The sequence below is a fragment of the Phragmitibacter flavus genome (assembly GCF_005780165.1).
GTDB lineage: Bacteria > Verrucomicrobiota > Verrucomicrobiia > Verrucomicrobiales > Verrucomicrobiaceae > Phragmitibacter > Phragmitibacter flavus.
In genome coordinates, this window is record NZ_VAUV01000001.1 from 403699 (window position 1) to 461369 (window position 57671).

General features: G+C 58.8%; 39 protein-coding genes (2 of these 39 only partly in view). 10 read left to right on the top strand and 29 right to left on the bottom strand.

Features of this window, described 5'->3' with window-relative positions; translation table 11 throughout:
* The 5 genes from FEM03_RS01690 to FEM03_RS01710 all read right to left on the bottom strand — a co-directional run.
* Positions 1-266 carry the beginning of a solute symporter family protein gene (locus tag FEM03_RS01690; protein ID WP_343162102.1) on the bottom strand. 1315 nt of this gene lie to the left of the window's left edge, so 266 of the gene's 1581 nt are visible here — the first part of the coding sequence; it begins with the start codon at positions 264-266; its stop codon lies beyond the left edge, outside the window.
* 126 nt (positions 267-392) lie between these two features.
* On the bottom strand, positions 393-716 hold the full coding sequence (locus FEM03_RS01695) for a DUF485 domain-containing protein (RefSeq protein ID WP_138084434.1): 324 nt from the start codon (positions 714-716) through the stop codon (positions 393-395).
* Positions 717-949: 233 nt separating this feature from the next.
* Positions 950-2197: an argininosuccinate synthase gene (locus tag FEM03_RS01700; RefSeq protein ID WP_138084435.1), complete on the bottom strand. Its 1248-nt coding sequence runs from the start codon at positions 2195-2197 to the stop codon at positions 950-952.
* A 37-nt stretch (positions 2198-2234) separates the two neighbouring features.
* On the bottom strand, positions 2235-2753 hold the full coding sequence (locus FEM03_RS01705) for a hypothetical protein (protein ID WP_138084436.1): 519 nt from the start codon (positions 2751-2753) through the stop codon (positions 2235-2237).
* A 234-nt stretch (positions 2754-2987) separates the two neighbouring features.
* Positions 2988-5315: an FdhF/YdeP family oxidoreductase gene (locus FEM03_RS01710; protein ID WP_138084437.1), complete on the bottom strand. Its 2328-nt coding sequence runs from the start codon at positions 5313-5315 to the stop codon at positions 2988-2990.
* Between the two features lie 174 nt (positions 5316-5489).
* On the opposite strand from FEM03_RS01710, the gene FEM03_RS01715 reads away from it, so the two are divergent.
* Complete coding sequence (locus tag FEM03_RS01715; RefSeq protein ID WP_240772639.1) at positions 5490-6515, top strand: YncE family protein; 1026 nt, start codon at positions 5490-5492, stop codon at positions 6513-6515.
* 46 nt (positions 6516-6561) lie between these two features.
* Here FEM03_RS01715 and FEM03_RS01720 read toward each other — a convergent pair whose 3' ends face one another.
* The 10 genes from FEM03_RS01720 to FEM03_RS01765 form a co-directional block, all read right to left on the bottom strand.
* A complete protein-coding gene (locus tag FEM03_RS01720; RefSeq protein ID WP_138084439.1) occupies positions 6562-10464 on the bottom strand; it encodes a tetratricopeptide repeat protein in 3903 nt (1300 codons plus the stop codon).
* 5 nt (positions 10465-10469) lie between these two features.
* A complete protein-coding gene (locus FEM03_RS01725) occupies positions 10470-14870 on the bottom strand; it encodes a hypothetical protein (protein WP_138084440.1) in 4401 nt (1466 codons plus the stop codon).
* 29 nt (positions 14871-14899) lie between these two features.
* Positions 14900-18322 carry a hypothetical protein gene (locus tag FEM03_RS01730; protein WP_138084441.1) on the bottom strand — a complete coding sequence of 1141 codons (3423 nt, stop codon included), beginning with the start codon at positions 18320-18322 and terminating at the stop codon, positions 14900-14902.
* Between the two features lie 420 nt (positions 18323-18742).
* Positions 18743-19252 carry a hypothetical protein gene (locus tag FEM03_RS01735; RefSeq protein ID WP_206170793.1) on the bottom strand — a complete coding sequence of 170 codons (510 nt, stop codon included), beginning with the start codon at positions 19250-19252 and terminating at the stop codon, positions 18743-18745.
* Between the two features lie 99 nt (positions 19253-19351).
* Positions 19352-20359 (bottom strand): ChuX/HutX family heme-like substrate-binding protein, encoded by a 1008-nt coding sequence (locus tag FEM03_RS01740; RefSeq protein WP_138084443.1) that lies wholly within the window; start codon positions 20357-20359, stop codon positions 19352-19354.
* Positions 20360-20394: 35 nt separating this feature from the next.
* Positions 20395-20859: a flavodoxin domain-containing protein gene (locus FEM03_RS24235; RefSeq protein ID WP_166442541.1), complete on the bottom strand. Its 465-nt coding sequence runs from the start codon at positions 20857-20859 to the stop codon at positions 20395-20397.
* 187 nt (positions 20860-21046) lie between these two features.
* Positions 21047-22270, bottom strand: a complete 1224-nt coding sequence (locus FEM03_RS01750; RefSeq protein WP_138084445.1) for an FAD-dependent oxidoreductase — start codon at positions 22268-22270, stop codon at positions 21047-21049.
* Complete coding sequence (locus FEM03_RS01755; protein WP_138084446.1) at positions 22267-23421, bottom strand: type III polyketide synthase; 1155 nt, start codon at positions 23419-23421, stop codon at positions 22267-22269. The genes FEM03_RS01750 and FEM03_RS01755 overlap by 4 nt, the downstream gene beginning before the upstream one ends.
* Before the next feature lie 14 nt (positions 23422-23435).
* Positions 23436-24017: a YceI family protein gene (locus FEM03_RS01760; RefSeq protein ID WP_138084447.1), complete on the bottom strand. Its 582-nt coding sequence runs from the start codon at positions 24015-24017 to the stop codon at positions 23436-23438.
* 106 nt (positions 24018-24123) lie between these two features.
* A complete protein-coding gene (locus FEM03_RS01765; protein ID WP_166442542.1) occupies positions 24124-25797 on the bottom strand; it encodes a winged helix-turn-helix domain-containing protein in 1674 nt (557 codons plus the stop codon).
* A 111-nt stretch (positions 25798-25908) separates the two neighbouring features.
* Between FEM03_RS01765 and FEM03_RS01770 the strand changes: the two genes are divergently transcribed.
* Positions 25909-26994 carry a class I SAM-dependent methyltransferase gene (locus tag FEM03_RS01770; protein WP_138084449.1) on the top strand — a complete coding sequence of 362 codons (1086 nt, stop codon included), beginning with the start codon at positions 25909-25911 and terminating at the stop codon, positions 26992-26994.
* Between the two features lie 86 nt (positions 26995-27080).
* Here the strand turns inward: FEM03_RS01770 and solA are convergent, their stop codons facing one another.
* Positions 27081-28232: an N-methyl-L-tryptophan oxidase gene (solA, locus tag FEM03_RS01775; RefSeq protein WP_138084450.1), complete on the bottom strand. Its 1152-nt coding sequence runs from the start codon at positions 28230-28232 to the stop codon at positions 27081-27083.
* Between the two features lie 278 nt (positions 28233-28510).
* Positions 28511-29875, bottom strand: coding sequence for a type III glutamate--ammonia ligase (gene glnT, locus FEM03_RS01780; RefSeq protein WP_138084451.1), 1365 nt, complete (start codon positions 29873-29875; stop codon positions 28511-28513).
* A gap of 77 nt (positions 29876-29952) precedes the next feature.
* Between glnT and FEM03_RS25480 the strand changes: the two genes are divergently transcribed.
* From FEM03_RS25480 to FEM03_RS01800, 4 genes are all read left to right on the top strand, one after another.
* Positions 29953-30834, top strand: coding sequence for a class II glutamine amidotransferase (locus FEM03_RS25480; RefSeq protein WP_138084452.1), 882 nt, complete (start codon positions 29953-29955; stop codon positions 30832-30834).
* A gap of 23 nt (positions 30835-30857) precedes the next feature.
* A complete protein-coding gene (locus FEM03_RS01790) occupies positions 30858-31559 on the top strand; it encodes a hypothetical protein (RefSeq protein WP_240772640.1) in 702 nt (233 codons plus the stop codon).
* 103 nt (positions 31560-31662) lie between these two features.
* Positions 31663-32979, top strand: coding sequence for an FMN-binding glutamate synthase family protein (locus tag FEM03_RS01795; protein ID WP_138084453.1), 1317 nt, complete (start codon positions 31663-31665; stop codon positions 32977-32979).
* Positions 32980-33104: 125 nt separating this feature from the next.
* The gene (locus tag FEM03_RS01800; RefSeq protein ID WP_138084454.1) at positions 33105-33971 is read left to right on the top strand and encodes a bile acid:sodium symporter family protein; all 867 of its coding nucleotides are present in this window, start codon (positions 33105-33107) and stop codon (positions 33969-33971) included.
* Between the two features lie 4 nt (positions 33972-33975).
* On the opposite strand, the gene FEM03_RS01805 is transcribed toward FEM03_RS01800, so the two are convergent.
* The 7 genes from FEM03_RS01805 to FEM03_RS01835 form a co-directional block, all read right to left on the bottom strand.
* Entirely contained in the window at positions 33976-36165 is a 2190-nt protein-coding gene (locus tag FEM03_RS01805; RefSeq protein WP_166442543.1) for a glycosyltransferase family 2 protein, read from the bottom strand.
* Positions 36166-36308: 143 nt separating this feature from the next.
* On the bottom strand, positions 36309-38279 hold the full coding sequence (locus tag FEM03_RS01810; RefSeq protein ID WP_138084456.1) for a primary-amine oxidase: 1971 nt from the start codon (positions 38277-38279) through the stop codon (positions 36309-36311).
* Between the two features lie 43 nt (positions 38280-38322).
* Complete coding sequence (locus tag FEM03_RS01815) at positions 38323-39108, bottom strand: SDR family oxidoreductase (protein ID WP_138084457.1); 786 nt, start codon at positions 39106-39108, stop codon at positions 38323-38325.
* Positions 39109-39162: 54 nt separating this feature from the next.
* The gene (locus FEM03_RS01820; RefSeq protein WP_138084458.1) at positions 39163-40239 is read right to left on the bottom strand and encodes a heme-dependent oxidative N-demethylase family protein; all 1077 of its coding nucleotides are present in this window, start codon (positions 40237-40239) and stop codon (positions 39163-39165) included.
* A gap of 15 nt (positions 40240-40254) precedes the next feature.
* On the bottom strand, positions 40255-41214 hold the full coding sequence (locus tag FEM03_RS01825; protein ID WP_138084459.1) for a PDR/VanB family oxidoreductase: 960 nt from the start codon (positions 41212-41214) through the stop codon (positions 40255-40257).
* A complete protein-coding gene (locus FEM03_RS01830; RefSeq protein ID WP_138084460.1) occupies positions 41211-41765 on the bottom strand; it encodes a dimethylamine monooxygenase subunit DmmA family protein in 555 nt (184 codons plus the stop codon). The genes FEM03_RS01825 and FEM03_RS01830 overlap by 4 nt, the downstream gene beginning before the upstream one ends.
* Positions 41766-41809: 44 nt before the next feature.
* The gene (locus tag FEM03_RS01835; RefSeq protein ID WP_138084461.1) at positions 41810-42262 is read right to left on the bottom strand and encodes a cupin domain-containing protein; all 453 of its coding nucleotides are present in this window, start codon (positions 42260-42262) and stop codon (positions 41810-41812) included.
* 200 nt (positions 42263-42462) lie between these two features.
* Here FEM03_RS01835 and holA point away from each other — a divergent pair, with 200 nt between their 5' ends.
* A complete protein-coding gene (holA, locus tag FEM03_RS01840) occupies positions 42463-43620 on the top strand; it encodes a DNA polymerase III subunit delta (protein WP_138084462.1) in 1158 nt (385 codons plus the stop codon).
* A gap of 137 nt (positions 43621-43757) precedes the next feature.
* Here holA and FEM03_RS01845 read toward each other — a convergent pair whose 3' ends face one another.
* Entirely contained in the window at positions 43758-44945 is a 1188-nt protein-coding gene (locus FEM03_RS01845; protein WP_138084463.1) for an FIST signal transduction protein, read from the bottom strand.
* Between the two features lie 349 nt (positions 44946-45294).
* Here FEM03_RS01845 and FEM03_RS01850 point away from each other — a divergent pair, with 349 nt between their 5' ends.
* The 3 genes from FEM03_RS01850 (at position 45295) to FEM03_RS01860 (ending at position 48803) form a co-directional block, all read left to right on the top strand.
* Entirely contained in the window at positions 45295-45912 is a 618-nt protein-coding gene (locus FEM03_RS01850) for a hypothetical protein (RefSeq protein ID WP_138084464.1), read from the top strand.
* 79 nt (positions 45913-45991) lie between these two features.
* Positions 45992-46987: a hypothetical protein gene (locus tag FEM03_RS01855; protein ID WP_138084465.1), complete on the top strand. Its 996-nt coding sequence runs from the start codon at positions 45992-45994 to the stop codon at positions 46985-46987.
* A 22-nt stretch (positions 46988-47009) separates the two neighbouring features.
* Positions 47010-48803, top strand: a complete 1794-nt coding sequence (locus FEM03_RS01860; RefSeq protein WP_138084466.1) for a FecR domain-containing protein — start codon at positions 47010-47012, stop codon at positions 48801-48803.
* Between the two features lies 1 nt (position 48804).
* On the opposite strand, the gene FEM03_RS01865 is transcribed toward FEM03_RS01860, so the two are convergent.
* From FEM03_RS01865 to FEM03_RS01880, 4 genes are all read right to left on the bottom strand, one after another.
* The gene (locus FEM03_RS01865) at positions 48805-53292 is read right to left on the bottom strand and encodes a serine/threonine protein kinase (RefSeq protein WP_138084467.1); all 4488 of its coding nucleotides are present in this window, start codon (positions 53290-53292) and stop codon (positions 48805-48807) included.
* A gap of 90 nt (positions 53293-53382) precedes the next feature.
* The gene (locus FEM03_RS01870) at positions 53383-55017 is read right to left on the bottom strand and encodes a peptide ABC transporter substrate-binding protein (RefSeq protein ID WP_138084468.1); all 1635 of its coding nucleotides are present in this window, start codon (positions 55015-55017) and stop codon (positions 53383-53385) included.
* Between the two features lie 105 nt (positions 55018-55122).
* Complete coding sequence (locus FEM03_RS01875) at positions 55123-55782, bottom strand: HNH endonuclease (protein WP_138084469.1); 660 nt, start codon at positions 55780-55782, stop codon at positions 55123-55125.
* A 116-nt stretch (positions 55783-55898) separates the two neighbouring features.
* On the bottom strand, positions 55899-57671 hold the end of the coding sequence (locus tag FEM03_RS01880) for a GDSL-type esterase/lipase family protein (protein ID WP_138084470.1). The gene runs 3258 nt beyond the window's last position; only the last 1773 of its 5031 coding nucleotides appear in the window; the start codon falls outside the window, past its right edge; it ends in the stop codon at positions 55899-55901.

Below are 57671 nucleotides of genomic sequence, written 5' to 3' on the forward strand. Positions count from 1 at the left end.
AGAGGTTCCGCCACCAGCAGAAGCACCGTCAAGTAGGCAACCAGGAAACCCACCGAATACATGAAACCGTCGTAACCAAACATGCAGATCGCTCCCGAAATGCCCAGGAAACTCGCCGCACTCATGTAGTCACCCGCAACCGCCAAGCCGTTTTGCCAGCCTTTGATGCTGCGTCCGGCGGCGAAGTAGGCCGTTGATCCCGTGGCTTTCTTGGCACTGAAATAAGTGATGACCAACGTCACTGCCACAAAGGCCAGGAACATCATCAGCGCCGTGTTGCTGCCGCCCGTCACCTGCGGGGATGGGCCCGGAACCGCAGCAGCGGCCGCCGCGAGAAGGCTGCCGGAAGGAGAGAGGAAGTCGAAAGAAAAGAGTGAGGACATAGGAGAGATTTAGCGGAAAAATTTGGCAAGCAGGGCTTCGTTCATGATGTCCCAACGTTTGGCGGCCTTCACATACATGGCGCAGATGATCCAGGTCATCAGGAACTGCGAGAGCGCGAACAGGTAAGCAATATTGACCTTGCCCAGCACCTCCGTTTTCATCAGTTCAGGCCAGAATCCGACCAGAACAGGGAGCGCCATGTAATAGACCAAAAAGAAAATCGTCGCCGGAATAATGAAACGGCGTTTGGCACTCTTGAGAGCGGCGAAATCGGGGTCCGCAGCAATGCGATCCCAGTCCGGTGCAGTTTCAGTGTTGTTTTTCTCGGGCATGGTGGAGTGAGGCTAGGAGGAGTCGCCCAAACTGGCAAGCAGGGAGTTCAATCATCCAAAAAAAACTGGCAAGGATGCGCTTCGATGGCCCCTGCGGGTGGCCAGCCACGACATCCACTCGACCGCGTCCTGAATGGACGCCTCATCACAGCCCGGCACAAGGTGCCGGGTTTTAATCGTTCAGCAGAGCGTCCTGTCAGGACGCCTCATGCACGGTGGGCACCCCAACCCCCCTACTCACCCAAATTCGCCGCGCCGTTCACCTGAGAATTCACGCGCAAACGCAAACCATTGAGGCGGATGAACCCGGTCGCATCGTCCTGGTTGTAGGCCTTCGTTGGGTCGGCTTCCATGGTGGCAATGTGCGGATTGTAGAGGCTGTGTGGCGACTTGCGGCCCGCCGCGTGGATGCCACCTTTGTAAAGTTTCACCCGCACGCTGCCGGTCACGTTCTTCTGGCTCTCCGTCACCAAAGCCTGGATGGCCAGACGCTCCGGCGCATACCAGAAACCGTTGTAAACGAGTTCCGCATACTTCGGGATCAACCCGTCGCGGATGTGCATCACTTCGCGGTCCATCGTGAGACTTTCCAGCTGCCGGTGCGCAAACTGCAAAATGGCTCCACCGGGGGTTTCATACACGCCGCGGCTTTTCATGCCGACAAAACGGTTTTCCACCATGTCGACCCGACCCACGCCATGCTTGCCGCCAAGTTTGTTCAACTGACGCATGACCGCCAAAGGCGACAACGCCTTGCCATTCACGCCCACGCAATTGCCCTTTTCAAAATCCAGCGTCACCATCTGCGGTTTGTCCGGCGCATCTTCCGGGAATACGGAAAGCACGTTGAAATAGTCGCGATACTTCAGATCACCGGCATCGAACCAAGGATCTTCAAGAATGCCGGCTTCATAACTGATGTGCAAAAGGTTGCGGTCCATGCTGAACGGTTTTTTCGCACTCGCCTGCACTGGGATCTTCTTCTCCTCGCAATACGCAATCATTTCCGCGCGACCAGGGAACTGGGTGCGGAAACGTTCGTCACGCCAAGGAGCAATGATCTCCAACTCCGGAGCCAAAGCCGCCGTGGTCAGCTCAAAACGGACCTGGTCATTGCCTTTGCCGGTCGCACCGTGGGCGATGGCATAAGCGCCTTCCTTGCGGGCGATCTCCACCATGCGTTTGGCGATCAAGGGACGCGCAATGCTGGTGCCAAGGAAATATTCGCCCTCGTAAATCGCGCCCGCTTGGAGCATCGGATAAATGAAATCCTTGGCGAACTCGTCCTGCAAATCATCAATATACAATCCCGCCGCACCTGTTGACTTGGCCTTTTTGTCCAGGCCCTTCAGCTCGTCGTCCTGACCGATGTTCGCGCAAAAAGCGATCACATCCGCGTCATAGGTTTCCTTGATCCAGGACAGCAACACGGATGTGTCGAGACCGCCGGAGTATGCGAGAACAATTTTTTTCTTGGCCATGATGATGGGAAAACAGAAAGGGTGAACCGCGAAGGAATCACAGTTTGCCCGAACGTCCAGAAATATGCTGAAACGATTCCACCAGAATGATCTCACAAGCCCCCTCACCGCGATCATCGCGCACCAGTGAACTGCGCCAAGGTTTGTCAGCGGTTGGATGCGTTGCCTCGACCAGCGCCCCTTCCAGTTCGACCCAATCTCCCACCTTCACCTGCTCCAATTGCTTGGCGATTTTTTCATTGGCCGGGATGATATGGGCGTTGGTTGAATGTCGGATCAACTCTTCCTCCGGCAACGGCGCAGCCCCCCACCATTTCCAGTGATAAAACCGATCACTCTGCGTGATTTCGAGCCGTCCCAACACAGCATCATCCGCCATCACCCCCCAGCCCAGCGCCAGATCAAGCGGAGCCAGCAGTGCGGTTTCAGAATTGGCATAGCTCTTCGTCCCCAAGACCCGCGCCTGGATTTTGAACCGCGCTAGCCGTTCCAGCTTCCAGCCACGAAGTTCGACACGGGGAAAAGCGTTCGCTAACTTCGTTTGGATCGGGTCCATCGGTGACCGTTCCTGCATGGAAGACCAAATCCACCAACCAATCCCCACCGCTAATGCCAGCCCTCCCGATTTCAAAACCCAAGATCTGTGTTTATCTGTGTCCATCTGTGGTTGAAGAAATAGAAACCACGAATGGACACCAATTCACACGAATTCCTGATCTCTTAAATCGCCGATAAGTCCCACCTCAGAACATTCGTGTTTGTTCGTGTCCATTCGTGGTTTACCCCCAAATCACTCCACCAGCTCCAAACTGATCTCCACCGCTTTCGACGTCGGAGTCAGGCTTTCGTCAGCGATGCTGTCAATCGGCACCAGCACATTTGCCTCGGGAAAATAAGCCGCCGCCGTCCCCCGCGGAGTGTCATACGGAATCGCCAGGAACCCATTTGCCCGGCGCTCCTCGCCTTTCCAATGCCCCACGATGTTCACCGGTTTCACCGGACCAATGCCACGCTCACGCATGTCTTCAGGATTCAGGAAAACGACGCGCCGTTCATTGCCGATACCGCGATACCGGTCGTTCAATCCGTAAATCGTCGTGTTGAACTGGTCATGACTGCGCAACGTCTGCAGCAGCAAGCGCCCCGGTGCTGATTGATGCACCGTCAACGGATTGGCAAAAAACTCCGCCTTGCCCGATGGCGTGTCAAACCAACCTTCACGCGCGCAGTTCGGCAAATAAAACCCGCCTGACACGCGCACCCGCTGGTTAAAATCTTCAAACCCTGGAATCACCGCCTCAATTTTGTCGCGCACCAGATCATAATTCGCCGCCCATTCGAGCCACGGCACCGCACTCCTGCCCGCCAGAGTCGCCGCCGCCATTCCACACACAATCGCTGTCTCACTGCGCAACTGATTGCCCGCCGGCTTCAACGCCCCCTGACTCTTGTGCACCACGCCCATTGAATCCTCCACGGTCACAAACTGTTCCGTGCCACGCTGCACATCGACCTCAGTCCGACCCAGACACGGCAAAATCAATGCGCGCCGACCATGAATCAGGTGACTCCGGTTCAGCTTCGTCGCGATGTGCACCGTCAACCGGCACTGCCGCAAAGCCGTCGCCGTGAACTCCGTGTCCGGCGTGGCCGAAAGAAAGTTGCCGCCCAGCGCAATGAACACCTTGCCCGCTTCGGCATGCATCGCCTTGATCGCCGCCACCACATCATAACCATGTTTGCGCGGCGATTTGAATTGGAAAACCTCATCCAGCTTGTCGTGGAAGGAATCCGCCATCTTCTCGAAAATCCCCATCGTGCGATCCCCTTGCACGTTGCTGTGACCACGCACCGGACACAATCCCGCTCCAGGCCGACCCACCGCGCCCAACAGCAAATGCACATGCGCGATTTCCTGGATCGATGCCACCGCATTCTTATGCTGTGTCAGCCCCATTGCCCAACAAGTGATCAGCTTTTTTTCCCGTGAAGCCGACTGCTCCGCGAGCTTGATGATCTCCGCGCGCTCGATCCCCGAATACTCCTCAATCTGCTCCCAGGTCGTGGCCCTCACCGCTTCCAAATAGGCCGCACTACCCGCCGTCTTCTCCTCCAAAAACTTGCGATCCAGCACCGTTTCCGACCGTTCGTCCTCGAGCTCCAGCAAGGCCTTGGCGATCCCGCGAAACAGCGCCATGTCCCCATTCAGCTTCACCTGCAGATACTGACTGCTCAACGGCGTGCTGATGCCCAGCATCCCCGACACCTCCTGCGGATGTTTGAACCCCAGCAAGCCCGGCTCCTTCAACGGATTCACCGCAATCACCTTCGCCCCATGCCGCACCGCCATCTGCAAACTGCTCAACATGCGAGGATGATTCGTCCCCGGATTCTGCCCCGCCACAATGATCGTCTCCGCCGTCTCAATGTCCCGCAACGTCACGCTCCCCTTGCCAATCCCCACATTCGCCTTCAGCGCAGCACCACTCGATTCGTGACACATGTTCGAACAATCCGGCAGGTTGTTCGTCCCGAACTGACGCACAAAAAGCTGATACACAAACGCCGCCTCATTGCTCGCCCGACCGCTCGTATAAAAAATCGCATCATCTACCTTCGGCAACGCGTTCAACTCCTCCGCCACAATCTGGAACGCCTCATCCCAGTCAATCGCCCGATACCGATCCGCCCCCGCTTCCAACAACATCGGTTCCACCAAACGCCCCTGCTGCTCCAGCCAGTAATCCGACTCCGCAGCCAGTTCCGCGACCGTGTGCTGCTTGAAAAATGCCGGCGTCGCCCGCCGCGTGGTCGCCTCAGCCGCGATCGCTTTCGCTCCGTTTTCACAAAACTCCGTCTTCGCTCGATGATCATCCGGATCCGGCCAGGCGCAGGAAGGGCAGTCAAACCCGTCCTTCTGGTTGATCGTCAACATCGCCTGGGTGCCCCGCAACAACCCCGCCTGACCCATCACGTGATTCATCGAAGACAGCACCGCCGGCAGACCAGCCGCTGCATGCGATGGATGCCCCAGGTGAATTCCGGTCAATTCCTCCGGCGGCTGGGCGGCAGGAAGTGACTTCTTACTATCTTCAGGAGTTTGGACTTTGGAAGGCATGGCGAGCCCATATTCTCGCAGATTTCCCCTGATCAGGCAATGTTCATCAACTCTAATCCAACAGTAGAAGGTCCGTCCCGGGCCTTTCGAATGATGGAGCAAGGCCCGGGACGGACCTTCTACTTTGTTGAAAGCGTCGCCGCCCAGCCCCCGTTCTCTTGCTCCCATACTTCCATGCAATCATCCTCCCTCCTTCGTCGGGCCGCCACTCTCGCGGTCATCGCCAGTTTTAGCTTGAGCTTCAGTCTCTCCCAAGCCGCTGATCTCAGCAAAGGGCTCATCCTTTGCACCAACAAAGGCGATCAAACCCTCTCGCTTATTGACTCCGAGACCAACAAGGAAATCGTCGCCATTCCCGAAGAAGGTATCACCGGCCACGAAGTCATCGCCAGCAAAGACGGCAAACTCGCCTTTGTCCCCATCTTCGGCGACTCCGGCGTCGGCAAACCCGGCACCGACGGACAGCACATCCAGGTCATCGACCTCGCCCAGAAGAAAATCGTCCACACCATCGACCTTGGTCGAGGCCTTCGTCCCCACTGCCCCATCATCCACCCCATCACCGGCGACCTCTATGTCACCACCGAAAACGAAAACTCCATCACCATCGTTGATGGCAAAACCTTCAAGGTGAAAGGCAGCATCACCACCGGTCAAGATCAGTCCCACATGCTCATCATCAGCAACGACGGCAAACGCGGTTACACCTCCAATGTCGGACCCGGCACCGTCTCCGTGCTTGACCTCGAGAAAAACGAACTCATCAAAATCATCCCGATCTCCAAAATCTGTCAGCGCATCGCCGTCAGCAACGACGACAAGTTCATCTTCACCTCCGACCAAACCATGCCCCAACTGGTCGTCATCGACGCCACAACGCTGGAAATCGTCAAACGCATCGACCTCGGCGATTTCGGCTACGGCGCCGCCCCCACTCCCGACGGCAAATCCCTCGTCCTTTCCCTCATCAGCGGCGATCGCGTCGGCCTCATCGACCTTGAAAAGATGGAGCTCACCAAAACCGTCTCCGTCCCCCGTTCCCCGCAAGCCGTCATCGTCCGTCCCGACGGCAAAAAGGCGTATGTCTCCTGTGATCGCAGCGCCCAAGTCGCCGTCATCGACCTCGAAACGTTTAAAGTCGACACGCTCATCCAAGCCGGCAAAACCGCCGACGGCCTCGCCTGGGCCCCCGCGCAATAAGCTGTTCATTGAAAGTCAGTTTTGCCGAAGTCACATCGGCAAAACCTCACTTTTCAACAGTTCCACGTCTCCTTCTCCATTCCATTCCCCCGAGCACACTCACTCCAAGCAAGGTTCCCCACAGCCCGAACCAGCGCCATTCTTCCCACGGCTCCACCACATCCAGCTCCAGTAGGGCGTGATCCTTCAGCTTGCTGAAGTGATAAACTTTACCCTCCAGCGGAACCTCAATCCGCAGCGAAACCCGACCCACCGGCTTTAATTGCGAACTCGGTGGCAATGCCATCACCATCTCCCCCACGGCCGGTTTATCATCCATCGCATCTGCCACCATCTGGGGATCCATTGGCGCTGGTGCTGGTGCTGCGGGTGCTGCCGGAGCACTGAATGGATCCATCGGTGTCGCAGCCACGACCCCGCCACCCGATAGCTGCTCCTCCCAAGCTTTGTTCACATCATTCAACATGGCAGCTCGCTGATTGCTCCTCGCTGTATCAAAGAACCCTGCTCGTTTCGATTCAATCTGCTCAAGTCCCCGACGTGCCGCGCCATTCAACGGATCCACTTTCAACGCCTCTGTAAACGCCTTTTCCGCATTGTCAAAATCGCCAAGATTCGCATAAGAATACCCCAATTTTAGCGACTTGGTCAGCTCTGCGATTTTGCCCTGATGTGCTGAGTCCAATTCCGTCACCGGCTTTGCCGTTGCACGTGCGTTGTTTGATGCCTGCACCTGCATCTGCTGCTGCGCAGGTGCTGGCTTCTGCCCCTTCGACTTCTTGTTCGGCTCCACGGGCTCCGGCTTCGCCAAAAAATCCTCTTTCAACCGCGTGGTGTCATTCACCGCAACTCCCATCTCTGGCTCCATGGGCTTCGCTGCTGCAGACGCCCCCCGATTGTCCTTCCACTCCGAATCCTTGCCCTCCCGCGTCGCACTTTTCACCTGATCCATTCTGAAATTCAGATTTTCCACCGAGATCCTGTTCTCCGTCAAAATCGCCTGCTGCTCCCCCAACTGCTGCTGCACTGCACCACGAAGTTGCTCCACCTTCGACTCAACCCCCTTCCTCTCCCTCGGCTTGCTTTCATAAGCACCCCTCGACGACACCACCTCTCCATACTCCATCAACTTCGCAATCGCCTTCTGCGCATTGCTCAGCGCCATCTTCTTGTCCATTTCCCCCATCTCATCGGACTTCATCACCCGGTTAAAGCGCGAGACCTCAGAAAGCAAACTTTGCTGTTTCTCCAGCGCCTGACCTTCCTCGCCGATCTCATCCATGTTTCCATCAAATCGTTTTGGCTCAAACCCCGGCGGCACCCACACATTCCACAGGGTGCGCTCCGCTGACAATCCCACCAACTGAGGATCATCCAACCTCAAACCTTTTCCGGGCCGATCCCCTCCTTTCCCTGGCAAACGGTAAACCAGCCGCACCTGCTGACTCGATTCGCCCGCCCGCATTTGAATCAATGGCACCAGATACACCCCGGCATCCTTCGATGAACGGTCTGCCCGCACCGCCTGCTCACCCACACTCACCTCCACCAGCTCTGCCCCCTCTGCCAGCTTCACCGGCAGGAATTGCAACGAGCGATTTGACAACGAATACACCACGGTATCCCAGCGATCCCCATTTGACCGCAAGGCACTGGTTATCTCCGCCAGTGTGATGATCGCCGCATTCCCCGCCGTGCTTTCCAACTGAGTAAAACTCACTCTCGGCCCATTCCCTGCGGCCAGACGAAAATCCTGCGGTCTCGACAAATCCCCTGGCGCAAACGGCAACGAACCAGCCGCCGTCGACACCGCCCCGCCTTCATCCAAGCGCATCTCCCGCGTCCCCGCATTGTCCACGACCAGAAAGCGCCGCACCTGCCGCGCCCCCTCCACCTGCACCACTGGCACCGCCACCTCGCCATTTAGTGGCAGCTCCATCTCCATTTCAAAATCCACACGCTGCAGAAACTCCCTCTGCAACCTCACCTCATAAACCCGCATTCCCGCCTCAATTCGCGTCTGCACATCCCGCACCCCCGTTCCCGCCACACGCGCCTCCGGCAACTGCTCCGGCAAACGCACCACCACCTCCGCCAGTGCTCCCTGCTCCACCTCCACTCCAATCCGCTGCCTCAATTCCAAACCCTGCTCACCCGCCCTGGCCAGCAACACCGCATCCGCCACAAACTTCGCCGCCTGCCGAGTCAACATCACCGAGCCCGACCAATCTGACCGCTCGCTCACCAATGCATGTTTCACCACCAGTGGCTCCACCACCTCCAGCGCCGACTTCACCGATGTGACATCCACCTCACGAAGCTCTGCCGACTTTTCAAAACTCAGCTTCACCTCGTCGGCCACATGGGCCGCAATCAATGCCGTCGTTTCCACCTTGGCAAAACCCACCGGCACCAGCGCCTCAAGTTTCCACTCCGCAGCCGCTTCCGATACCGACTTCGCCACATGAACCAAAAGCCGTGCCTCTGACTCCACCGCATCATCCAACAACACTTCAAGCCCACCCTCGGACCGATGCCACGAAATGATCCTCGCGCCCGATACTGCCTGCACCTCATACCCGGGCGGCACCCGCACCTTCACCGCACTCAACTTCGCCCCACCCGGCGACAACGTCATCGCTGCCATCATCTCCGCCTTCTGTGCACTCAGCTGATAAACCACCTCCATCTGCGCCTTGCTCCGATCCACCGGCAGCAACACCTCATACTGCGGCAGCTGTTCATCCCTCCAGCGGAATGTTCCCGCGTCATCACGGCCCCCCTTCGCCGACTCCACCCGCTCCATTCCCAAATTGGCTCCTGGTTTCACCATTCTCTTCTCCGACCCCACCATGCTCCATTCGCCCGTCTGCCGTGCCGCCACCCCGGTCGCCTTCGGGACGGTTCTCATCCCCAGATCCGCCACTTCACGCGAGGCGCTTACCAATACCTTCGCCCAATTTGTCACCGCCTGAGGAAAATCCACCTCGACCCACTGCCGCTCCCCTTCCTTGCGCAACGTCGTCACCCCCGGTGGCACCGACTCCACAAGCTCCACCTGCAAATCCCCGGCCAGTTCCACCGCCACCTGACGCCGTTCCGTCCCCTCAAAATCAAATTCCACGCTCGAAGTCACCCGCTCCATCCCAGGAAACACCCACACCATGTTCTCAGCCTTCGCTTGCGCAGGTGCCACCTCCGACCCCACCACCTGTGCCAACGGCTGCCGGATCACTCTCACCCTGTTCGCCGACCCCATCGCTGCCGACACGCTCGACCCCGTCTCGTCTCTCACCACTGTTCCCCTGGAACCAATGACCGGAACATCCAGTCGCGGCACCCCTTCGCCTGATCCAGACTTCACCCGGATCATCGTCGCTGGAACTTCCGGCAACAACAACCTCACCTCCTCCCAACCCTCCAAAAGCGGCACCGTAAAACGCCACTCCACCACGTGCTCACCCGCCTTCTCAATCAACACCGCAGCCCCATCCTCCGTCATCACCGCGGGCACGCCATCCACCATGAAAACCGCCGCCGCCGCCGCCACATCCACCTCATCCTGCTTGATCGTTGCCGCGGCCCTAAGGTTGCCCAATTCCAGCTTCGCCCACGGAGCCCCGCGCGTCAGCACCTCCATTCGCGCCACCATCTCAAGCCCTTGCGCTGTGATCTGTGCGTCATACAAAATCCCCTTCACCACCGCCTCAGGTGCTGCTTTCGACTCCGCTTCATCTTCCTTCACCGATGCCGGACGCCGGCTCTCCTTCGCCAGCTCCCACAACCTTTGGAAATCCGCATAATCCACATAAAACCGCTGTGCCTTCGACTCATCAAACTTTTCCCCCACCTCATAAGGCACCACCACCGTATGCGCCGCCGGATCTCGAACATCCGCCGCCATTGACCCCAAGGGAGCCATCACCAACAGCCAGGCAAAACTCTTCATACACGTTACTCCTTCACAGCAGCAGGCTCATTCAAATTCATCAGCACCAGCCCCTCGACCCACCACGCCAGCCCCCACAAAAACCGCACCAATCCCGCCACCAGCCAACCTGCCAGCACCGCATTCAACACCGCCCACCACGACACCGACAACAGCAGCGGCACGCAAGTCAACAATATCACCGCCGCCAAAGTCATCGCCCAAGGCGACCTGCGACCCAGCGCCCAAAACGCTCCGGCTCCCACCACCATCCACAAACAAGCCCCGACCATCTGTCTCCTCCACGACACATAAGAAAACTCCAGCACCTCAGGTTTCATCGCCCCCTCAAACTCAAACCTCCGACCCGCCACCGGCAGATCCAGCTCCACCGGCAGCAAACCTGCTTTTTCCACTGGAGCGACCATCGTCACCATTCGCAGCGCCCCCACATAAGCATCCACTGCATCCACATTCGGCTGGGTATTTCTTACCATCAATTGCGATGTCGACGGCGAAAAAACTGCCGACGCGCCTTCGGGAAAAGTAATGCCCCCACGCTTCAGCACATCCTCGGCATTGGCATCGGCACCTAGGAAATCCGGTGCCACCGTAAACACTTTTGAATACATCTCTTCGCCCACTTCCGACAACGGCACCACCACCACCGCAAACTTTTCCACTCGATATTTCATATTCGCCAACTCCGTCACATACCGCAACGCCTCATCCAAAGGCACATCCTTCAATTCCAGACTTATCGTCGCCGTCGATGGCACCCCATTCAGTCGCAGCACAAAATTCACGCCCTTCCGCGCCGGATCACGCTCCTCCGAGTCATGCTCACGACTCTTTACCCTCAGCACCTCAATCGCCTTATCCATCGGCACCCCGCTCAACTTCAACTCCGGCAAAATGATGTTCTTCATCTTGCTCGAATAATAGGAGGAATCATCAATCGTGCTCCCGTAGGCAATCCCCGCATCCTCCTCTTTGAATTTGGCCTCCTCCTGCACCCGCAGCGCTGAATCCCATTGATACAGCCATTGCTGCACACCATCCAACTCCGCCTTCCGGTTCGTCATCGTCAACCGCCCCGACCTGGGTTCATATTCCGCCGTCGCCCCTTCGTTAAAAGCAAAGCCCAAACCCTTCAATACATCGATTGCTTGCGCCCCTTGGATCCCGGCAAACACCCCCGTCGACGGCACCCCATGCCACTCTGCTGTTCTCAACCTGCCCTCAATCTCCTCCAACGTCTTCACCACCACCATGCCCCCCTCGATCTCAAATCCTACACCAGCCAACTCGGTCACATACCTCAATGCTTCATCCATCGGAACCTCCCTCAAATCCAAGGTGATTTTGCCGCCCTTCCCCTTGACCGAATCGGACTCAATCACCCGCAATCCTTTTTTCGCGGGATCTCGCTCCTCGGCATCAAAATCCCGGCTCTTGATCCGCAAAAACTCCAGTGCCTCCTCCAGGCTGGCATCCTTGAACTGCACCGACGGAAACAGCAACTGCCGTAATTTCGACTCCGCCCCACGATCAATTTCGTTTTCCACCCGATGCACCGGCATTCTGTCGGTAAGCTCCAGCACCCTGAGCGACTCCATATCCGTTTGCTTGACCGCACCTCCCCCCGCGACAAAATCCACCGACTTGCTCGCCCAACCATTCCACAAACTCCGCGCTTCCTCCCCGCCCCTCACCAAGGACAAACTCGTCCGAGGCTCCCGATAACTAAAACCCTCTGGCGCATGCACCTGCCATGATGTCTTCAACACCGGCACAACCGCATCAAACACCGGCGGCCTGAATGCCTGCTTTCCTCGACTCGCCCACACGCCGCTCTGCGTCTGGTAGATCACCTTGATCACAACTCCGGATCCATCCCCTCTACCCGACAACGGCAACCGCACCTCGCCTTCACCCGCCGAGATCGGCTTCACCGGCTGCAAATCCACCATCGCACTCAACAAAGCCGCCCGATCAGGCAGACGCATGGCGAAGAATTGATCCCCGCTGTGTTTCACCCGCATCACCGCCTGATGCCGCGCCCCCCCATCAAGTCCCACGACGCTTTGCAGCTCCAACCGTGTCACCACCGCACTCGTCAACCGCGTGCTCTCATGCCTCGTCGCCGTCAACTTCAGCTCATGCTCTGACGCTCCAAATCCATAAACTGCCAGCACCCGGTGTCGCGCCGAATACCCCTCAACCGTCGGTGCCCGCAACGCATCCATCGGCTGCAAACCCTTCGTCTCAAACGCCAGCTCCGTATCCGTGTTTGCCTCAATCACCCAACTCCCCGCAAACCGCCGGGCCTTCGGCATCGCCATCCTTGGCAGCGCCGCCTTTAAAACCTTCGCCTCCCCATCCCCCGACTCCACCGCCGGCAAGCTCACATGGAACCGCAAATTCTCCGCCCCCAGCAATTCCTTTCTTAGTGTCAGCGTCCAAACCCCGCTCTTCGCATCCAACCGCCGCTCACCAATCAATGGAGAATCCCACCTCACCAAACCCGACACCGCCTCGGGAAACTTCACCTCCACCACACGCAATGGCGCACGCGAAACCGCCACCCTTACCTGACCCTCAATCTCCACCACCCGCGCCCTCGGCAATGCATAAGCCGTCACCATCGCATCCAACAACGGCTCATGCCGGGCCATTGAAAGCTCCAGGCCAAACTCCCGCAAAGTGAACCACGCCATCTTCCCCCGCACCGGTGTCGTCCGCCCATCGCGTTCCTCCAATCCCGTCGTCTTCAGCGGCGACACGCGCCACCCTTCATCAAAATCCACCGCCACATACCCCGCCACTCGCGACGCCTCCTTCACCTCCACATTCCCCAATTCCAACACTGCCGAACCGCCCGCCAAATTTGGTAATTCCGGCCGCGTCCGCAAAGTGTAAACCGTCTTTGCACCCCGCGTCAGAGCCTTCGGCCACATGATCTCAATGCCCACTTGCCCCACCCGTTTCCACTGCGGCTTCAGTTCACACGCCGTCTCCATTCCAATGAACTTTTCCCCTATCGGCAACGTCAGCAACGTTCTTCCCACCCCGCCTTCCTCGCCATGAAACGTCAATGTTCTTGTCAACGCCACCTCATGCTGACCCAGCTTCGCCAGCAAATCCGCATCCACCGAAAACCGGTCCCCCAACCTCCGCACCTTCGCCATCACTTTCTCCGGCATCACTGCAAATCTTATCCCCATCACCGTCGGCTCCGCCATCACCGCCGGCTTCGCTGCAGCCATCGCTCGATCATGCTCAGTCGGCACAAACAATTCTCCATCTTCTTCATCCCAACCCGAACTCTCCACCCCCTCTTGCAGCACCAGCATCAACCTGAACCAACTCTGACCCGCCCCTCGCAATCTCGGCACATCCATCGCAAAATCTGCACGCCCACCCACTCCAACCGGCAGCGATTTACTCAATACGAAATCTAAACCATAAAGCTTCGATCCGCCCACTTTCCGCACTTCCACGACACCGCCCTTCTGCACCCACACAATCTCCGAGCTTCCCGAGGCACGAACCTGCAACACCTGAGCCTCCGGATCAGGCAGATCAAACACCAGCATGTCAGCCGGCGACCACGCATTCATGAGGAAAACTGTCTGCACCTTGGTCACCACCTCCGTCGTGCTCACCTCCGCCACCGCCAAGCTTCTTGTCACCACCTTCTCTTCATCTGCCTCGGTCAATTTGCCCTCCCGCCACTTCAACAGGATTGTCGAATTCTCGCCGCGTCCCTGTTCACCCGGCACCACCCGCTTCGTGCCATCCAACTCCGTCACAATCTCGTTCCACAAATCCACCCCTTCTCCCGGCGCTACCAGCAATGAACCAGGATTGCCAAAAAACGGCACCTCCACCACCGGAAATCCAAGTTTCCTCTCCACCGGCAACACCATCACCATCTGCACCACATGCCTGCCCCTCCCCCGCACCGCGACCACCCGCTCCCCCCCGTCCTTTGCCGCCATCGTTGCGCCCACCCCACCAAACGACTGCAACAAAACCGAATCCGGCCAACCCGGCAAAACCACACTCGACCAGCCCTCCTTCAAAGCACTCACCGTCAACTCCACCTCAAGCGCCAAACTCTCCGCCCCTGCCGTCGGAGCCGCTTTCATCTTCACTGACTCCAGCACCGCATCCACCGGTGGTTTTTCTTCCTCCTCCTCACTCACCACTCCCGCATCACGAACCAGCCGTTCATAAGACTCCCGATCCAGCAGCACCGCATTCGGATGCGCCTTCAAAACGGTTTCCAAATCCTCCGACGGCACCCACACCTCACGCCGCTCCGGCTTCTTCGCGACCGCCCCCTCCTCCGCCCACAGCCCTCCCGCCAGCGCCAGCCAACCCGCCCCAGCCAACAAACTGATTCTCGTCAAAGTCTTCATAACAAAACCCCGCTAAAAACCCCGTCACGTCACTTCACTTCCTTGGACGCTTCCTCCTTCGACTCCACCATGGGTGCCGAAGCCACCACCACCCCAGCAGCTTGCGTTCGACTTGATCGCGACCACCGAACGAGTAGCCACAGAAATGCCAGTCCCCCCATCAGCAGCGTCAACACCCCAACGATCCCCACCAAACTCGGCTCCCTTGATGCAAGAGCAATCATCCACGCCAGGCCCAAAAACAAAAACCCACCCGTAACCACCACCGCAGCCATTCCACTTCCCGCCAGCGCCCTGAACATCACCGGCACCCCCAGCGCCAGCCATAACCCTGTCACCGCCAGCAGCCCCAACAAACCCGCCTGCACCACCGCGCCATTCGCCGCCCCCACCATTCCCGTCAGCAAGACCGCCACCACTCCCCCCACGCAAACGAACACGACCTTGCGCTGCAACGGCGACTTGATCAAGGCCACCCCACTTAGCAACACCACCAGGAACATCACGCCCTCATAAAAATACGACAGCTTCCTTGAGCGAAATCCCACCTCAATGGCATCCGGTGCTCCCAACCGATGCAATTTGAAATCCTGCCCCTGCGTCGGAACCCTGAAATCAAATGCCGCTTTCTGTTGCTCAGAAATCGCCGGAGCCGGTTGCCAGGCATCCGATGGCTGAATCAGCTGCGGACCAAAACTCGGAATCAATGAATCCAGCACCCGCCGCACCCGGCCCCATCCACGATCCCGCAAACTCTGCGTCATGGCACTTTCAAACCCCGTGTAATCCTGACGCTCCGGCAAAAACAACTGCGCATGCGACTCCATCACCACCCCCACATTCGCCAGCTTAGGAGGCAGAATCGTGAACGTCCCCGACATCCCCATTTTCTCCCCCGGCTTCACACTGGGCATCTCATAGACCAGCCGCACCGGCAAACTGCGGCTCGTTGACCCCGCACCCGCCGGCAGCCTCACGAGCAGATCATCCGACCCCTCACGCTTCATCGGCTGCTGCGTCGTTCCATCGACAAATACATCACTCACCAATCGCGCCCCTTTCGGCAGTTCCACCGCAAGAAACTGCTGCGCATTGTTCCGCACCCAATAAATCATCTCCGTCGTCTGCGCCCCATCCGTCGCCACCGCACTCGTCAGAATCGCGTGCGTCACCACCGCCTGCGGCACCGCAATGTAAGCATTGCGCGTCACCTCCAGCGCCAGCTTCACCGCCTGTGATCTGGACTTGAACGCCAGCAAAACCCCCGGCCTGCTGATCTGCCGATGCAACTCCGCTGGATCAATCTCCTCCAAATTTTCCACTTTATAATCGCGAATCTCCAACGCATCCTCCTTCACCACCGCCACCTGCGCCGTCTCCTGAAACGACCCCGGCACATGCACCGCGAGGAACTCCAGCGCCTTGCCCGATTCAGCCGGCAGGGGTTTCTCAACGCTCAACGACAACGAAAATTGATTCATGCGTTCGCTCCTCAAGATCACCTCCCAAAACGCAAACCCCTCCGCGCCTGGCAACTCCTTCTTCATGGCTTCAGACGCCTGATAATTCTTATCAATCTCCTTCACGCCCGGATCCACAAAACGAATGTCCCCCTCCACCGACTTGGGCACCGCCAGCACAAACCGGTCTGTGCCCGCATAAGCCACATCAAATGCCAGTGTCCACGAATGTCTCAGCGACTGCTCCCGCGCCTCCACCAACGTGAGCACCTCCACATTCACCTGCGGTTCCCGCGCCTTGAAACCCAATGTCCCTGCCGTCTTTATTTCATCCCGATATCGAAACGCCAGCGTCAATTCCGTCCCCGTGGATACCGACAAACCCGAAGCTTCGACTTTTTGTGGTGATGGGATGAGCCCAGGTGGTCCCCCGAATGGATCTCCGTTCATTGACCGCGGCGCGGCGATGTCCAGAGACGACACATCATCCTGCCGCAAATCTCCCAACAACTTCGTGCTCACCTCCAAACTCGTCTGCACTGCCACGCCCACCTTTGCATCGTGTCGTGTCACCTCCAGCGGCACCAATACCGGCACCGCCACCTCCTCTGTCGCTCCTCCTCTCACCGCCTGCGCCCGCAATGTAAACGCCACTTCTCCCAGCATCTGCTTGTCGAATTTTACCACCAAGGTCGATCCCTCCACCGCCCAGCGATCCGCCTTCATCCCCATCACCTCCCAGCCTGACCAGCCCGAAGGCAAATTCATCCGTGACTCGAAAATCCCCACCCGACGGATTGCATACTGAAACCTCGACTCCAACTTCATTGACTCCCTGTTCACCGTCAGCAGTGTCACACTGTCCACATCCACCTGAGCCTTCGCCTCCGCCACGCTCAATGTCAGCTTCGCCGGAAGTTTCAAAAACCGGTAACCTCCCACCGCTGTCAAAGCGGATTCCTCCCCGCCGGTTTGTGTCTGCTGCACCATCCCCTCAGCCGCCTTTGGCGTTACATCCAGATGCCCTTCCGCCAGCACGCCGATCTCACCCCGCTGCTGCGCCGCCCCCTCCACCCCGATCTCCGGCACCACCAGTTCCCCAGGCAGATTGGGCAGTGCTGCTTCCAAGACCAAATTGATTTTCCACGCATCCTTCACCGGCTCATTCGGCGTCAACGTCAGACGCTGACCTTCGCCCGCGGTCTCCAAATTCCAATCCTTCAATCCGGCCCCGGCCACACTCATTACCTGTTGCCCGGCAGGAACCGTTAACACCACGTTCGGAACCGCCGCCCGCAGAATTCGCAGGTCCAGCTCCGATTTTGTCACCAAGGAACCCGCCTGCACCTCCGCCTTGATCTGATTCGACACCAGAATCAACGGTGCCAATGCCGTTTCCGCATCCCGCTTTTGCCAATGGATGTCAAACTTGCCCCCACTTCCGACAAAAAACGCCAGCTGGGTATCCGCTCCCTCTTCACGGGCGGTATAAGCCGCCGCCGGATTCACCTCAAACGCCCATCCATTGCCCGGCACCAGCATGTCAAAACGGCTCACCGTTGCCTTTGGCAACACCAGGGTCACCCCCTGCTTCCCTGCCACGCGTTTGACCGCAGCATACATTTTCAGCTTTAACTCATAGCGACCTTTGTCTGGCAACAGCACGTCATAACCTTCGGCTCCCGCCTTCAGAATCGCCTCGCCCGTATCCGCCTCTGCCAACCCCATCGGCGTGTTTCCACGGGTCAGCGGTAAACTCAGCCACCCCTTTTTGAAGGACTCTACCGTCACGACCGCATCAATCACCAAGGTCTCGCCATCCCTCCTGGCCCGGTATTCCGCTCGCGATACCACCCCATCCTGCGGCGGCTTCACCTCTTCCGTCACACGTTTCAAATTCAGCTCTCCCCACAACTCAAGAAACTCCTTGTAGGGCAGAAACACCCCTTTGCCGCCATCATTGAACACCTTCTCCAAGTCTTCATAAGGCACGTAAATCGTTCGTTCTCTTTCCCGCACCGGCCCCGGTAAAGCTTCAATCGCCGGAGCCGGAACAAGAACAGGAACCGGAGCCGGGACAGGAATCGGAGGGCCAGCCAAATCCTGGGCCACCATTCCGGCTGTAAAAACTGCAATACCAACTATTGGTGCAAAGATCGTGCGCATCATAAACGTGGGGAAGATACCGTTGCCAAGCGACTGGCTCATAAAACCAGCAACGGTTGGCGAGCACCACGCAAGAATCGTAAGAATCTTGTAAAATCCCGCACCCAATATCAAGCCTCCAATTTTCCCAATCCAGGCTCAAGGCACCTAAGTGGTTCAAAGTGAGACCAATCCGAGCTTGATCAATCTATGTTGCCAAGTCGGGAAACAAACGTCCGACCGTATCAGCCAAACCACGATCTCGCCTTAATTCGAGACCATCGCACCCGTTCTCGCTGGAACGGGAAGTTTCCAGGAAAAGCGCACTTCGAGGTCTTGAACGGGGACGCTGCCGTCACTCCATTCCCAGGCTTCGCGGCGGTAATTTTGCACCAAACGACGATAGTTGGTGAAGGTCAGTTCCAGAGACTGCCAGCCACCGTGGTTGACGCGGATTTCTGCCTGATCTTCCAGCCAGCGACGCAGACGAAAGAGAGCCAAATAACAAACCGGTTGGCAGGTTTCGCGAACGGTGCAGAAAGCCTGAACGGCTTGCCGCGCAGGACCGCCCTGCAACAAGACTGAAATCATGTCGAGCACGGCGTCCGTGCGCACGGAGGAAGCGGCCACTTCTTCATGCGTCAAAAGGGAGCGCAGATGCGCCAGCCCAAGGAAATGCGGATGATTTACGCCCACCGTCGCGTTGGCAGCAGTCGTGGCGCGGGTGTTTTCGCTGGCAGAAATGGAAGGGGCCGTTTGCATTTGCAGGTCAGTCACTTATTCAATCATTTGTGAGACGATGTCTCAGTATCACTACAACTCCTTTCAAAATACGCCCGTCGCAAGCGGTTTTATCAAATTATCTTGCGACTCATTCTAAGCAAGTCGGCCTTCCAACAGCTGCGACCTCCAAAAAGTCTCTTCTGCGTCGCTTGCGGTGTCGCTCAAGCCGATGCTGATGCACAATTCGCCACGCTCGTCGTAGGCTTCAATATTCCATCGTTCGCCTTCCGGTGTGGGCAGGCAAACCACCCAGGTTGACCAAGCGCCGCCGTCGCCACAGCGCATGGTCAGTTGGGTTTGCGGACTAAAAAATGTCAGGCCGCACCCGCAAAAGCTTGCCCGGCTGAGGGTGCAGTTGGCGGGCATGAACACGGCACGATTGCGCACGGCGAATTCCATCCAGCCACGCCGCGCCGTCATTTGCTCCAGCAACAGGCGATCCACCTGGGGTTGCAACTGCCAGGCAAACGAGCCTGCTGCCGCTTTCAAGCCGGACAATCGGGGCACCATTGCCAGGCCAGGGAAATATCGGCCTGGGCGGGTGCGTGCCAATCCTTCCCACAGCGGTTTAACCTGCTTCCAGTCGGGCAGGGGAGCCTCCGTGGGGTCGGACGATTCGACAGGGGTCGGCGTTCCCCAAGCGGTCGCCACTGCATGCGTTCGCACCAGTTGTTCGAAGGCGTCCAGATCGCTGTCCTCGGTGATCATGATTTTTAGACAGCCGGTTCCATCGCGGGTGGAAAATTGCAGACTGGCCATTTGCTGGCCATCGATCTCATCCACCACGGCCATGGCCGAACCCAGCATGCCGCTGCGGAGTTCCGTTCCGGAATGCAGCTCCACGAGTTCGTAAGTGCCAGGAATGCGCTGGAAATCCACCCGTGGCCAGACGGTGGCGAGGTTCAACGGGCCCGATCGGACACTTGCCAACACCGCGCCAAGCTCACGCAGTCCTCCAAGCATCAATTCCCAGCGCGTGTCCAGACGCACCATGGTGGATTGGGAGGATTCGCCCATCAGCCAGAGGCCCGGACACGACTTGCGTAGGTCGAACGTGCCCGCGTCGAAACTATAGGCCACCCGCGGTGGACTGGAATCCATAAGAAAGAAGATGGGAGGTGGAGCTGAGGGAGCGATCAGGCAGGAACGGCCTGATCTTCCGCGAGGGCGGCGAAAACACCGGCGATCCACTCATCACATGGGGTGTCGTAGTCGGTGTCGCATTCCACCAAGGGGTAGAAACGCTTGGCCCCGGCTTTTTCCAAGGCGGCATCGTAATCGTGACCGCACTTGCAAAACTGCTCATAGGAAGTGTCGCCCAGTGCCAGCACCGAGAACTTCAAATGGGAAAAATCTTTGCCACCTTCAACGACCACTTCTTCATAGAGCGCTTCCGCGCCGTCGGGTGGTTCGCCGTCGCCGTAGGTGCTGGTGATGATCAAGGCGATGTCATGTTCTGCAAGAACGCTCGCATCCGTCTCCGCCATGCTGACCAGGGAAGGGGTGAAACCACGTGCACGCGCCAGTTTGCCAGCTTTGTCTGCACAGTATTCTGCATTGCCGGTGACGCTTCCGAAAAGGATGAGTAAAGATTGGCTCATAGTTTGAATTAAACGCAAAGGATCACAGAGTCCATACGAGATCGCGCAAACTTTGCAACTCATTCTCAATAGAGCCATGGATTTTCTTCCAGACTGTCTATCAAGCAGGTTTTTTAAGCCCATGAACGCTGTAGCGCATGGGTAAATCCGGCTCCTTCGGTGGTTATGGTGGGCGGCTCCATGCGGGTCATGTCGTTGTGGATGAAGGCAGTCGAAGTGGAGGAAGAGGGACGCGGTCGAGGGTGTTGAATGGAATGGTGAGCATGGCAAAGTAGGGGGCCATGGCTTTGGAGAACGGGCCGTTGAGGAAGAGGCGATCGAGAAGCAAGTCGCGCAGAGCGCTGGCGGGTTTGCCCTGCCAGGTGCCGAGCCACATGCCGCGTCCGGCGCGGGCGATGGCAATGGAAGCGGCGCGGCGGCGATAGCGATTGTAGGCGTTGAACAGCGGTTCGTGAGCAGCGTGACGGCGCAGGATGGAGTCGAGGGCGTCAGCAAGGAATTCGGCATCGGCAAAGCCGGTGTTCATGCCCTGACCGCCGATGGGGCTCATGACATGCGCGGCATCGCCAAGCAGCAGGACGCGGCCCTCATGGTAGCGCACGCAATTGAGCCGGCGTGGGGTGAAGATGTTTTGGTTTTGTTGATCAGACGCGGGAACGATGAGTCCGGTGCGTTGCTGCACGATTTCGCTGATCAATCCAGCAGGTGCGGAATCGAGGCGCTCGGGAGTTTGCACGATCCAGCGACGCTGACTGTTGGGCAGGGGGAAGGATTCGATGGAGCCGCGCGAGGTGAAATAGAGGTGGGCTTCAGCGCCGAGATCGCTGCGGTCGATGAAGTCGCCCATGACAAAATGGCAGCGATACGATTTTCCCTCGGTGGGGATTTTTAGGATGTCGCGAACGCGGCTGCGGCTGCCGTCGCTGGCGCAGAGGTAGTCGGTGGTGACGGAGTGCGTGGTTCCGTGATGAGCGTCGAGATAGCGAATTTCGCAGTGATTGGAGTCTTGCGCTACGTGGGTGATCTCCATTCCGCTCAGTGCGGAGACGGAAGGATAAGAGGTGAGTTTTGCTTTGAGCAAACGGATCGTTTCGGATTGAGGCAGGGAGAGAATGAAACGGTAATCGTCGGGGATGTCGCGAAAACTCATGCAGCCCAACCGACGGTGTTCGCCGTGAATGATGCAGTCGACGACCTTGACGCCTTGATCGATGAACGATTTGGCAAGATCGAGTTTTTCCAGGATGTGCAGCGATGGCGGGGTGATGCCGATGGCATGAGAATGGATGATGGGTTCAGTGCGCTTTTCCAGAAGAAGAGTGCGGATGCCTCGTTGACCAAGCAAACAGGCCAGCAGCAAACCGACGGGTCCGGCACCGACAATGATGGCTTCGCAGTGGGGCGCCTTCATGCGATGACCAGTTCATCGGGGACCGTTTCGATTGCCTCGCTGATGGTGGGTCCGCCGCAGCGTTCAAGCACGGCGGATTCGACCGTGAGGCCGGGACCAAAGGCGAGGGCGCAAACCTTTGCCTCGGGAGTTTTGGCGTTTTCCAGCATGGCTTTGAGGACGAAGAGGACAGTCGCGCTGCTCATGTTGCCGTAATCGCGCAGGATGGCACGTGGGATGTCCAGCGCGTCTTCGGGAAGGGCGAGCGAGTGGGACACCTTGTCGAGAATCGCGCGACCTCCGGGGTGCACGGCCCACTCATTGATGGCGGAGAGCTCAATGCCACACTCAAGAAGCATGGTTTGCAACACGGGTTCAAGTTGGGTCCCAAGGATGTCGGGAACATAACTGCTGAGGACGATGTTGAAGCCATGATTGCCGATTTCCCAGGCCATGTGGGTTTCGCTGTTGGGGACAATGCAGGAACGAAAGCCATTGAGCCTGAAGGCGGGTTGGTGGGCATCGGGTTCGCGGGCACTGACGATGGCGGCGGCGGCACCGTCGGCGAAGAGGGAGTTTGCCAGAAGATTGTCAGGCTGGGCATCGAGTTGCATGTGCAAGGTGCAGAGCTCCAGGCACATGACCATCACCACGGCATCCGGATTGGCCTCGCAAAATTGGGCGGCCATGCGCAGGGCGGGGAACGCGGCGTAGCAGCCCATGAAGCCGACAGTGTAACGCTCGACACGGTCAGATAATCCGAGTTCGCGAATGATGTGGAAGTCGGGTCCGGGATTCGCAAAGCCGGTGCACGATGCGAAGACCAAGTGGGTAATTTCTTCGGGCGCGAAGTCGCTTTCAAGGAGGATTTTGCGTGCCAGCTCGACCGACATGGAGCGGGCTTCGGTGGCAAAGACCGCATTGCGCTCGGCGGTGCCAGGCGCGAAGGGGATGCCCTGAGAATCGTTTTGGAAGAGAGTGCCGCCGGTTTCGCTGCGGAAATCGTCAAGCACGCTGTAACGGGTGTCGATGCCGGAACGGTTGTAGACGGCGTGGATCATGCGGCGCGTCTTTTCATCGCCAGCCCATGACTTCATGCGGTCGCGAACAAAATCCTGCCGATATTTGCAAGTCGGTGTGAGGGTGGAGAGGTGGTGGATGAATGCAGGCATGGGGTTGGTCGGGATCAGGCACTCACGCGGTTGAGGGTGATGGTGGCACGCACCTTGATGGTGTCGCCAACGCGAATGACCAGCAGCACCGAGGGCACTTTGATGTTGCTGGTTTTCAGAGAGAGATCGAAAGTCACATCGAAAGTGACCTGCTTGTTGTTTTTGGCGGCCTTCCAATTGCTGATGGTGCCTTCCACTTTTTGAGCCTTGCCGAGCAGGGTGAGTTCGAAGGGAAGCGTCTGGGGCGGGATCTCGCCGGTGAAGGCGGTGTCGAAGCTGGCGGTGATGAGGGGGAAGGAGCCGACCTTCATTGACTCGCGCATTTTTTTGTCGCGATCAGGTTCGGCAGTGTCCATGGCAGTGGCTTTAACTTGTGCCGCGGCCTTGAGGGACTTGGGTTGCTGATGGTCGTCGATGTCGACGGTGGCAATGAATGGTTCGGTCGCCACTTTGCCAGACCACTCATGGAGTGTTGAAGTGCCGGAGAAAGTGATGTCGCCGGTGCCTCGCCACTTGGTGGTGGTATCGGCGAAGATGGGGCTGGCAAGACCAAGCCAGACGGTGGCAATCGCAATGGCAGTGAGGATGGGATTCATACGAAGAGGGAAAGTGGAACTGGGTCAGTGGATGGATAGAGCATTTTCAAGTCCACGACTTAGTGATGCGTAGACATGAGGCGCACAGATTCCGCCAATGATTCATTCATGAAGCGATCAAAACACCGGCTTCGCGAAAGGCTTTTTCGGCGGCGGCAAATTCGATGTGTGCCAGTTCGGCGGCACCGTCAGCGGCGAGCAGTTCGCCAAGGCGTTGGCGCGTTTGTGCGGCGGGGATGGGGGCACCCATGTCGAGCCATAGACGCACGGTGTTGCGAAATCCAGCGATGGCGGCGGCGGTGCGGCCTTCAGCGGCGGTGAGTTCGGCGCGGGCACCTTCCACCAGGGCCTTGAGGGCGGGCGTGGAAATGGTGTCCGGGGAGGCGTCAATCTCGGCGAGGGTTTTTCGGGCGAGATCGAGATCACCCGCGCGGGCGGCGATGACGATCCAATGAGAGAGGGCCCGGCCGCGACGGGAGTTGCACGAGTAGGAGTTTTCAGCGAAGGCGCGGGACAGTCTTTTGAGCGCTTCCTTGGGCTGGCCTTCGGCGAGTTTGAGCTGGGCGAGTTCGAGTTGCGCATCCCAGCCGAGTTCCATGGTGGTGGTGAACGCGTGCTGGGCACCGGCAAGATCGCCTTTGGCAAGCAGGGTTTCGCCAAGGCAGCGCCAGACTTCGCCTTCCACCCACGGGGAGTGTTTGGCGAGAATTTCGATGCAGGTGCGGATTTCCTGTTCGGCTTCCTCAAGTTTGCCTTGAATGGTGAGCAACTCGGCGCGGTGCAGGCGGCACAGGCCGTTGTAGCTGATGGGGCCCAGGTGGTCGCCCCAACGGGTGAACTGATCCGTCCATTCGGAGGCACGCCGCCAGTCGGAGCGTGTCATGCAGGTGTAGATAAGCGCGCAGTAGATGATGCCGCCTGCCCAGGGACTGAGTATGCGGGCACTGACGGCGGCCCCGGCTTCCTCGAGGGCGGCCATGGCGGAGGGGATGCGGTTGAGGAAGAGATGGATTTCGCCGATGCTGACGAGGCCGAGCGTTTCGAGGTCGGCGTCGTGAAGATGTTCGCCGATGGCGCGGGTGCTTTCGGCGAGAGCGAGGGCGGTGTTAAGATCGTTTTCTGCAATGGCGAATCGGTGACCGAGGTAGTCGAGGTAACCCTGTTCGCGGCCTGGCGGTTGATCCACCAGCAGGCGCCTGGCCTTGTGATACCAGCCTTTGGAGAGCGCGGCATCCCGCCATTCCATGCGAATGTGCGCGAGCAGGGTTGCGGTCCAGGCGGCGCGTCGTCGTTCGCCTTGATCGATTAACTGGGCAAAGGCTTCTTCGAGCGGGGCGATGAGAGTTTCATCACGTCCGCCGGTCTGCACTTTTTGGGCCCACTGTTGAAGAGAGTGGTCGTTGAGCGCGAGCAATTGGTTGGAATTGGGATCTGGCTTGGGCGGAATGACGTCGTCGGCGGCGGGGTCAAAGCAGAAGCGATAGCCATGGCGTGGAAAGGTGCGAATGACGTCGTCGGCTCCGGCTTGTTGGAAGGTGGAACGCAGAAGGCTGATGGCGCGTTGCAGGGCTCCGTCGGCGACCATGACATCGGTCCACACGGCATCGAGCAGTTCATCTTTGGGCACGACGCGGTCGCGATGGCGCACGAGATGCACCAGCAGGTCGAAGATGCGTGGTTGCAGCGGTTGTGGTTTGCCATGCACCCGCAGTTCGCGCTTGGGCTCGTCGATTTCGATGAACTGGAAGCAATGCAACATGGTGGTTTGTTTAAGGGACATGCGGCCGTGCGACACGGCATGAATGAAATAAGGAAATGATAAGGTGGGGCGAAGGATTTGTGTTTCTCGATGAGGTAGCATCATCGCCCAAACCAAAACTAATTCCATCTTATGTGCATTGCTTGTGAAACCCAATTGAATCCTGAAGACCTCAATGCGTTCGGTGAACGCTTCCTCAACATCATGAACTCGGCCAATCTGGCGATGATGATGTCCATCGGATACCGCACCGGATTGTTCGAAGTCCTACGTGAAATCGGACCTTCCACCAGCGCGGAGCTGGCGAAGAAGGCAAACCTTAACGAACGTTATGTGCGCGAGTGGCTCGGCGCGGTCACCACCGGTGGCATTGTGGAGTGCGACGACACCGGCTCGGTGTTTACGCTGCCTGCCGCTCATGCCGCCATGCTGACGGATGCCGATGGACAAAACGTGGCGTATCTGACCCAGTTCATTGCGGTGCTCGGTGCCGTGGAGGATCGCGTGGTGGAGTGTTTCCGCAAAGGAGGCGGGGTGCCGTATTCGGCGTATCCACGTTTTCATGAAGTGATGGCAACGGACAGCCATCGCAATGTGGTGGAAGCTTTGGAAGATCGCATTTTGCCGTTGATGCCGGAGATGACGGAACGACTCGAACGAGGCATTGAGGTGCTGGATGTCGGCTGCGGGCAGGGTCGTGCGCTTTTGGAACTGGCCCGATTGTTTCCGAACAGCCAGTTCACCGGCTTTGATCTTTGTCCAGAACCCGTGGCCTGGGCGCGGGCCGAGGCGGTCAAACGTGGGCTCAGCAACGTGACTTTTGAGATCCGCGATTTAACCACTTTTCATGAAGACGCACCGCCTGCTGCGTTTGACTGGATCACCGCTTTTGATGCGATTCATGACCAGGCGCGTCCCGATCATTTGCTGGCGGGCATCCGTCGTGCCTTGAAGCCTGATGGGTTGTTTTTGATGCAGGACGTCGGAGCCTCCAGCAACATCGCGGACAATCGGAACCATCACCTTGGGCCATTGATTTACACGGTTTCTTGCATGCACTGCATGACGGTTTCGCTTTCGCAGGGCGGACTTGGAGTGGGCACCGCGTGGGGAGAGCAGATGACGCGGGAGTTCCTGTTCAATGCGGGCTTCAGTGACGTGGACCGCCATCAGTTGGAGCACGACATCATGAATTATTATTATGTGGTGAAGCCGTAAGTGATGGGTTGATTTGCAGAGGGCGGCTTTGGCTGCCTTGGTATGGTAAGGAGTGCGGACATTCCTGTCCGCTTGGGTATTTTGGGTTAAGACTGAGGTGGACAGGAATGTCCACCCTCCTTGGATGAAAGGCTCAAAAATGCGGCCTCGGGGGCGATTTGATCGGTGGTGATGGCGTTACCGAGGATTTCGCCGATGGCGATGGAAAGTTTAAAACCGTGGCCGGAGCAGCAGGAGGCGAGGAGGACCTGGGGGTGTTCGGGATGGAAACCGATGAGGAAGTTCTTGTCAGCGGCGTCGGTGTAGAGACAGGTTTTTCCGTGTTGGACAGGGCCGATTTTGTTGGGGAAGGCGCGGGCGAGAAAGGGGGTGAGGTTGGCGTCGTCGTCGGGGTGGATGTTGAAGTCGCGATCTTCGGGTTGGTCGAGGTAGGTGCCGCCGCTGTCTTCGGCGCTTTTCATGGTGGTGTTGTCGAGGGTGGGGAAGCCGTAGAAGTCGGAGCCCTGGCTTTTCCAAATCCACACAGGGGTGTTGGTGAAGGTCGCGGGGTCGTTGAGTTGGTGCCAGAAGAGGACTTTGCGGCGGACTTTGAGGGGGATGCCGAGTTTGGCGAATTCGGGGGTGACCCAGGCGCCGGTGGTGAGGATGAGTTTCTGGGCAGTAAGGACGCGTTGGTTGGTGGTGAGGCGGACGCCGGTGCCGTCGGGTTCCCAAGTGAGCAGGCGTTCGCCGGTGAAGAGGGTGGCTCCGTGTTGGGTGGCGAGTTGGGTTTGGGCGCGGATGCAGGCTTCGGGGCGGAGGTAGCCGCCTTCGGGATCGAAATAGACAAGGTGGTTGTCCGGGATGTTGAAGGCGGGATAGCGGGCGCGGGTTTCGGCGGCGGTGAGGCGTTCGTGAGGAAGTTGGTTGACGTCAAAGCAGCGTTGCAGCCCGGTCATGAAGGAACTGCCTTCTTCTCCGATACAGAGCAGGCCGGTGAGGTGGAGGAGGGATTGCTGGATTTCGGTCTCGAGTTTGCGCCAGAGGTGATAGCTGCGATGGAGAAGCGGGACGTAGTCGGGGTGGAGGAAGTAGGCTTTGCGGATGATGCGGGTGTCGCCGTGGGAGCTGCCCTGGTCGTGGCCGGGAGGGAAGGGGTCGATGCCGGCGACGCGCAGGCCTTGGGCGGACAAGTGGCGGAGGGTGGCGGAACCCATGGCACCGATGCCGGCGATGATGACGTCGAAGGAGGTGGACATGGGGGGGAAGTTTAACCACGAATGGACACGAATTTACACGAATGGGATGAGGTGACTTTATCTGTGTCTATCTGTGTTCATCTGTGGTATTGGAAATTTTTAGTTTCTAACTCAGAAACCACAACCGAGTGAAGCGAGATAGCTAGCCACAGGCTACCCGAAGGGTGAGCGAAGTGAAGCAAATGGACACAGATAAACACAGATGTCTGACTGGGAAATGCCTGCCATTCAGAACATTCGTGTCTATTTGTGTCCATTCGTGGTTCGTCTCTTCTGGCTTAGAACAAGGTTAAATACTGTTCTGTCTCCCATTTCGAAATCTGGCGGTGATACTCGTTCCATTCGCGCCATTTGACGCTGAGGAATTCGCGGGCGATGGGGCCGAGGGATTCGGCGATGACGGTGTCGGTTTCCAAGGCGGTGAGAGCTTCCTTCAAGGATTGCGGAAGGGTGTTTAGGCCGCGCTTATAAATGTCGTCGCGCGACATGGCGTAGAGGTTGCCGAGGTTGGGGTCGCCGACGTGAAGTTCATTGTTGATTCCATCCATGCCGGCGACGAGGTAGGCGGCGAAGGCGAGGTAGGGATTGACGGCGGCGGAGACGGTGCGGTCTTCGACATGACCGGGGCCGCAGATGCGCAGCATTTGGGTGCGGTTGTTGTCGCCATAACTGATGAAGGCGGGCGTCCAGGTGAAGCCGGAGCGGGCGCTGAAGAGGCCGGGGCCGACTTGCAGGCGTTTGTAACAGTTGGCGGTGGGGCTGGTGATGGCGCAGAGGGCGGGGGCGTGTTTGAGGACGCCGGCGAGGAAGTGGTAGCCAAGCTTGGACATGCCGAGGCCGCGCGGGTCTTCTTCGTTGGTGAACATGTTTTCGCCGGTTTTGGCGTCGGCGAGATGGTAGTGGATGTGGGCGCCGCTGCCGGTGCGGTCGGCGAAGGGTTTGGCCATGTGGGTGGCGATGGCACCATACTTGGGGGCGACCTGGCTGGTCATCATTTTAAAGAAGGTGTAGCGGTCGGCGGTGGTGAGGGCTTCGCTGTAGTGGAAGTTGACTTCGTATTGGCCGTTGGCGTCTTCGTGGTCGGCCTGATAGACGCCCCAACCTAACTGGTTGCAGTAAGTGGTGATGTCTTGGAGATAACCGATGGCGGCGGAGATGCCTTTGAAGTCGTAACAGGGTTTTGCGAGGGTATCGACTTTGCCGGGGTCCCAGGGGGCGATGGTGCCGTCGGGGTTTTTGGTGATAAGAAAATGTTCGGGTTCGATGCCGATGTTGGCGATGAGGCCGAGTTTTTCTTTAAGTTGGTTGAGAACGCGTTTGAGGTTAGTGCGGGCGCAGTAGGCATAGGGTTTGTCGTCGACGAAGATGTCGGCGGCGAAGCGGGCGGTGTTGGGTTGCCAAGGTAGGGGGGTGTAGGTGTCGAGGTCGATGCGCGCCATCATGTCGTGGGAGTGCGGACCTTGACCGAGGCCCCAGACGGCGGCTCCGGCGAATCCGGCTCCGTCATCGGCGAGGGCATCAAGGGTTTCAGCGGGACACATCTTGACTTTGGCCGAACCGTGGATGTCAACGAATTGGGCGAGGAGGAACTGGACGCCGTCGTCGGTGAATTGGGAACGGAGAGTGTCGCGGTTTATGCTCATGGCGTCTTTGGTTGATGAAATTCTAGTTGCATTAAATGCAACATGGGGCAAATGAATTTCGTAGGTCATTTGCAGCCATGTGTGGAATCGTTGGATTATTTTTTAAGAACTCAGAGATGGAGCCGGAACTGGGCCATCATTTTGCGCCGATGCTGGAGACGATGTGTTCTCGCGGTCCGGACAGTGCGGGGTTTGCGGTGTATGACCAGGAATCGCGGGAGGGATGGTTCAAGTTATCGTTGTATCATCCGGAGCTGGGGTATGAGTGGTCGAAGGTGGCGGAAGGGTTGGGAGCGGTGGGGTTTGAGAAGGTGGCGAATCATGTGTTGATGGAGGTGCCGGAGCCGGACGGGCCGGTGTTGCAGCAGATGCAACTGAGGTGGCCGGAGGTGACGGTGATGAGTGCGGGTCGGCGGATTCAGATCATGAAGGACATGGGGACGCCGCAGGAGGTGGTGGAGCGTTTTGGAGTGCGCGGGATGCGGGGGAGTCACGCGATTGGGCACACGCGGATGGCGACGGAGAGTGCGGTGACGACGGCGGGGTCGCATCCGTTTTCAACGGGGATGGACGTGTGTCTGGTGCACAATGGTTCGTTGAGCAATCACAACCGGCTGAGGTTGAATCTGGAGCGTGAGGGGATGGTGTTTCACACGGAAAACGATACGGAGGTCGCGGCGGGGTATCTGGCGTGGCGGCTGAAGCAGGGGAAAAGTTTGCATGACGCGCTGGAGGCGTCGTTGCAGGATCTGGATGGGTTTTATACTTTTGCGGTGGGGACACACGATGGGTTTGCGGTGTTGCGTGATCCGGTGGCGTGCAAGCCGGCGGTGATGGCGGAGACGGAGGATTATGTGGCGATGGCGTCGGAATATCGTTCGCTGGCGGAGCTGCCGGGGGTGGAGAAGGCGAGGTTGTGGGAGCCGGAGCCGGGGGTGGTTTACAGTTGGTCGAGATGATGAGTGAGGTTTTATTTTTACTGATGATGAGCACGATTGAGAAACGCCGATGTGCAGGGTTTGATTTGGATGTGCAGTCGGTGCGCGATCTGAATGGGGCGTTGCATGCGGCGGTGGAACCGGGGGTTTGGGAGGTGATAAATCCGAAGGGTCGGCATGCGCTGGCGGTGGGTTTAACGTTGGCGCATGAGGTGCGGATCGTGGGGCATGCGGGGTATTATTGTGCGGGGATGAATCAGCTGGCGAAGGTGGTGGTGGAGGGGAATGCGGGAACCGGGGTGGCGGAGAACATGATGTCAGGGAAGGTGCATGTGATGGGCAATGCGAGTCAGAGTGCGGGGGCGACGGCGCATGGGGGGTTGCTGGTAATTGATGGGGATGCGTCGGCGAGGTGTGGGATTTCGATGAAGGGAATCAATGTTGTGGTGAAGGGTTCGGTGGGGCACATGAGTGCGTTCATGGGTCAGAGCGGAACGCTGGTGGTATGTGGGGATGCGGGCGATGCGTTGGGAGATTCGCTGTATGAGGCGAAGTTGTTTGTGCGCGGCAAGGTGGCGAGTTTGGGGGCGGATTGTGTGGAAAAGGAGATGCGCGCGGAGCACCTGGTGTTGTTGACCCGGCTGCTGCAAGAAGCGGGAAGTGGGGCGAAGCCGGAGGAGTTTCGGAGATATGGGTCGGCGCGGAAGTTATACCATTTCCATAGTGATCATGTGGCGAGTTATTAGGGAGACAGAAGACCGGAAGACAAAAGACAGAAGATGGCTTCCAGTTAGTGAGTAAATCAGGTCTTCTGTCTTTTAGTCTTGTGTCTTGTATCTCTTTCTTCTTATGAATCCTTCTTTGCGTGAGTCCCAGTTATTCAGTCGTGGTGTGATTCATGAGATTCAGCGGGCGGCTGAGGAGGGGATTTATGATATCCGGGGGTGGGGAACGAAGAAGGCGTTGCCGCATTTTGATGATCTGGTGTTTTTGGGAGCGAGCATGTCGAGGTATCCGTTGGAGGGGTATCGGGAGAAATGTGCGACGGATGTGGTGTTGGGGGATCGGTTTGCGAAAAAGCCGCTGCATTTGAAGATTCCGATCACGATTGCGGGGATGAGTTTTGGGTCGTTGAGCGCGAATGCGAAGGAGGCACTGGGTCGCGGGGCAAGTGAGGTGGGGACTTCGACGACGACGGGCGACGGGGGGATGACGGTGGAGGAACGGGGGCATTCGGACTTGCTGGTGTATCAGTATCTGCCGTCGCGGTATGGGATGAATCCGGATGATTTGAGGAAGGCGGATGCGATTGAGATTGTGCTGGGTCAGGGGGCGAAGCCGGGGGGCGGCGGGATGTTGTTGGGTCAAAAGATCAGTGACCGGGTGGCGATGATGCGGGATCTGCCGAAGGGGATTGATCAGAGAAGTGCGTGCCGGCATCCGGACTGGACGGGGCCGGATGATCTGGCGATCAAGATTGAGGAGTTGCGCGAGATCACGGATTGGGAGAAGCCGATTTATGTGAAGATCGGGGCTTCGCGGACTTACTACGATGTGAAGCTGGCGGTGAAGTCGGGGGCGGATGTGATTGTGCTGGATGGAATGCAGGGGGGGACGGGGGCGACGCAGGATGTGTTCATCGAGCATGTGGGGATTCCGACGTTGCCAGCGTTGAGGCAGGCGGTGCAGGCGTTGCAGGAGATGGGGATGCATCGCAAGGTGCAGTTGATCATTTCGGGGGGGATTCGCAGTGGGGCGGATGTGGCGAAGGCGCTGGCGATGGGGGCGGACGCGGTGTCGATTGGCACGGCAGCGTTAATTGCGTTGGGGTGCAATCATCCGAAGTGGCAGTCGGATTACGAGAAGCTTGGAAGTGCGGCGGGATTTTATGATGATTACCAGGCGGGCAATGATCCGGCGGGGATCACGACGCAGGATCCGGCGTTGACGGCGAGGTTGGATCCGCTGGATGGGGCGCGGAGGTTGGCGAACTATTTACGCGTGTTGACGATGGAGACGCAGACGCTGGCGCGGGCGTGCGGGAAGTCGCATGTGCACAACCTGGAGCCGGAAGATTTGGCGGCGTTGACGATTGAGGCGGCGGCGATGGCGGGGGTGCCGCTGGCGGGGACGGACTGGATCCCGGGGAAGGGGAAGGGAATGTGAGGGATTTGATTTGGAGTGCGACGCTGGGCGACGCTTTGGATGTAGTTGAGAGCTTCGAAAGCGGTGCAAAGCCCCGCACTCCAAAAGGGGTGGACAGGGTTGAAGGCTGCCGCTAGAAGGGGCGGATGCCTGATGATTTGTTGAAGACTGTGCTGTTGCCGCTGGCGCTGATTTTGTTGATGGTGGGGATGGGGATGAGTCTGACGGTGGCGGATTTTAGACGGGTATTGTTTGCACCCAAGGCAACGTTGGTGGGGGTGTTTTTGCAACTGGTGATGCTGCCGGTGCTGGCGTTTGGGCTGGTGTATTTGTTCAAGCTGCCGGGGGAGCTGGCGGTGGGGTTGATGCTGGTGGCGGCTTGTCCGGGCGGGCCGACTTCGAACCTAATTTCGCATTTGTCGAAGGGTGATACGGCGTTGTCGGTGACGCTGACGGCGGTGTCGAGTGTGGTGACGGTGTTCACGATTCCCCTGGTGGTGGGGTTCGCGATGGAGCGTTTTATGGCGGGGGAGGCCGCGATTGAGTTGCCGTTTGGGAAGACGCTGGTGCAGTTGATGGTGGTGACGGTGATCCCGATTGCGGTGGGGATGTGGATCCATGCGGCGCGGCCCGGATTCAGTCAGCGGATGTCGAAGCCGGTGAATGTGATGTCGATGGTGTTTTTGGCGTTGATCATCATCGCTGCGGTTTTGAAGGAGAAGGATCTTGGGGCGCAGATCGCGGCGGTGGGTCCGGCGGTGGTGGTTTTGAATTTAGGCGGGATGGTGTTGGGGTTTGTGGCGGCGGGGCTGATGGGGTTGGTGAAGGCGCAGCGGATTGCGATTTCGATTGAGGTGGGGATTCAGAATGGGACGCTGGCGTTGGCAATTGCGTTGGGGTTGTTGGAGAGTGCCGGTTTGGCGGTGCCGGCGGTGGTTTACAGTTTGTTTATGTTTGTGAGCGGGGCGGTGATGATTGGGTGGTTTGGGAGGGGGAAGACCACGGTTCCTTGATGGCTCATTGCCAGGGCCAGGAAGTGCTGGGTTTGGCGGCGATGGGAACGGTGCAATGGATGGAGAGGTTGGGGTTGAAGAAGGGGTCTTGGGAAAGTTGGGTTTTCCAGCGGGTGACAAGTAGCTCGATGTCTTGGGGGTTTGGTTGATCGTAGCCTTGGAAGTGGGGCTGGGCTTCTTTGCGGACCAGCAACTGGCTGTGGGGGGTGAAGAGATTGCGCAGGTTGATTTCGCGCAGTTTGAGACTGAAATCGAGGGCGGCGGCGAGGGGGGAATGAAGGGTTTCGTTGAAACCTTGAACGCGTTGGAAGCATTCCTTGCGCACGGCGAGACAGGCGAGGGGAAGGGCGCTGACCTCCTGAACGGAATGGGGAGGGGAGGTGATGGTGCGCTTGGTGACGGGCCAGTGGCGGAAGGCGTGTGTGGCAAGGGTCGTTGGATTGATGGCGAGGCTGCCGTATTGCAGCGAGTCGTCTTCGTTGATGACGGCCCCACCGACGGCACCGATTCCGTCGCGGCTGGTCTGGCGGATGAGTTCGTCCAGCCAGTCGGATTGGGTGATTTCGGCTCCGGGATGGAGGAAGATGAGCAGGTCACCCGAAGCGGCGGCGGCGGCTAGGTTGAGGGCGGCAACGCCGGTGTTTTCAAGATGGAGCAATCGACACCCGGGATGCCTGGTGATGAGGTGCTCGAGGTAATCTTGAGTTTCAGGATGGGTGCCGGGATGGGCGATCAACAACCGTTCCGTCGGCGTGGGGGCCGCGTGTTTGATGTGGGATTCGATGAGGTTTTGCAGCCAATGGAGGGGTCCGTCGGTTGCAACGATGAGGGAGGCCAGGGGGGCGGGCTCGGGCAGGGGCCAGAGGATGCGCCAGCGGTGGTTTGGGGTGTCCTGAATGACGGCGCCCGGACAGGTTTGGTGAAGGTGTTCTTCGATGGAGCGGCGACCTGCATTGAAGGCGTAAGGTTTGGCGTTGACGGTGGACGCGGTGGAGGCTTCGAGGGTGCGCCAGTGGTAGAGGATGCGGGGAATGTGACGGACGCGATCAGGAGCGGAGCGGGCATAGGCACGCAGGGCGAGATCCCAGTCCTGGCTGCCTTCATATCCGACGCGGAAGCCGCCAATGTCGCGCAGCAGTTCGGTGCGGTAGGCTCCGAGGTGGCTGACGCAGTTTTGGGTGAGCAGGAGGTCGTAGTTCCAGCCGGATTTGAAGTAGGGTTCAAATCGAGAGCCGGTAAGATCGATCTTGTCTTCGTCGGTGAAAATGATGTCGGAAGTGGGGTGACTGGCGGCCTCCCAGGCGATGTGAAAAAGGGCGTGGCGGGGGACTTCGTCATCGTGATCGAGCAACACGGTGTAGGCTCCGTTGCAGAGTTCGAGTGCGGCATTGGAGCTTTGGCAGATGTGCCCGTGGGCTTCCATGAGCTTGAGTTTGATCCGCGAGTCGCTACGAGCGTAATGATTCAAGAGGCGACGGACGGCGGGCTGGGGGGAGCAGTCGTCGGCGATGCAGAGTTCCCAGTGAGGGTAAATTTGCTCTTGAATGGACTCGATGGTGCGGCGCAGCCAGTGGATGGGGGTGTTGTAGGTGGGAAGGAGGACGGAGAGAAGCGGCTTGGACGGGAAGCGGTCGAGAAACCGAACCATGGCCTGCAGTTCCGAAGGGGCGGGATCGCCATGGGCCCGGCTCCATTGTTCGTGCGGGGAGGGTTGATATTCCAATTCCAAATCCGATTTCGACTTGGACATGAAGATCGGCAGGTTGAAGGAGAGGAGGGGACGGCGAATGGCGACGTGACCGAAATCCTGCCACTGGGACTGGGCGTCCTTGTATTGCAGGACAAAATGATTCCAACCGCGCTGGAGGTTGACCTCGATGCGAAATCCAGAGCGGAGCGAGTCTGGGCGGTCGGGGTGAAGAGCGAAGACATCGGGACGAAGCTGGTTCCTGCGGGCGGCAAAGGTTTTCTTTTGGTGGACGGCGCGCAGTCCGTGAACCGTCAGATTTTCAGGTGGCAGGAACCAGCCATGAAGGGTGGAGGTGGGACTTTCTGCAATCGCGACAAAATCAGCAGGATGGTTGGGGGTGCTGACACGATGGGTTTTGCTGGGTTCGGCCCGTCGGGGGTAGAGTTCAACGGAGTAATGGAACCCCGCTTTTTCCACCACGCGGGCTGGCGGGTTTGGACACATTGATTGGGGTGAGGCGTTCGAACTTTGATGGGGGAGGGAGGAGTTCGATTGGGCGCACATGATGGGATATCCACCTTGGAATGGTGGTTCCGTCAAATCCAAAAAGCGCTTCGCGTTGGAGGGGCGAGGTCCGGTGGAGGGAATTAATGGCAGCAGCAGCTTGGGGGCTCTTCGGCGTCGACCTGGATGCTGTGTTTGGAGGGTGAGGGAGGGAGATGGATGGCGGGGTTGCGGTTGAAGAAGCCGGTGGGTTTCATGAGGAAACCGATGTAGCTGCAGGGCATCACAGGAAAATCTTCGGGGCGGACGACGTGGTGGGCGTTGAGGGTGAGCCAGCAGACGATGTTGGTGTTGTCGGTGGAACGGCCTTGCTGGATGAAGGCGGGGAGGCCGTCTTCGATGTCGGGATGGCGCTGGTTGGGGTAGTCACCGACGGCGTATTTCTCTTTTTCGTCGAAGGGGGTGACCCAGAAATGGTGGTCGATGTAGCCGGCGCGTTTGCGGACGGAGGAGGTTTTGCTGACGAAGGGGAAGGCGTTTTCGTTGAGCATGAATTTGTAAGCAACGGGTTCGCCGACAGCGTTTTTCACGTTGGGATTGACGACTTTCCAATAGCGGGCGGATTCGAGGGAGAGGTCGCGCGCGGTCTCGGTGGTGAGGGGGGTGGATTGGGCGTAGAAGGCGTTGCCGAAGGGGTTGTCGGGTCCGTCGGGTTCGGCGTGGGTGTTGACTTCGTGGGCGGTGTTGCCGAGTCCGTCGAGGGTCATGTCCATTCGCACGGAGAAGATGTGCTGGTGGATGGGGGCGTAGAGGCCGGGGGCGACGATGTTGCCGTATTTGCGTTTTTGGCCGACGGGTAATGCGCCGGTGTTGATGATGCCGGTGAGTTTGACTTCGTATTGGATGTTGCCGTCGAGGTAGAAATACCAGTAGAAGCCGTATTCGTAGTTGCCGACGGTGGAGATGAAGGAGACGACGAGGCGGCGGGAGCGGCGGAGTTCGGTTTCGTTGGTGCGCCAGTCGACGTGTTTCCAGAGGATGCCGTAGTCTTCCTCGTGGAGGCAGATGGCGTTTTTGATGGTGACGGGTTCGCCTTTGCTGTTCACAAGGTGGGCGTCGAAGTATTTGATGACGCCGAGGCAGTCGCAGCCGAGGGCGAGGGAGTTGGCGAGCATGCCGATGCCGTATTCGCCGCAGTCGAAGGCGTTTTTGCGGGCGTGGGCCTGGTCGGGGTCGCCGTAGGGGACGATCATGTCGACAAGCGAGGCGCGGTAGAAGATGGGTCGGGTGGTGCCGTCGTCGTCGTAGCTGACCTGGTGGATGACGAGGCCTTCGCGGGGGGTGAAGCCGACGCGGAGAGACCAGCCTTGCCATTGGATGAGGTTGCCGTCGGTGGTGAAGCCGGGTCCGTCCGGCTGGTTGATTTCGAGGTCGTGAAGGGCGGGTCGGAGTTTGGGGAGGAAGCGCGGGGCGTAGTTGCCGGGTTCGGGCGGGAGGGGGGTCATGCCGACGTCTTCGAGCTGGACGAGTTCGAGGGTGTTGAGGTCGACGAGGGCCATGAGTCCCTGGAGGGGGCGGGCGTAGCCGTTGTCGCCGGGTTCGCTGCGGACCCAAGTGAGGGCGCGGACGAGGCGGCGGCCTTCGGCTTCGGCGATGTCATTGTGATAGGCGCCGGCGGACCAGGGGTCGATCATGAGGAGGTCGAGGTCGGTGATGCCGCGTTTGTGGACGGCGGCGATGAAGTCGGGGTGTTGTTTGAGCATTTCTTCGCATTCGAAGAACTCGTCGAGGGTGATGGCGGGGTGGACGCCGGGGCGGTTTTCGAAGTGGGTGACTTCGGGGGTGTCGAGGCTGACGATGGCTTCGAAGGTCTGGCCGGTGGTTTTTTCGAGAAGGACGCAGAAGGCCTGGCGTGGGACGGGTGGGGAGGCGGGGGTCCAGTCGAGGACGAGTTGTTTGGGAGGTTCGTGAAGGGTGACGACGACGAAGCGGGTGGTGTCGGTGGCTTGGCCGGAAGATTTGAGGAGCTCGACGGCGGCGCTGATTTCGGCGGCGGTCAGCGGGGTGAGGGGGTGGACGAGGGCGGTGGCGGTTGGAGGTGGTAAGGTGGACATGGACTAGAAAGGCTAAAGGCTAAAGGATGAAGGCTAAAATCAGTTAGAGGATCGCTGCTTCGATTTCGGGGACGACTTGGCCGCCGTCGATGACGAGGGTTTGGGCGGTGATGAATTTGGCTTGAGGGGAGGCGAGGAAGAGGGCGGCGTAGCCGATGTCTTCGACATCGCCGAGGGTTTTGGCGGGGATGGCTTTGGCGGTGGCTTCGGTGTAGGCGGGGCCCATGGCGATGATGGCTTCGGTGGTGATGTTTCCGGGGAGGACGGCGTTGATGGTGATGCCGTGGGGGGCGAGTTCGAGGGCGGCGGTGCGCATGAAACCGAGCTGGGCGGCTTTGGTGGCTCCGTAATGGGACCAGCCGGGGTAGCCGGTGAGGGGGCCGGTGATGGAGGAGGTGAGAACGATGCGGCCGTATTTTTGGGCGGACATGGGGACCATGGCGGCTTTGACCATGAAGGCGGTGCTTCGAACGTTTTGGGCCATGAGTTCGTCCCAGAGGGGTTCGGTCATGTCGGCGAGGTTGCAGGAGGGGAAGGCCCCGGCGTTGGAGCAGAGGATGTCGAGTTTGCCGTAGAGTTCGAGGGCTTTGGCGACGGCACCTTCGCATTCAATGGCGTTGGAGAGGTCGGCGGGGTGGAATGAGGCGATACCGCCCTCGGCGATGATGTCGTTGACGGCGGATCGGCCGTCATCGGGGTTGCGGGCAACGATGAGGACTTTGGCGCCGCTGCCGGCGAGGACACGGGCAATGCCTTTGCCGATGCCTTTGCTGCCGCCGGTGACAATGGCAGATTGGCCGGAGATGGAGATGGGGGACGGGAGGGGCATTTCGAAAGGATAAAGGCTAAAGGATAAGGGCTAAAAGAATGCTGATTTCGTGCTTCAGATTCCGTCTTCGTAGGGGGCGAGGTGGTCGATGACGGTTTGTTTGTAACGATTGAGGCCCTTGTATTCCGCAATGGGTTCGGGGAGGGTCTGGAGGACGCGGCGAAGTCGTTTGGCCCAGGCGGGGTTGGTGGTGAGTTCGTCGAGACTGATCAAATAAGTGCGGATGAGGAAGAGGAGGCCGTGGCTGCGACGGAGACGGGGGAGGACTTGGACTTCGACGCGGAGGTGGACTTTTTGGCCGACGTTTTCAGGGGTGATGGTGGTGCGGTCGATGCCCCATTCGTGATATTTTTCGGTGGAGGCATCCCAGCGTCGGCCGATGGTCATGGTCCAGTTAAAACGCTGCCAGGGTTCGGCGGGCTGGATGCGCATGAGGAACTGTTTGGCGCGTTTGAAGACGCCGGCTTCGTGGGCCATGGGGACGGGGCCGTGCCATTCTTCGAAGGACATGCCGAGGTCGAAGGCGAGGGACCAGTCGGCGGGGAAGGTGAGCATGCCGGCGTCCATCCACAGGTCGTTGTCGCGTTCGTCCATGAGCACCCAGTCGCCTTGGGCCTGGCGGGTGATGTAGTCGAGGGGTTCGCGGGGAAGGGTAGAGGCGTCGCCGTAGGTGAAGGTGTTTTTGATGCCGAGGAGACGGTTTTCCCAGGTCCAGAGGTTGCCGAAGCGGCTGAGGGAAAAGTGCTGGGGGTAGTCGGTGCTGTATTTCTCCATGATGAGTTCCAGGGTGTCCCACTGGTGATCGATCATGTGAGGGAGGGCCTGGTAGCGTTCGGGGTCTTCGGCGAGGACTTGTTCGCGGAGTTCCATTTCGGCGACGTGATGTTGGTCGATGTCGAACCAGTGTTCGTCGAAGCTGCCGGGGGCACCTTGGCCGGCTTTGCGGAGATTGACGGTGTAGGAGTAGTCGTCGCCTTCGAAGGGGAAGGGAAAGCGGGCGATGTCGATTTCGCTGTTTTTGAAGCGGTCGAGCTCGGGTTCGATTTCGGGCTCGGGAGTTGGAGGAGGAGCAAGCGCCTCGGCCACCGGGGGTTCTGCGTTTTCTTGGGGCAGGGTCGGTGGGGCGTTCATGGGTGGTAGAGAGGGTCAGAGGTCGAGGACAAGTTCGCCGTTGGCGGCGCGGGAGACGCAGGCGATGAGTCGGGAGCCGTCGTGGCGGTCTTCGTCGGTGAGGCAGTGGTCGCGATGTTCGATGCCGCCGCCGCCGGAGACGCGCAGTTCGCAGGTGCCGCAACCGCCGATGCGGCAGGAGTGGGAGACGGGGAGTCCTTCGCGTTCGAGGACTTCGAGGAGGGTTTCGTTTTCGCTGACGGTGAGCTGGCGGTCGCTGGCGGCGAGGTGGACTTTGAAGGGGCGCTTGGGTCGAGAGTCGGTGCCAGCGGAAAAATGTTCGAAGTGGATTTGGGCGGAGGGCCAGCCAAGGGACTGGGCGCTGTGGCGGACTTCGTTAATGAGTTCGGCGGGGCCGCAAACGTAGACGTGGGTGCCGGGGGGCTGACGCTCGAGGATGTGCCGCACGTTCATGCGGGTGCTGAGTTTGGTGTTGTGGTAGCAGGTGGTGGCGGGCGGGAGCTGGTCGATGAAGGCGGCTTCTTCATAACCGCGGAAGCTGTAGTGGACTTCGACGGATTGCTGACGGCGCTCGATGGCGGGGAGGTAGGAGAGGAAGGGGGTGATGCCGATGCCGCCGGCGATGAGGAGATGGTGGGGGGCTGTGGTGACGAGGGGGAAGCGGTTGGTGGGAGGGTCGATGTCGAAGAAGTCGCCGGGTTTGGCGTGTTCATGGAGGTAGATGGAGCCGCCGCGTGACTGACCGGGATCTTCGCGTCGGACGGCGATGGTGTAGCTGAGGGTGCTGCTGGTCCAGGGGTTGGAGGTGATGGAGTAGCTGTTGGTGATGATGTTGGTGCCGCCTTCAACGGGGAGGTGGATGCGCAAGGCGCTGCCGGGGGAGCAGGCGGGGAGTTCGCCGGTTTTGGCGGCGAAGCGGAATTGGGTCACGCGATGGGTGATGGGCGTGACCCCGGTGAGAATGACTTTGATCATGCGTAGAGCTCCTCTGATTGCGGGATGTTTCCGGGTTCTTCTGCGTCGACCCGACCGGCAAGATAGGCGCAGAGTCTTCGGGAAAAATGATCGCGCACGGCAAGGTGCAGGCCGCAACCGTGGCAGACGAAAATGGTGTGTTGGATGCCTTCGTGCAGGTGGCGGCAGTGGGCGCACAAAACGCGGCGGGCTTTGGAGCCCATCAGTTGGGTTTGCACGCGACTCCGGCTGAAACCGGCTCCGCGAGTGACGAGGGCGGCGGACCAGATGAAGGTCTCGGGTCCGGCGAGGGCGATTTGGGTGCCGGGGGAAACTTGGCGCAGTTTGATTTCGAGGTCGCGAAGGAGCGATGATTCATCAGGGTAGCCGAACGCAGTTGGCGAGGCGGGGGTGTCGCCGACGTGGAGCCAGGTGTAGGGAAAGGCGGGAGTTTCGGTGAGAAGGGTTTCAACGGCGTGATAGCCGACGCCGGAGGTGGCGAAGAGATGATGGCTGGCCTCCGGATTGAAGGTCAGGGGCGCATAGACCGGCTGGCTTTTGATGCTGCCCACAAGCGGGGATAAGGGTTAAAGGGTTCAGGTTCTTGAGGGTCGAGTTACATGGGGGTCCACCAAGCTTTGACTTTTTCGGGGATGGGGGTGTCGACCTTACTGGTGTATCCGGGGAGGAAGGAGGGCTCGGGACCGCGATGGCCGATGTAGACAGCGGTGCCGTCGGACTCAGCGCAGAACATGACGAGATGGGGCGGGGTGAAGATGAAGACGTCGCCGGGCTCTGCGGCATAGGTGATGCCGTCTTCGTCTTTCACGACAATGCGACCGCTAGTGATGGTTTTGACCTCAAGGTATTCGTAGAAAAATGGGAAGTCGACGGAGGGGCGCATCTCGAAGCGGCCAAGAGTGAGTTCGGCTTTGGCGTCGGTGATGGGGAAGTCGAGGATGCTGCTGATCAGGCCGGGGCGCTGGTAGCTTTCTTCGAGATCGACGAGGGTGGCGTCGGATTTTTTCAGCAATTGAATGCCGGGTTTCGTGGAAAGGTAAGCGGACATGATGAATACCGGGTTGCCTGTTAGGAAACACGGGTTGAATAGCAGCAAGCGTGCCGGGTGCGCGGGGTTGGGGTGATATTTTGGCCACAAAAGATCGCAAAGAGCACAAAGAGAGGGGGATAGGTTCTTGGTTCCTTGTTCCTCGTTCTTTGTGTTCTCTCCTGGCAAATGAGGTTGCTTCTGTGGCTTGACTTGGGGTTTTGAAACGGCAGTTTGGCGTGGTCATGGCGGTCAAAAAGGCATCGGCAACTTCTGGGGGGGCGGGGAACATCATTGCGGTGGTGGGAACGGATGATTTGCGGGTGAAAGAGGCGGCGCTGAAGCTCTCGAAGGAGTTGTCGCCGCCGGACTCGGGGGATTTTGGCAATGATGTGATCGAGGGGATCGCGGAAAGCGCGGAGCATTGTGGGCAGATTGTGCGATCGACCTTGGATGCGTTGCAGACGCTGCCGTTCTTTGGGGGTGGCAAGCTGGTGTGGTTGAAGAATGTCAATTTCCTGGCGGACTCGGTGGTGGGGAGGACCAATGCGGCGATTGAAGGGATGGAGGCGATTTTGGATTATGCGGAGAAGCTGCCGCCGGAGATCAAGTTTTTGATGAGCGTGGGGGCGGTGGACAAGCGCCGGGCGGCGTGGAAGAAGCTGTCAAAAGTCGCCGATGTGCGGGTGTTTGATCGGCCGGACACGACGAAGTCGGGCTGGGAGGATGCGGTGATTGCGCAGGTGGAACGGCGCGGTCGGGATCTGGGTTTGCGGTTCGATCATGCGGCGCTGGAGATGCTGGTGCATCTGGCGGGGGAGGACACGCGGCAGTTGGACAGCGAGATTGAGAAGTTGAGTTTGTATGTGGGGGAAAATGGCCGGGTGACGGAGGACGTGGTGCGCCTGTTGGTGCCGTTGAACCGGGCCGGGGTGGTGTTTGAATTGGGCAATGCGATTGGGCGTCGGGATTTGCGTCGGGCGCTGGAGCTGGTGCGGACGTTGATCTATCAGGGGCAGAATGCGATTGGGATTCTGTTGGCCGCAGTAGTGCCGAGGGTGCGCAATCTGTTGCTGGCGGCGGATTTGCTGGAACGGCATCCGAAGCTGCCGAGGGGGAGTTATGGGTCGTTTGGTGGGGCGCTGGAGCGATTGCCGAGTTCGGAGACGGCGCATTTGCCGAAGAAGAAGGACGGCAGCGGGTTGAATGTTTATCCGCTGTTTTTGGCGCTGAATGAGGCGTCGAAATTCACGTTGCCGGAATTGCGCGCGGCGCTGAAGGCGTGTTTGGAGGCGAACTTGAAGCTGGTGTCGACGAGTATTGAACCGCAGTTGGTGCTGGAGCGGTTGTTGGTGGGGATGTTGACGAAGAAACGGTGACCGGAATCGAGGACGAGTTCGAGTAGGAGGACGAGGACGATTGGCGGGAAGGGGGCTCTCGGGCGGGGGTTGGCGTGGGGTGTGGTTTGGTTTTGAGTGGGGAGTAGGAGGAAGAGTAGGAGTAGGAGGAAGATTCGTTACTTGTTGGCGAGGATCAACGCGCTCGCAGTGAAGCCGTGGAGATAGGCTTTGTCGCCGACGGTGCCGATTTCGCCGTTGCAGAAGAAGCCGGCGAGAGGGGTGGTGCCGAAGGTGGCGGCGAATTGGGAGGCGTCGTGATGGGGGCGTCCGAAAAGGTGTTTGCCGCGGCCGCCGCAGGAGAAGAGGATGGCGGCGAAGGGGGGATTGGCCAGATGCTGCTGACACTTGCCGAGGGCGTAGTGAAGGTCGGCGGAAGCGGCTTCCTTGTCGCGAAGCTGAAATTGCAGGGTCTGGCCGACGCGCGGAAGGGCACCGACGGCGATGGCGCCTTTGTCGGGATCGCCGCCGAGGATGGAGCGGACGAGGAAGTCGCCGGTATTAAAATCTTCGACGTATTCGCTCATGGCGAGGCCGATGAGGATGTTGCCCTGGGCGCGTTCGCGTTGTTGTTCGGAAAGGTTGTGGAAGGTGGATTGCAACTGCTCGTAGGCGCTTTGGGAGGCGAGCTGGTGGATAAGGTTTTCATCGGCCTTGGTGATGGTGAACGGTTCGCCGATGGGACGGCAGCCCTGGCTGACGAGTCCGCTGAACTGGATGCCGCCGCGCAGGCCGATGGCGATGGCGGAGGCGTTTTCGTGGACGCCGCCTTGGTCGAAAACAAACAATTCTTCGGCACGGTGACTGCCCCCGGCGAGACCGCCGTAGACGGGAACGGAGCCGATGGTGCGGTTCCACTGGTTCATCCATTCTTCGCCGAGCAGAACGGGATTGCCGAGGAGGACCCAGCCGTCGCAACCTTCGCGGTTCCAGCGGCGGATTTGATCCCAGCTGGAGTCGTGATTTTCCGGCGGGAGACTGACAACATTGACCTCGGTTTGCGGGAGTCGCAGGACGAGAAGGGAAAATCCATTGGCTTCTTCGTCCTCCTGTTCGCCGTTGATCAGGCCGCTGGCAGAGCAGCCGACGACTTGGGGGCAGCGGGCGTGGATCTGGACGAGTTCGATGAGATCGGCGAGGGATTCTCGCAGGTCGCAGGAGACAAAAAGAAAGGCGATGGTGGCGTGGTCGCCGAGTTGCTGGTGGGCACGGCGGGCGGCCTCGATGGCTTTGGTTTCATCGAAGCTGCCTGGCACCAGTTCCGAGTAAGCTGAGCCGGAGGTGGTGGATGGCGTTGCGATGTCCATGTTGATAAAAGGATAATGCGGGCGGGAGTTTTCGGCAACCAAAAGGGTGGGACGGGGCCTGAAATGAGGCGTGGGGCCTGCGGGGTGTTTTTTTGGTGGATGGATGGTGTTTTGTCGAAAACTTGCACGGCAAATGGGGTAATCTGTGTTTATCTATTCGATCAGTATGCCCCCGACTTGCCCCCAGAAGCTGAAATCCCCGTGCCATCATGGCAGGAAGCCTCTTTATTCAGGTCGACGCGCGCCGGGATTTTTTGTGGTCAGAGGTGCAGCTCTCGCGTTGTTGGCCGGGCTTTTGGCGAGTTGTTCCGGAACAGGATCTGGATCGGCGACCTTTGGCCGCAGTTTCATGCTGGGCGGTTCGGGGTCGACGACAACCATCTATGGGGAGAGCAGCGGCGAGGGCATCAAAGCGATGGAAGTGGCAGAGGCGGCGAGGATTGTGGGAAGGCTGCGCCGGCTGAATGTGAGCGAACGGGAGATCATCCGACGTGTGGCGGAGGAGCGCTTCAATTTTTTGGTGGCACTGGAGCGCGAGGCGTTGCGAACCAAGTATGAAATCCGCAAGGCGGAGGTGCGCCGGGGGGCACTTGCCAGGGTTTCGAAGGTGCAATCCGGTGTTCGGCAGGGGAAGATGGCTGCGTCCGTGGCGAGGGCGGAACAGCAAAAAATTGCTCGTGAGGAGCAGCAGTTGCTGGGCGCGTTGGAGGTGGATTGGATGGCGGAGGCGCGGGAAATGGCGAAGCGCCGTTATGGTTCGAACTTCGGCATTGCGGTGGAGAGTGAGGCGGACAAACACGTGGTCGCAATGGCCGATGTGTATGGCGACACGCTGCGGGTGGCGATCTCGCTTTACACGGTGAACCGTCCGGTGGTGGTGGTGGATAAAGTGGAAAAAATTCAGCACAATGGCAGGGCAATTGCGGTTTTTAGCGGTCCTCCGGTAAACCTTCCATCGACACCTTGACCTTGATTTTTACTCCTTGAACCTCCCTAGTGTTTCAATTACTCCCTTCCGGCGTCCCTGGTAACGTCGGTAAACCCCCATGAAAATCATCTCACAGCACCATCGACTTGTTATGCTGCAAGCGCGGTTAGTGATCGGGCTGGTGGTGATGGCAATGGTGCTGGCGATTTCTCACAAGGCGGGCAATGCCCAGGAGATTTCTCCGGCGTCGCGGATTTCGCAGGAGGTTTCTGCCGCACGTCTGCAATCGGTGCCTGACGCCAGGAGGTCGGTGGATGCGCGGGTGGGAAGAGGCTGGATTTCCAGTGAGACGGATATTGGCGAGCAGCAGGTGGTGGTGATCAAGGAAGATCTTGCGCAGGTGACCATGGGTCTCAGCACGGGGATGCTTTACACTTCAAATGCGGGGCTCACGCCGGTGAATGAACAGCAGGACTGGATCTGGAACACAGGGGTGTATGCGGCGTGGACTCCGCGCATCACCAATCGTTTTTATCTCAGTTTAGGAGCAAGGCAGGATTTTTACCGGTATCAGAAGTTTGATGAAGTGCTCGATTTCGATTCGTTGAGATTCAATGCCAGCCTTTCCTATCTGGTGCCGAAGGTGGACGGTCTGCTGCTCAGCGTGACTTATGGGTTGCAACGCACGACGCCGTCGCTGAACTGGAGCGAATCTTTGTTCCGCAGTCACACCATCGTGGTGGGCGTGCAGAAAGCCTTTCGTTTTTCGCGGGGCAACCAGCTGGTGGCTTCGTATGCCTCGGAGTTTTCGATCAACACCGAACCTTCTTTGCTGACGCGCTACGAGCACGTTTTGCAACTGGCGCATCAGATCCGCTGGACGCCAAAGTTTGATACCACGCTTGCTTATCGTGGTGCTTACAATGATTACCGCGAGATTGAAGGGCTTTCTGCCTGGAATCATACCGTTGCTCTGATGGCCAATTATGCCTTTACCGACTGGCTAAGTCTCACCGCGAACATCAGCTATCTGTGGAATCAGGCGGATGATGCGAATTTCGATTACGACATGAACTCCATCGGAGCCTCCCTCAACGTCACGGCCAAATTCTGAATCAACAACGACCCAACCCCCAATGAAAAGTTTTTCATCCTCCGTATCGCTCGGGTGCCTGCTCGGTTTGTTGAGCTGGTTTGGTGCCGGTCAGCCATTGCGAGCAGCGGATTATACCACGCCGCAGAAGTCTCAGCAGGATGTTGAGATCAGCAAAGACAGCCGCGTGAGGCTGGGTTCGGATTCCAGCATGGCGCATACGAAGAAAAAGACTGTTCGTCTCAGAAAAGGCGCATTGCTGGTGGATGATACGGCTGGTTTTGCGGGCAGAGGCACCTTGGTGGAGACCACGGAAGCCACGGCAAGCGTGAAGGGCGGTTCCTTTGTCGCCGAGTATCAGGAGGGGGGCTATTTAAAGATCATCGGCATCGCAGGCAAGGTGGTGGTGACTTCGAAATCGCTGTTTGCCGAGTTCATTGAACTGAATCCCGGCAAGATGCTGATCATCAGTCCGTCTGAAAAAAAATTGCCCGAGCCGGTGGACATTGATCTGCAGCGCTTTGTCACCAGTTCCAGGCTCATGGGCGGCAGTGGAGACAAGCTGGCCAATCGCGCGAAGTTGGCGAAGGCGATCGCCAAACAGGACGAGGATGAAGTCGAAGGTCGCATCGTCAAGTCGCCGGTGGTGCTTGCGGGTCGCGGTTTGGCGGTGGGTTATGATTTTGCTTACAGCGCCGGATCTCCGGCTGCCATTGATGCGATGGAGAGACGAGGAGACCGCACGGATTCGGGTTCGGAGATTGAACTGGTTACGGATACCGAGAATTCCGGGGCTTCACGGAAAAATCAGGGAGGTGCATCCCGGCTGTCCTCCCCAGCATTGATCGATTATGTGCTGAACAGCAGCACGGTTTACGATCCGAACATCAGCACCTTGCAGACCGCCGGGTTTCCCGAATTGGTGGAGGATGGAAGTGGCTATTACCGGGCCAACAACTTGCAGGCAGATGGGTTGGTTGATTTGAGCTCCGAAAATGGGCCGGTGCGGCTGCTAGCAGAGGGAACTTTTAAAATTGGTGTTTCGGAACCCGCCACCATTCTGCTCGGCAGTGGGAATGATCAGGTCTGGTTCAATTCGCGAGGCAGTCAAACGGTGGTCGATACCACGTTGGATGTCGCGTCGGGGTCAGCGCATGATGTGAACTTTGAATCGCTGAACGGGAATGTGTCGGTGGATGGTTCCAGCCTGACGGCCAATGACATTGAGTTTCTCGCGAACGGGGGATGCTTGTGGATGACCAACACGACGGTGGACGCGAAAGATGTGGCATCAGGAACGGTGGCGATGAAGGCGGGGCTGGTGGATCTCAACAATGTGCGGGTGGGACAGGGGCAGACACCGAATACGCTGAAGATCGAGGGCGGCAACACGGTCTCCATCACCAACTCCAGCGATCTTCGGGCGTTGGTGGCGATGACGGTGGACGCGCCTTGGATCACGGTGGCAAATTCGAATCTTCAGGCGGGTCCGACCGGAGATATCAACTTCATGGCGCAGTGCGAGATTGATCTGACCAATGTGACCATGTCCGCGCAGAATGTGAATCTTGGGGTGACAGGGGCGGGTGGCCTGTTGCACATCAAGGGCTCAGCCAACCAGTTGCTCAGCCTTTATGCCAATGCGGGCACGATCCGATTTTCGAACGGTGCGGTCAGCTTGAGCGGGCAGACCATCAACCTCACCGCGCAAACCGTGCAGATTGACAATGGCACGACGGTGACCAACTCGGCGGGAGCGGGCGGCACCAATGTGAATGCCACGAACAGGAATTTTAATACGGCTGGCTTCGGTTCATTCACCAATCCACCGCCATGAGTCAGGGAGCCTGCGGCATCTTGAGTTTGAGCTGATCAAGTTCACTTCCGAACCCCCGTCGGCGGTAGGCGCTTTCGTTGGATTTGCAGTTGGCCAGGGCTTTGGCGTGGCCGAGTTTGGCGGCCTGGATGACGAGGCCGATGGCGGTGGTTTCGTTCTCGTGAATGGTTTCCTGAGCGAGGGCGAAAAGGCATTCGGGATCACACTGTCGCGCTCCTTTTTCGAGAAGGGCGCGGTAGCCGGGTTGGTCTTTGGCGAGGTATTTGCAAACGGCGGCATACCATAAACCGCGGGCATCGCCGAGTTCAAAGGCTTCGAGGAATTGGATGCTGGCTTGCTGGTAGAGCTGCTGTTGTTCGGCGGGTTGTGGGGTTTGTTCGGCACGGCTGCGCTCGATCAAACCGAGGAAACCTGCCCGACGAAAGTCGTCGGCAGGGATTTGCAGGGCGAGTTCGCGGGCTCGCAGAAGCTGATGGAGGTCCTTGCTGGACTGGTGATTTTCGAGGTGTTCGAGGATTTTTTTTCCGAGTTCATCGGCTTGTGGGCGTGAGGTGCCGGATGGAATGGACAGGTAGGAGACATCGGTCGAAGTCATTAGGGTGCGTTTTTGGCGCTCTATTTTGTCGATCAGGGTGCGCGCCTCGTCGCTTTTCATGGCGGCAGCTTGTTGCAGGTAGCCGATTCGGGTGGCTTCGGGAAGGACGAAGAGATCGGTGTTCGGGGCGGTGTTGTCGGAAGCTTTCTCCGCTGTGGCCATGGCGAGCAAGGGGGTGGGTTGGTTCCAGGTTGTGGCGATCTGTGCCCAAATGAGGTGTTCGTCTTCGATGTCCTGTTGAGACTTTTTGCGCTGGGTGAGGGAGCTTTCCAGTCGCGGCCACCAGGCTTCGCGATTGAGTTCCCAAGAGTTCGGCTGGGTGGCTTGAGCGGCCATTTTTAGATAACCTTCCAGTGTAGTCTTGTGGCGGTTTTGACTGCGGTCGGCTTCCGCCTGCAACGCGGTTTGCAGGGCTTGAAGTCCGGGGATTCCAATGAGCGTGCGGTCGTCGTGGTGGAGGCTTTGCAACAATCTCAGCAGATGGGCGGGATCAAGTTGGTCGATCTCGGTGGGCAAGGTGTTCCAAAGCTCGCGGAACATGGTTTGCATTTCAGAGCCCATGGCGCGGCCGGCGGCGGCGTTTTGTTGGGTCCATTCGAGGAAAGATTGGGTGGCGTCGTGCCAGTTGCGCTGCTGGATGTGGATGCGGATTTGCAGTCGGGCGAGCAGCAAAGAAGCAGATTCGTGGAAGTGGGGTTCGTTGACGAATGCGCGGAGATTTTGTTCGAGCAGACCGAGGTTGAGGGTCTCGGGAGTGTGGGCCTTGGTCTGAGCTTCGAGGCCGGCGAGAGCGGCGTCGCCATCGGATTGGAGATCGACGAGGTGGCGTGCGGCGAAGGTTTTGAAATCGGCATCGTTGGTGGCCTGGAGGTAGGCGTTGGCGACTTGGTGCAACAATTGTGACCAATCGCCGCCGCTGCGGCTGAGCTGGCGTTCGCTGGCAAGGCTGTTCCAGGCTTTTTCGCCTTTGACGGAGCCCTCCAGGATGTAGCGTTCGACCACTTTGACCTGTCTGGCGACGAAAAGCGACAGCAGCACGGCGGCGGCAATCACGCCCAGCCAGGTAAGGCGGCGTCGTTTGCGCTGGGCCAGATCACGAACTTGCAGGGCCTTGAGTTCTTCGATTTTGGCATCGAGTGCCTCGGCTTCGCGTCGGCGAGATTCGCGCTGGGCGGCGGCTTCGAGTTCTTTTTCTTCGCGACGCAGGTTCTCACGGTGTTTGAACTTGAAGACTTCACTGGCGCGTCTGGCCAGTTCGTCGTCGAGATCATCGATTTGCTGACGCAGCATGGGCAACCGGCTTTCGATGAACGACTGCCAGTTGGGTTTGGTGGTTGCCTGAGGGTGATTGGCGATGTGGCGTTCGGCACGCAGGAGTTTGCGCTGGCGTTGGGCAAGCCGGAGGTGGCGTCGAACATGCTCCTGGAATATTTCCTCCATGCGGGATTCGAGCTGCAGGAGTTGGGGCGGCGCGGAGGCGATGGCTGGCAACCGTTGGAATTCACGGCGTTCGCGTCCATAAGCGACCTTGATGAGTCCGCTGCGTCCCATCGTGGCAGTGGAAGACAGGGTGGGATGGATGGAGTTTTGGGAGGAAATGTCGAGCTCACCCAACCCGGCGCGCAGCAGTCGGGCGAGGCGTTGGGCACGATCATGAAGGTGGGCTTCGATTTCCCCCAAGCGATCGGATGAAGTGTTTTCCTCACGCTGGACACGGCGTCGTTCGACTTCATCCAGCAATTCATCGGCGAGCTGCCATTCGAGGCGATGGATTTTCCACTGACGATCCTGAAAACGGACCCGCAGCAGACGCATGACCAGCCGCAACTCGGTTTGGGAGGTTTGATGCTGGTTCGGGTCTTGGTCCTGGCGATGCGATTCCTGACGAAGAAAGTTTTTCTGGGCGAGGTTAAGCAGATCGGATTCGAGTTCGACATGCTCCTGCTTTTTAATTTCCAGTTCGCGGGACATCGCCTTGAGGAGGCGCTGCTCGTCAAGCTGGCGGCTGTTTTCCCGCGACCAGGTGGCGAGGCTGCTGCTGACAAGGTGGGTTGCGGGCGCAGCGGGTTCGTTTTGTAAGAGTGAGCGTCGCTGTTGTTCGAGGCGTTCAATCAATTCCCGACGGTCAAGCGGGTCGCTGACTGTTGTGGTGGCCGAGTTTGTTTCCGGGACATTAACGGTGATCGCCCGGTGGTAGGTGGAGAGGTTGCTGAGGGTGTTTTCCGCGAGGTCGGAGCGCGTTGCAGTGGCGGCATCCATGGTCAAGTCGCCTGTCCAATCGGGGGTCGCGGTGACGATGTCAGGCACGGCAACATTCTCCTGTTGCAGCAGGTTGACGACGATGGTGCGGAGGTTTTCCGTGGGCCAGTTGGGAGGATTGGCGGCGACGATGGCTTGCACGCAGCGGGCGGCACCGGCGTCGGCAGCGAAGGCGATGATGCGCAGGGCGATCCCGCGAAAAATGTCCATGCACGCGGCGGGATCGAGCGGGGCGCGGTTGAGGGCGGCCTGCGGGTCGAAGGGTTCGATGCGGATGAAGGGTTCGCCTTGTCGGGATTCCTCGACCATGATGCGCGTGATGGAATCGGGCATCCAGAAGAGTTCGCGCTGGCAGGCGGCATCGTAGGCGTCGGCGATTTGGGCGAGGAGGGCGGCGGTTTCGAGAAAGGTGAGGCTGCCTTTTTGTTTGCACCAATGGAGCAAAGGTTGGGCGTGCACGCTGAGGCGCTCGAAGGCGTAAGCGCAGTGGCCTTGGATGCGGCTTTCGCCGACGATTGGCAGCAGATGGGGATGCGGCGCGGCGTGCATTTTGACGCGGGTGTCGCGCAGGGCATCGAGCACTTTTGGTTCGCCGCCCCATGGCGGATGAAGCAACACGAGGGCGACGTCTTGATCGTTGTGCAGGGCGCGGGCGATGAAGCGGCGGCCGTAGGGTTCTTCCCCTTCGGCTTCCGGGCGGATGAGTTTATACGGACTGTCGGGAAGGACGCTGCCCTGGATGGGTAGGGTGTTGGTGCGATGGATGAGGCCGAGTTTGAGGTCGACGTCATCCGCGCCGAGGGCGCTGCGGATTTCGGATTCGAGATCAGCGGCGCTGGCGTGGCGTTCGGCTTTGTTTTTTTGCAGCATCTTCCACAACACGGCCTTCAGGGCGTCGCTCATGGGCGGCAGCCTTTCGAAGGAGGGCATGTCGTGGGTTTGCGCGGTCATGATCGCCATCAAGTTGCCTTTGAAGGGCATTTCGTTGGTGAGCATGAACCACAGGGTGATGCCGAGACTGTAGATGTCGGAGCGGATGTCGAGGATGGGGCGCGCCTCGAATTGTTCGGGACTGGCGAACATGGGGGTGCCGACGAAGGCGGATTCGATGGCGCCGTTTTCGCGCTGGTCTTTGATGGCGAGGCCGAAGTCGATGAGTTTGATTCGAGCGGTGCCGTTGGATTCCTCGGTGAGCACGAGGTTGGAGGGTTTGATGTCGCGGTGAACCAGTCCCGCGCCTTCAACGGCAGAGAGGGCGCTGGCCAGTTGTCGGGCGAGGACAAAGACTTGTTGGGGCGGGAGTCGACCGGAGTGGCGGACATGCTGTTGCATGCTGGGGCCTTCGCAGTATTCCATCGCGTAGAACGGCTGGGATTCGCTCTGGCCGAGATAATACACTTGCGGGATGCTCGGATGGCGAAGGCGGGCCATCGACTGGGCTTCTTCGAGAAACTGGCGGCGCACGGAAGGCACGGAGGCCTGGGCGATGTGCAGCGCCTTCACGACGGAGATGGAAAGGAGGTTGCGGTCGAAGGCTTTGTAAGTGACGCCCATCGCGCCGCGGCCCAGCTCCTCCGGGCTGCCGTCGGGCTTCATCAGCACTTTGAAGTGATCGAACTCGCGGACTTTGGACATCGACAGCGTTCACCACGGCCGACGTGGCCGGTGGATGGGGGTTGGATTGGAGTGGGGGGACTATTTGCTCGAACGAATGCCAGAGTTAGTTCATGGCGATGGGGCCTGCAAGTCGAACCATTTGTAGGGTCGGTCGTCGAGAAGGGAGGAGCGCATGCCTTTCACTTCGGGGCGGACGAGGGAGCTGCGGGCATACCAGTAGACGGGGATGACGGGGAGTTCGTTGAGAAAAAGGGTTTCGGCTTCCTTGAGGACGGCGAAGCGTTGTGGTGGGTCGGCGATGGTGGAGGACTGGCGGAGGAGTTCTTCGTAACGGGAGCTGTGCCAGCCGGTCTGGTTGTTGCCGTTGTCCTTGGTCCACATGCCGAGGAAGGTCATGGGGTCCATGTAGTCGCCGCTCCAGGCCGCGCGGGAGATTTCGTAGTCCATGCGACGCTGGCTGTCGAGGTAGACCTGCCAGTCTTGGTTGATGATGCCGACGTCGATGCCGAGGTGTTCCCGCCACATGCTTTGCACGGCCTGGGCGATAAGGCGGTGGGCTTCCATGGTGTTGATGAGGATTTCGAATTTGGGAAAACCTTTGCCATCGGGGTAGCCGGCTTCGGCGAGGAGGGCTTTGGCCTGGGCGGGATCGAAGCGCATGAGGTCGACGCCTTCATAGCCTTTTTTGGCGGTGGGGGTGAAGCCGACGGCGGGGCGCTGGGCTCCGCGCAGGACGTTGCGGATGATGGATTCGCGGTCGATGGAAAGGGCGAGGGCTTTGCGGATGCGGACATCGTTGAAGGGTTTGAGGGTGGTGTTGAGTCGGTAAAAGTAGACGGCAAGCTGGGTTTCTTCGCGGTAGACTTCGGGATGGTTGGCGCGGTAGGCGGGGATGCGGTCGAGAGGGACGGTGTTGGTGGCGTGCAGCTGGCCGTCGCGGAAGGCGCGGTCTTCGGTGCTTTCGTTGGTGATGGGGAAGTAGTGGATGCCGTCGAGGCGGACGGTGGCGGCGTCCCAGTAGTGGGGGTTGCGTTCGACTTTGAGCCATTGCATGAAACGCCAGTCCTGGAGTTTGAAGGGGCCGTTGCTGACGATGTGTTCGGGTCGGGTCCAGGTGGAGAAGCGGTCGATCATGCCGCCGGTTTTTTCGATGACGTGCCTGGGGACGGGCTGCCAGGAGTGGTGTTTGATGACGGAGGTGAAGTAGGGGGTGGGATTGACGAGGGTGACCTGCAGGGTGAGGTCGTCGAGGGCTTTGACGCCGACTTTGGAGAAGTCCTGGTTCTCGCCTTTGTTGAAGGCTTCGGCTCCTTCCATGAAGTAGAGCATTTCGGCGTATTGGGAGGCGAGGGCAGGGGTAAGGATGCGTTGAAAGGCGTAGGTGAAGTCGTGGGCGGTGACGGGGACGCCGTCGCTCCAGCGGGCGTTGGGCTGGAGGTGGAAGGTCCAGATGCGGAAGTCCTGGTGTTCCCACCGGGCGGCGGCTCCAGGGGCGTCAAGGTAGTCATCTTCGGGGTGGTAGGCGATGAGGCTTTCGAAGATGGCGGAGGTGACCTGGCGTTCTGGGACGCCGGTGGTGACCTGGGGGTCGAGGGATTCGAGCTCGGCTCCGTTGCCGATAAGGAGAATTTTTTCCTGCGTGGCGGCGATGATGCGAGGTTCGCGATTTTTGCGAAGATGGTAGAAACCCGTGCCGAGGAGGACGAGGACGAAAAGCCAGGCGAGGCGCGGGAGCCACTTCATGGGGGGAAGGTTGGAGGGGAGCGGGGCGGAGTCAACCGTGGGAGAAAATGAGAGTTGAAAATTACGACTCTGGAACGTGCGCGCAGCGCAGCTGTGCAAGTAACTCTACCACGAATCGTTCATTGGAATTCTGGCCTCCAATTTCGTAACAGGTTTCTGTAAGTGCTGTTCCTGAGGTGTTGGCGATTCAAAGCCAATTTTTTTAGTTGCCAAGGCGGCTGCGGCAGCTTCGCGAACGATAAGCGCCAATTGCTGAGCCCTATCCATCATGTGCAACAATTCTTTCCAATTCAACCAATGTTGGTCATAGAGTGATGGGCCCACTAAAGACTCGAAGTCAACTTTTTGGGGCTCTCTCCATTTTTCATAAGCTTCGAGATGGGAAATTTTTTTGTCGAGATTTAAAACCCCGCGGGTCAGAGGGGAGCGCTTAGCAGTGCTGGTAATCCAAGAGCGCCAAGGTTTGCTGCCTTTTGACTGATTGCATTTACCGCAGGCGGGAACCAAATTTGCGATTTCAGTTATGTAACCCGTGGGCCTCTGTTTTGTGACTAACGGACGAAAGTGATCCCACTCTGTTCGGGCATCTCCGCAGTAGGAACAAACACAATTACCTGTTTCCATACCTAAAACATTAAGGGCTTCCGACACATCGGAGAATGTCGGTTCGACTACAGGCACAATGGATTGAATGAATGCCGCTGTGATGCTGGAGGATCGACCTTTGATGCTGCCGGGAGATGGGAGGTCGAAGTCTGGATGCATCTTAAATTGAAGTATTCGTTTCCAAGGTTAGCAACAGTGTGCTCCTCAATGACTATGAGAACATTTGAAATGGGGATTAACTCATTCTATCTTAGCAAAGTTGTGCAAAAACTCGGTCACTCGATTAACACCGCGCGGTAGAAGCCACGGGTCGGGGGAGGAGTGGCATCGTGGATGGGGATGAAGGTGTCGTCGCCTGCCATGACGGTGCCGATGGGTTCCCAGTCGTCGGGCATGAGGGTGGTGCTACGCTGGATTTCGTAGGTCTCACCGGGTTCGCCAACAAAGATGGCGTCGATTTTGCCGTCGGCGCGGGAGGTGATGATGGAGTTGGTGCCTGCCTGGGGGAGGGAGGGGACGATGGTGATGTGAATAGGACCCTGGACTTGGGCGGAGGCTTCGTCAGCGATGGTGACATTGAAGGTGTCGGCCCCGAGGTATCCTGTGGGTGGGGTGTAGGTGATCAGTCCGGCGGATAATGTGGCGGTGCCTCCGGCAGTGGTGGCGGGCGCGACGTTGATGAGGCTGAGCTCGTCGAGATCAACATCGCTGGCATTGGCGAGGATGCTGGCGGCGGTGATGTCGACGGAGGTGTCTCGGGTGGTGGTGAAGCGGTAGCCGCTGAATTGTGGGACGGTGTTGCCGACGATCAGCAAGGCGGATTGGCTGGTGGTGGTGACGTAGTTGGGGGTGCTGACAATGACGTCATAACTGCCGGCGTCGGTGCTGGTGATGTTGGTGAGATCGAGCCAGGAGGAGGTGGCCCCGGGGATGGGGATGCCGTTGCGGCGCCATTGATAGCTGAGGGGTTGAACGCCACTGGCGTTGACGGAGAGGGTGTAGTTGTCGCCGGTGTGGACGAGTTTTGACAATGGGTGTTCGAGGATGCTGGGGCCGGTGCCGACGGCGGGGATGGAGGGGCCGGGCTGGGCGAGGACGTAAAGATTTTTGATGGCGTAATTGCCGGCGCTGTTGGAGGAGGTCCAGTCAGGATGGTTGGTAGGTTGGTTGCCGATGCCGAGCTCGGAGTTGCCGCCGGTGTTGGAACCCCAGTTGTTGTAGGCAAAGAGGACCTGGCTGGCGAGGTGGTTGTGAACCTGGAAGGTGGCGTGGGCGCCCGCGCTCATGGTGTCGCCCCAGTCGAAGGTGGTGGCGCTGGCATTGGGGATGTTGAGGGCGTTGGCGATGGCGTAGTTACCGTGCCAGAATTCGATGTTGCCTCCGGGAAGGTTGGTGCCGGTGACGATGCCGGGTTTGTTGGAGGCAACGGTGAGGTTGGTGACTTTTTGCTGGAAGGGGGTGGCGGTGTTGCGCGGGGTGGGGATGCCGGTTTTGGTGATTTGATTGGTGTGGGGATCGAAGGAGACGAAGACCCAGTGGCTGTCGAGTTCCATGAGATAAGCGACGCGGCTGAAGGGGCGCTCGCCGTATTTGGACTCATCGACGCTGTAGGTGATGTCTTTGAGGTTCCACTGGGGTTGGGCGGTGGGGATGGCGAGTTGATGGATGAGATCGTAGCCGCTGGCTTCGGGAATGGTGGCGAGGATGGGCGGGGGGACGTGGGCGGTGAAGGTGGTGGAGGCTCCGATGGGGCTCAGGTTGGCGTTGGGAGAGCGGTCGCTGAGGTTGCTGACGGTGACGGTGTAGGAGGTGCCGGGGGTTTGGGGGCTGGTGGTGAGGATGACGTCTTTTTTGTCGGGAAGCAGGGTGGCGCTGTGGATGGTGAGGCCGGGGATGGTGAAGTTGGCGGCGAGAGCTGAGGCGTTGGCGATGGGTTCATTGAGGGTGAGGATGAGCCGGTTGAGGGTGGAGGAGCCGACGGCGCGGGCGGGGGTGGGGCCGGTGGTGTCGGGTTCGCCGGGGAGCACGTAGACTTGTAGGAGGCGGCT

Coding starts and splice junctions, on each gene's coding strand:
- FEM03_RS25480 (WP_138084452.1), top strand. CDS start 29,953: ATGTGTGGAATCGTTGGATTATTTTTTAAGAACTCAGAGATGGAGCCG.
- FEM03_RS01695 (WP_138084434.1), bottom strand. CDS start 716: ATGCCCGAGAAAAACAACACTGAAACTGCACCGGACTGGGATCGCATT.
- FEM03_RS01860 (WP_138084466.1), top strand. CDS start 47,010: ATGAAAAGTTTTTCATCCTCCGTATCGCTCGGGTGCCTGCTCGGTTTG.
- FEM03_RS01800 (WP_138084454.1), top strand. CDS start 33,105: ATGCCTGATGATTTGTTGAAGACTGTGCTGTTGCCGCTGGCGCTGATT.
- FEM03_RS01815 (WP_138084457.1), bottom strand. CDS start 39,108: ATGCCCCTCCCGTCCCCCATCTCCATCTCCGGCCAATCTGCCATTGTC.
- FEM03_RS01805 (WP_166442543.1), bottom strand. CDS start 36,165: ATGTGTCCAAACCCGCCAGCCCGCGTGGTGGAAAAAGCGGGGTTCCAT.
- FEM03_RS01795 (WP_138084453.1), top strand. CDS start 31,663: ATGAATCCTTCTTTGCGTGAGTCCCAGTTATTCAGTCGTGGTGTGATT.
- FEM03_RS01870 (WP_138084468.1), bottom strand. CDS start 55,017: ATGAAGTGGCTCCCGCGCCTCGCCTGGCTTTTCGTCCTCGTCCTCCTC.
- FEM03_RS01725 (WP_138084440.1), bottom strand. CDS start 14,870: ATGAAGACTTTGACGAGAATCAGTTTGTTGGCTGGGGCGGGTTGGCTG.
- FEM03_RS01810 (WP_138084456.1), bottom strand. CDS start 38,279: ATGTCCACCTTACCACCTCCAACCGCCACCGCCCTCGTCCACCCCCTC.
- FEM03_RS01770 (WP_138084449.1), top strand. CDS start 25,909: ATGTGCATTGCTTGTGAAACCCAATTGAATCCTGAAGACCTCAATGCG.
- FEM03_RS01865 (WP_138084467.1), bottom strand. CDS start 53,292: ATGTCCAAAGTCCGCGAGTTCGATCACTTCAAAGTGCTGATGAAGCCC.
- FEM03_RS01835 (WP_138084461.1), bottom strand. CDS start 42,262: ATGTCCGCTTACCTTTCCACGAAACCCGGCATTCAATTGCTGAAAAAA.
- FEM03_RS01700 (WP_138084435.1), bottom strand. CDS start 2,197: ATGGCCAAGAAAAAAATTGTTCTCGCATACTCCGGCGGTCTCGACACA.
- FEM03_RS01755 (WP_138084446.1), bottom strand. CDS start 23,421: ATGCCTGCATTCATCCACCACCTCTCCACCCTCACACCGACTTGCAAA.
- glnT (WP_138084451.1), bottom strand. CDS start 29,875: ATGAGCATAAACCGCGACACTCTCCGTTCCCAATTCACCGACGACGGC.
- FEM03_RS01820 (WP_138084458.1), bottom strand. CDS start 40,239: ATGAACGCCCCACCGACCCTGCCCCAAGAAAACGCAGAACCCCCGGTG.
- FEM03_RS01765 (WP_166442542.1), bottom strand. CDS start 25,797: ATGTCCCTTAAACAAACCACCATGTTGCATTGCTTCCAGTTCATCGAA.
- FEM03_RS01845 (WP_138084463.1), bottom strand. CDS start 44,945: ATGGACATCGCAACGCCATCCACCACCTCCGGCTCAGCTTACTCGGAA.
- FEM03_RS01875 (WP_138084469.1), bottom strand. CDS start 55,782: ATGCATCCAGACTTCGACCTCCCATCTCCCGGCAGCATCAAAGGTCGA.
- FEM03_RS01855 (WP_138084465.1), top strand. CDS start 45,992: ATGAAAATCATCTCACAGCACCATCGACTTGTTATGCTGCAAGCGCGG.
- FEM03_RS01850 (WP_138084464.1), top strand. CDS start 45,295: ATGCTGGGCGGTTCGGGGTCGACGACAACCATCTATGGGGAGAGCAGC.
- FEM03_RS01750 (WP_138084445.1), bottom strand. CDS start 22,270: ATGAAGGCGCCCCACTGCGAAGCCATCATTGTCGGTGCCGGACCCGTC.
- FEM03_RS24235 (WP_166442541.1), bottom strand. CDS start 20,859: ATGAGCCAATCTTTACTCATCCTTTTCGGAAGCGTCACCGGCAATGCA.
- FEM03_RS01715 (WP_240772639.1), top strand. CDS start 5,490: ATGCAATCATCCTCCCTCCTTCGTCGGGCCGCCACTCTCGCGGTCATC.
- FEM03_RS01720 (WP_138084439.1), bottom strand. CDS start 10,464: ATGAAGAGTTTTGCCTGGCTGTTGGTGATGGCTCCCTTGGGGTCAATG.
- solA (WP_138084450.1), bottom strand. CDS start 28,232: ATGTCCACCTCCTTCGACGTCATCATCGCCGGCATCGGTGCCATGGGT.
- FEM03_RS01825 (WP_138084459.1), bottom strand. CDS start 41,214: ATGATCAAAGTCATTCTCACCGGGGTCACGCCCATCACCCATCGCGTG.
- FEM03_RS01760 (WP_138084447.1), bottom strand. CDS start 24,017: ATGAATCCCATCCTCACTGCCATTGCGATTGCCACCGTCTGGCTTGGT.
- FEM03_RS01790 (WP_240772640.1), top strand. CDS start 30,858: ATGATGAGCACGATTGAGAAACGCCGATGTGCAGGGTTTGATTTGGAT.
- FEM03_RS01710 (WP_138084437.1), bottom strand. CDS start 5,315: ATGCCTTCCAAAGTCCAAACTCCTGAAGATAGTAAGAAGTCACTTCCT.
- FEM03_RS01740 (WP_138084443.1), bottom strand. CDS start 20,359: ATGGATTCCAGTCCACCGCGGGTGGCCTATAGTTTCGACGCGGGCACG.
- FEM03_RS01705 (WP_138084436.1), bottom strand. CDS start 2,753: ATGGACCCGATCCAAACGAAGTTAGCGAACGCTTTTCCCCGTGTCGAA.